General features: G+C 60.3%; 39 protein-coding genes. 23 read left to right on the forward strand and 16 right to left on the reverse strand.

Going from position 1 to position 55,572, the window contains the following annotated elements:
* Positions 1-164: 164 nt before the first annotated feature.
* The 6 genes from G4Z14_RS16940 to G4Z14_RS16965 form a co-directional block, all read right to left on the reverse strand.
* Positions 165-506, reverse strand: coding sequence for a hypothetical protein (locus G4Z14_RS16940; RefSeq protein ID WP_164627858.1), 342 nt, complete (start codon positions 504-506; stop codon positions 165-167).
* Positions 507-525: 19 nt separating this feature from the next.
* A complete protein-coding gene (locus tag G4Z14_RS16945; protein WP_164627860.1) occupies positions 526-960 on the reverse strand; it encodes a hypothetical protein in 435 nt (144 codons plus the stop codon).
* Positions 957-2,912, reverse strand: a complete 1,956-nt coding sequence (gene parE / locus G4Z14_RS16950; protein WP_164627862.1) for a DNA topoisomerase IV subunit B — start codon at positions 2,910-2,912, stop codon at positions 957-959. Before parE ends, G4Z14_RS16945 begins: the two co-directional genes overlap by 4 nt.
* A 69-nt stretch (positions 2,913-2,981) precedes the next feature.
* Positions 2,982-3,356, reverse strand: a complete 375-nt coding sequence (locus G4Z14_RS16955) for a type II toxin-antitoxin system death-on-curing family toxin (RefSeq protein WP_164627864.1) — start codon at positions 3,354-3,356, stop codon at positions 2,982-2,984.
* The gene (locus tag G4Z14_RS16960; protein WP_164627865.1) at positions 3,353-3,601 is read right to left on the reverse strand and encodes a hypothetical protein; all 249 of its coding nucleotides are present in this window, start codon (positions 3,599-3,601) and stop codon (positions 3,353-3,355) included. The genes G4Z14_RS16955 and G4Z14_RS16960 overlap by 4 nt, the downstream gene beginning before the upstream one ends.
* A gap of 115 nt (positions 3,602-3,716) precedes the next feature.
* Complete coding sequence (locus tag G4Z14_RS16965; protein WP_164627867.1) at positions 3,717-4,376, reverse strand: glutathione S-transferase family protein; 660 nt, start codon at positions 4,374-4,376, stop codon at positions 3,717-3,719.
* Between the two features lie 119 nt (positions 4,377-4,495).
* Here G4Z14_RS16965 and G4Z14_RS16970 point away from each other — a divergent pair, with 119 nt between their 5' ends.
* From G4Z14_RS16970 to G4Z14_RS16985, 4 genes are all read left to right on the forward strand, one after another.
* The gene (locus G4Z14_RS16970) at positions 4,496-6,268 is read left to right on the forward strand and encodes a LuxR C-terminal-related transcriptional regulator (protein WP_164627869.1); all 1,773 of its coding nucleotides are present in this window, start codon (positions 4,496-4,498) and stop codon (positions 6,266-6,268) included.
* Between the two features lie 302 nt (positions 6,269-6,570).
* The gene (ppk2, locus tag G4Z14_RS16975; protein ID WP_164627871.1) at positions 6,571-7,542 is read left to right on the forward strand and encodes a polyphosphate kinase 2; all 972 of its coding nucleotides are present in this window, start codon (positions 6,571-6,573) and stop codon (positions 7,540-7,542) included.
* Between the two features lie 65 nt (positions 7,543-7,607).
* Positions 7,608-8,210, forward strand: a complete 603-nt coding sequence (locus G4Z14_RS16980; RefSeq protein WP_164627873.1) for an SAM-dependent methyltransferase — start codon at positions 7,608-7,610, stop codon at positions 8,208-8,210.
* A 65-nt stretch (positions 8,211-8,275) separates the two neighbouring features.
* On the forward strand, positions 8,276-9,643 hold the full coding sequence (locus G4Z14_RS16985; protein ID WP_164627875.1) for an MATE family efflux transporter: 1,368 nt from the start codon (positions 8,276-8,278) through the stop codon (positions 9,641-9,643).
* Here the strand turns inward: G4Z14_RS16985 and G4Z14_RS16990 are convergent.
* Genes G4Z14_RS16990 through G4Z14_RS17000 form a run of 3 tightly spaced genes read right to left on the reverse strand, consistent with a single transcriptional unit; the run spans position 9,619 to position 13,201 of the window.
* Positions 9,619-11,577 carry an acyltransferase family protein gene (locus G4Z14_RS16990; protein ID WP_164627877.1) on the reverse strand — a complete coding sequence of 653 codons (1,959 nt, stop codon included), beginning with the start codon at positions 11,575-11,577 and terminating at the stop codon, positions 9,619-9,621. The genes G4Z14_RS16985 and G4Z14_RS16990 overlap by 25 nt on opposite strands.
* Positions 11,574-11,990, reverse strand: a complete 417-nt coding sequence (locus G4Z14_RS16995; protein WP_164627879.1) for a hypothetical protein — start codon at positions 11,988-11,990, stop codon at positions 11,574-11,576. The genes G4Z14_RS16990 and G4Z14_RS16995 overlap by 4 nt, the downstream gene beginning before the upstream one ends.
* Before the next feature lie 8 nt (positions 11,991-11,998).
* Positions 11,999-13,201, reverse strand: a complete 1,203-nt coding sequence (locus G4Z14_RS17000; RefSeq protein ID WP_164627880.1) for a pyridoxal phosphate-dependent aminotransferase — start codon at positions 13,199-13,201, stop codon at positions 11,999-12,001.
* 75 nt (positions 13,202-13,276) lie between these two features.
* On the opposite strand from G4Z14_RS17000, the gene G4Z14_RS17005 reads away from it, so the two are divergent.
* From G4Z14_RS17005 to G4Z14_RS17015, 3 genes are all read left to right on the forward strand, one after another.
* Positions 13,277-13,543: a succinate dehydrogenase assembly factor 2 gene (locus G4Z14_RS17005; protein WP_164627882.1), complete on the forward strand. Its 267-nt coding sequence runs from the start codon at positions 13,277-13,279 to the stop codon at positions 13,541-13,543.
* A gap of 85 nt (positions 13,544-13,628) precedes the next feature.
* A complete protein-coding gene (locus G4Z14_RS17010; RefSeq protein ID WP_164627884.1) occupies positions 13,629-16,631 on the forward strand; it encodes a calcium-binding protein in 3,003 nt (1,000 codons plus the stop codon).
* Positions 16,632-16,778: 147 nt separating this feature from the next.
* Positions 16,779-17,675 carry a LysR substrate-binding domain-containing protein gene (locus tag G4Z14_RS17015; RefSeq protein WP_164627886.1) on the forward strand — a complete coding sequence of 299 codons (897 nt, stop codon included), beginning with the start codon at positions 16,779-16,781 and terminating at the stop codon, positions 17,673-17,675.
* A 555-nt stretch (positions 17,676-18,230) separates the two neighbouring features.
* On the opposite strand, the gene G4Z14_RS17020 is transcribed toward G4Z14_RS17015, so the two are convergent.
* Positions 18,231-20,288, reverse strand: a complete 2,058-nt coding sequence (locus G4Z14_RS17020; RefSeq protein WP_164627888.1) for a cadherin domain-containing protein — start codon at positions 20,286-20,288, stop codon at positions 18,231-18,233.
* Positions 20,289-20,436: 148 nt separating this feature from the next.
* Here G4Z14_RS17020 and G4Z14_RS17025 point away from each other — a divergent pair, with 148 nt between their 5' ends.
* The 7 genes from G4Z14_RS17025 to G4Z14_RS17055 all read left to right on the forward strand — a co-directional run bounded on the left by G4Z14_RS17025 (position 20,437) and on the right by G4Z14_RS17055 (position 31,751).
* A complete protein-coding gene (locus tag G4Z14_RS17025) occupies positions 20,437-20,595 on the forward strand; it encodes a hypothetical protein (protein WP_164627889.1) in 159 nt (52 codons plus the stop codon).
* Between the two features lie 521 nt (positions 20,596-21,116).
* A complete protein-coding gene (locus G4Z14_RS17030) occupies positions 21,117-21,887 on the forward strand; it encodes a helix-turn-helix domain-containing protein (RefSeq protein WP_164627891.1) in 771 nt (256 codons plus the stop codon).
* A 133-nt stretch (positions 21,888-22,020) separates the two neighbouring features.
* Positions 22,021-22,338, forward strand: a complete 318-nt coding sequence (locus G4Z14_RS18985) for a plasmid mobilization protein (protein ID WP_321573069.1) — start codon at positions 22,021-22,023, stop codon at positions 22,336-22,338.
* Positions 22,332-23,882, forward strand: coding sequence for a relaxase family protein (locus tag G4Z14_RS17040; RefSeq protein WP_164627895.1), 1,551 nt, complete (start codon positions 22,332-22,334; stop codon positions 23,880-23,882). The genes G4Z14_RS18985 and G4Z14_RS17040 overlap by 7 nt, the downstream gene beginning before the upstream one ends.
* A 180-nt stretch (positions 23,883-24,062) precedes the next feature.
* Complete coding sequence (locus G4Z14_RS17045) at positions 24,063-25,262, forward strand: Fic family protein (RefSeq protein ID WP_164627897.1); 1,200 nt, start codon at positions 24,063-24,065, stop codon at positions 25,260-25,262.
* Positions 25,263-25,445: 183 nt separating this feature from the next.
* Positions 25,446-28,244, forward strand: a complete 2,799-nt coding sequence (locus tag G4Z14_RS17050; protein ID WP_227751830.1) for a DUF3427 domain-containing protein — start codon at positions 25,446-25,448, stop codon at positions 28,242-28,244.
* A gap of 66 nt (positions 28,245-28,310) precedes the next feature.
* Complete coding sequence (locus G4Z14_RS17055; RefSeq protein ID WP_164627899.1) at positions 28,311-31,751, forward strand: phospholipase D-like domain-containing protein; 3,441 nt, start codon at positions 28,311-28,313, stop codon at positions 31,749-31,751.
* Between the two features lie 474 nt (positions 31,752-32,225).
* On the opposite strand, the gene G4Z14_RS17060 is transcribed toward G4Z14_RS17055, so the two are convergent.
* The 5 genes from G4Z14_RS17060 to G4Z14_RS17080 form a co-directional block, all read right to left on the reverse strand.
* Positions 32,226-38,651 (reverse strand): NACHT domain-containing protein, encoded by a 6,426-nt coding sequence (locus G4Z14_RS17060; protein ID WP_164627901.1) that lies wholly within the window; start codon positions 38,649-38,651, stop codon positions 32,226-32,228.
* 133 nt (positions 38,652-38,784) lie between these two features.
* Positions 38,785-39,207, reverse strand: coding sequence for a type II toxin-antitoxin system VapC family toxin (locus G4Z14_RS17065; RefSeq protein WP_164627903.1), 423 nt, complete (start codon positions 39,205-39,207; stop codon positions 38,785-38,787).
* A gap of 3 nt (positions 39,208-39,210) precedes the next feature.
* Positions 39,211-39,453 carry a FitA-like ribbon-helix-helix domain-containing protein gene (locus G4Z14_RS17070; RefSeq protein ID WP_164627905.1) on the reverse strand — a complete coding sequence of 81 codons (243 nt, stop codon included), beginning with the start codon at positions 39,451-39,453 and terminating at the stop codon, positions 39,211-39,213.
* The gene (locus G4Z14_RS17075; protein ID WP_164627907.1) at positions 39,425-39,838 is read right to left on the reverse strand and encodes a hypothetical protein; all 414 of its coding nucleotides are present in this window, start codon (positions 39,836-39,838) and stop codon (positions 39,425-39,427) included. Before G4Z14_RS17075 ends, G4Z14_RS17070 begins: the two co-directional genes overlap by 29 nt.
* A gap of 5 nt (positions 39,839-39,843) precedes the next feature.
* Complete coding sequence (locus tag G4Z14_RS17080) at positions 39,844-40,266, reverse strand: helix-turn-helix domain-containing protein (RefSeq protein WP_164627909.1); 423 nt, start codon at positions 40,264-40,266, stop codon at positions 39,844-39,846.
* A gap of 140 nt (positions 40,267-40,406) precedes the next feature.
* Here G4Z14_RS17080 and G4Z14_RS17085 point away from each other — a divergent pair, with 140 nt between their 5' ends.
* The 4 genes from G4Z14_RS17085 to G4Z14_RS17100 all read left to right on the forward strand — a co-directional run bounded on the left by G4Z14_RS17085 (position 40,407) and on the right by G4Z14_RS17100 (position 43,465).
* Positions 40,407-40,679 (forward strand): hypothetical protein, encoded by a 273-nt coding sequence (locus tag G4Z14_RS17085; RefSeq protein ID WP_164627911.1) that lies wholly within the window; start codon positions 40,407-40,409, stop codon positions 40,677-40,679.
* A 10-nt stretch (positions 40,680-40,689) separates the two neighbouring features.
* Positions 40,690-40,926, forward strand: coding sequence for a hypothetical protein (locus G4Z14_RS17090; RefSeq protein WP_110807116.1), 237 nt, complete (start codon positions 40,690-40,692; stop codon positions 40,924-40,926).
* Positions 40,926-42,038, forward strand: a complete 1,113-nt coding sequence (locus G4Z14_RS17095; protein WP_164627914.1) for a tyrosine-type recombinase/integrase — start codon at positions 40,926-40,928, stop codon at positions 42,036-42,038. The genes G4Z14_RS17090 and G4Z14_RS17095 overlap by 1 nt, the downstream gene beginning before the upstream one ends.
* 401 nt (positions 42,039-42,439) lie before the next feature.
* Positions 42,440-43,465, forward strand: a complete 1,026-nt coding sequence (locus tag G4Z14_RS17100) for a hypothetical protein (protein WP_164627916.1) — start codon at positions 42,440-42,442, stop codon at positions 43,463-43,465.
* A 323-nt stretch (positions 43,466-43,788) separates the two neighbouring features.
* Here G4Z14_RS17100 and G4Z14_RS17105 read toward each other — a convergent pair whose 3' ends face one another.
* Positions 43,789-44,112, reverse strand: coding sequence for a DUF3768 domain-containing protein (locus G4Z14_RS17105; protein WP_164627918.1), 324 nt, complete (start codon positions 44,110-44,112; stop codon positions 43,789-43,791).
* 292 nt (positions 44,113-44,404) lie between these two features.
* On the opposite strand from G4Z14_RS17105, the gene G4Z14_RS17110 reads away from it, so the two are divergent.
* From G4Z14_RS17110 to G4Z14_RS17130, 5 genes are all read left to right on the forward strand, one after another.
* Positions 44,405-45,448 (forward strand): YaaC family protein, encoded by a 1,044-nt coding sequence (locus G4Z14_RS17110; protein WP_164627920.1) that lies wholly within the window; start codon positions 44,405-44,407, stop codon positions 45,446-45,448.
* A 202-nt stretch (positions 45,449-45,650) separates the two neighbouring features.
* Positions 45,651-48,515: an SNF2-related protein gene (locus G4Z14_RS17115; protein WP_164627922.1), complete on the forward strand. Its 2,865-nt coding sequence runs from the start codon at positions 45,651-45,653 to the stop codon at positions 48,513-48,515.
* The gene (locus G4Z14_RS17120; protein WP_164627924.1) at positions 48,515-50,263 is read left to right on the forward strand and encodes a site-specific DNA-methyltransferase; all 1,749 of its coding nucleotides are present in this window, start codon (positions 48,515-48,517) and stop codon (positions 50,261-50,263) included. Before G4Z14_RS17115 ends, G4Z14_RS17120 begins: the two co-directional genes overlap by 1 nt.
* Before the next feature lie 2 nt (positions 50,264-50,265).
* On the forward strand, positions 50,266-53,082 hold the full coding sequence (locus tag G4Z14_RS17125) for a DEAD/DEAH box helicase family protein (RefSeq protein ID WP_164627926.1): 2,817 nt from the start codon (positions 50,266-50,268) through the stop codon (positions 53,080-53,082).
* 64 nt (positions 53,083-53,146) lie between these two features.
* Positions 53,147-55,483, forward strand: coding sequence for a DNA polymerase (locus G4Z14_RS17130; RefSeq protein WP_164627928.1), 2,337 nt, complete (start codon positions 53,147-53,149; stop codon positions 55,481-55,483).
* Positions 55,484-55,572: the final 89 nt, after the last annotated feature.

Genomic DNA, 55,572 nt, shown 5'->3' on the forward strand with positions numbered 1-55,572 from the left:
GAAGCGCGCCGGACGCTTGAGCTACTTGATGGCAACGCGCCCGGCGCGCTTGCCAGACCTGAAACCGATGCCTATCAACCCCAAGGACTCTCGTTATGAACGAGGGACGACCGGGGGGCAGGTCAGGTGGGTGAGTTGGTGGGTGGACCTGTGCCCTGAGCTTGCTATTCGCGTTTAGGCGCGTTGTCGTCAAATATCCATCCGCTTGCCTGACATAGTTCGACAGCATAGCAAAGTACACCACGAAAGGGCTCTTTTTCTAGCGGTGTGACGAAGCGCGTATCCCTTGTTGCAGACTCGTAAATCAGTTCTGATTTCTCGTAGTCCAGAACTAAGTTTGCCTCGGTGAAGCGCCTAATCAAACGTCGAGTGGACGTTTTCAGTTCTCCGCCATCCTCAACCACCAATAAAGGAAAACTTTCTACATTTCCCGATCTAAGCCTGAAGGCCTCGTGCGCACCTGAGTCGATAAATCCCACAAACACTAGCCAGAAAATCAAACTCAAGAAGAGTCCTCGTACGCTATCAACCAAACCAGTTGATGCAAAAAAACTTCAAGAAGAAGACGATAGACAGGACTAGAAATCCGGTAACTGCTTGCTCTGGCGCGATACCCAAGAGAACAAAGAGCATGACATTAAGGAGAGATAGACCGCCGATAAGATAGTAGGCGATCCATCCCGCAGTGGTATTCTTCTGATATGGGCTCGGCGACAGAAGACCGTAATTGAACACCAGTATTGCAAGCAAAGTAGTGAACGCAGCAGGCGGAACCGCAATAGCACTGATCCGAATGATATCGTTTACATCAAGAACTTGTGCCGGACTAATTCCAAGAAAAAAATAGAAAGCAACTTCCTTCGACAGTGCAAATGCAAAGCCAATGACCGGCGCCACGGCCAACAGTGAGGCGATGCTCACTGAGAATTGGGTAGAAACACGGCCGTCTACGTCACTCACACATCCAACTCCTCCACGAAACGGGCGTTTTCCTGAATATACTGGAACCGCAGCTCCGGCTTCTTGCCCATCAGCCGCTCCACCAGATCGCCGGTCATCCCCGGTTCGTCATCGTCGATCGAGACGCGGATCAGCTTGCGGGTGGCCGGGTTCATCGTGGTGTCCTTCAGGTCCTTGGCGTCCATCTCGCCAAGCCCCTTGAAGCGCTGCACGTCGATCTTGCCCTTGCCGCCAAGGCCCTTCTTCAGCCAGACCTCCTTCTCGGCATCGTCGGCGACATAAAGCCGCCGCGCCCCCTGCGTCAGCCGGTAGAGCGGCGGGCAGGCGAGGTAGAGGTGGCCCTTGTCGATCATCGGGCGCATCTGGGTGAAGAAGAAGGTCATCAACAGGCTGGCGATATGGGCGCCGTCGACGTCGGCGTCGGTCATGATGATGATCTTGTCATAACGCAGGTCATCGACACGGAACCTGGTGCCCATCTGCACGCCCAAAGCCTCGCAGATGTCGCGGATCTCGGCGTTGTCGCCGAGCTTGTTCGAAGCCGCGCCGAGGACGTTCAGGATCTTGCCACGCAGAGGCAGCAGCGCCTGCGTTTCGCGGTTGCGGGCGGCCTTGGCGCTGCCGCCGGCGCTGTCGCCTTCGACAAGGAACAGCTCCGTCCCCTCGCGGTTCTTGGCAGAGCAATCGGCCAGTTTCCCCGGCAGGCGCAGCTTTTTCGTCGCCGTCTTGCGCTGGGTTTCCTTTTCCTGGCGGCGTTTCAGCCGCTCCTCGGCGCGCAAGACCAGAAAATCAAGGATGGCGCCGGCCGATTTCGGATCGCTGACCAGCCAATTGTCGAAATGGTCGCGCACTGCGTTTTCCACCCATTTCGCGGCTTCCTCGGTGGCCAGCCGGTCCTTGGTCTGGCCCACAAACTGCGGCTCGCGCACGAAAACCGAGATCAGCGCGCAGCCCCCGGTCAACATGTCGTCGCGGGTGATCAGCTCGGCCTTGCGATTCTTCGACAACTCGCCATAGGCGCGGATGCCCTTCAGGATCGCCGACCAGAAGCCGAACTCATGGGTGCCGCCCTCGGGCGTCGGCACGGTGTTGCAGTAGGAATGGATGAAGCCGTCACGCACCGGCGACCAGTTGATCGCCCATTCCACCGACCCCGGAACCCCGAATTTCTCTTGGAACATCACCTTGCCGGCAAAGGGGCGGTCGGCATAGGTGGTGGTCTTTTCCAGCGTGTCCGACAGGTAATCGGCCAGCCCGCCGGGGAAGTGGAACACCGCTTCCATCGGCATGTCGCCATCGGGGATCTGCGATTTCCAACGAATCTCGACGCCCGAGAACAGATAGGCCTTCGACCGCGCCATCTTCATCAGGCGAGCGGGCTTGAAATGGTGGCTGCCGAAGATCTGCGCGTCGGGGTGGAAGGTGACCGTGGTGCCCCGGCGGTTCGGCGCGGCGCCGATCTTCTGCACCGGACCGAGCGGCTTGCCGCGCGAGAATGACTGCTGGAACAGCTCCTTGTTGCGGGCAACCTCGACCACCATGCTGTCGGACAGCGCGTTCACCACCGACGAGCCGACCCCATGCAACCCGCCCGAGGTCTCATAGGCCTTGCCGTTGAACTTGCCGCCGGAATGCAGCGTGCAGAGGATCACCTCCAGCGCCGATTTGTCGGGGAATTTCGGGTGCGGGTCCACCGGAATGCCCCGCCCGTTGTCGCGGATCGTCAGCGAGCCGTCGGCGTTCAGCTCCACCTCGATGCGGCTGGCATGGCCCGCCACCGCCTCGTCCATCGAGTTGTCAAGGATTTCGGCGGCAAGGTGGTGATAGGCGCGCTCGTCAATGCCGCCGATATACATGCCGGGACGCAGGCGGACGGCCTCCAGAGGCTCCAGCACCTCGATCGAGGAGGCGTCATAGGTCTGGTCTTTGCCGGAGAGAAGGTCTTCTGCCATTTTGCTCGTCTTGTCCTGGGTTGCCGAGCATTAGACCATTTTGCAGGGGCTGTCCGCAAGATGTTGGGGTCATCCCCGCTGACGCAGCCATTCTGCCAATTCGCCCTCATCCAGCAGCCGCTGGGCGGCGCGGATGATGACGGGGCCGATTTCAAGGGCGGTCCAGGTGATCTGAATGCCATTGAGGTCAAGGCAGACGTCCATCGCCTGGTGAGCGGTGCGTTTGTTGGCGTCGTTGAAGCAATGGCCTTGTGCGATGGCGATGGCATAGGCGGCGGCAAGGTCAAAGGCGTCGCCGATCAGGTCATAGGCCAGCCGGTTTTCCACTCTCGCCAGCGCACCTTCAAGTGATTTGTCCAGCGCCCGACCGGCCAGTTCGCCGGGGTTCAGAACCGCATCATGGATCGCCTCGACAAGATCGGCGGAAAGCGTGCGGAAAATCATTTGTCTTTGAGGTAATCAAGCACGGGCTGGTTGACGGCTCGGCGACGCGCCATGCTTTCCATCACCTCTTCCAGCGTGGCCGGGCGATGCGCGCCTTCACCCACCGCCTCAGCCGGCACCAGATAGCCCACCAGCGCCGAGTTCTTCAGGATCGCCACCGGCTTGCCATTGGCGCGGTCCAGCACCTTCTGCGGTTCGCGCAGTTCGGTCATGGTGCAGATTTGCGGCGTCAGAAGGCGGGTCATGGCAGGGGCTCCCGAGATTTTGTGAGATGAAATATACATTCAAATGTGCAAAATTTCAACCCGCAGCAAGCCCCAGCCCCGGCCCCTCCGCACGGAGGGGGAGGGGAGGTGATCGTCAGGCCGGCTCAGCCAGCCGGCCCGCCCACATCTTCTGGAATGCCGGGCGGGCCTGACAGCGGGCGACCCAGGCCTTGACGGCGGGAAACTCGTCAAACAGCGCCGGGTGGCCTTGGGCATAGCGCACGCATTCCTCGACGACGATATCGGCGGCGGTGAAGCGGTCGGCCATCAGCCACTCGCGGCCCTGCAAATGGCTGTCCAGCCGGGCAAGCGGGCGGCGCAGCTTTTCGGCGCTGACATTGATGATGGCCTGCCCCTCGGTCCCGTTGATGTCCTTGTCTGCCGCGGCGTAGGCGATTTCCAGCGCCGGGCCTTCGACGGCGGCAATCGCAAACAGCGCCCATTGCTCCATCAACGCGCATTCGGCGTCGCTGGCGGGGGCCAGCGGCCCACCGGCACGGCGCACGATGTGCAGGGTGATGGCAAGGCTTTCGGTCAGCACCAGATCGCCGTCCACCAGCGCCGGAATCTGGCCCATCGGGTTCACCCTCAGGAAGGCGGGAGAGGCGGTGTTCACCGGCGCATCTGGCGCTGCGGGATCGGGCAGGCGATAGGCCTGAATGACGGGAACATGGGCAAACTCCAGCCCGGTTTCGAACAGCGCCCAAAGCGGGCGGGTGGCGCGCGAACGGTAGCAACCATGAAGCGTAATCATCGCAATCCTCATCAATGCCGGTCCCTGAAGGCTAATGTTGCGGCGCGGGAAACGAAAGCGAAACCGACACCCCGGCGAAAGGGGCGAATCGCTTGCCGCCGCGCTGCGCCTGCGCAAGCATGCGCGCCATGCAAGACAACCGGATGCCAGAGGAAATTTCGCCCGTCATCGGACGGGAAGCGAAGGCCGAGATCGTGGATCGGCTTTACGAAGTCGCCCTTGATCCCATCCGGCTGGAGGATCTGCTGGAAGTCTGGGAGGGGCGCGTGGCGCCGCATCGGACCGGGCATTCGCAGGCCGTCGTCACGCTGGACGATCCCGAGATCGAGGCCCACCTGCGCCGGGCCACGGTGTTTCTGGACCGGTTCGAGGCAACGCGCGACGTGAACCGGGCGCAGACGGTGCTGGAAGAGATCCCGCGCTCGGCGGCGTTTCTTGCCGATGGCGGTGCGGGGATTGCCGGGTTCAACCGCGCGGCCGGGGTGGCCTTCGGTCTGAAGGACGGCGCTGTGCTGGCCGATCTGCCCTTTGACGAAGAAGACGTGGCGCTCTTGCGCACCCAGATCGCCCGGGTCGCCTCGGGGCGGGCGGAGCGCGCGGTCACGCTGCGTATCCGTTCCACCATCACCGGCAGCCCGGTGATCGTGCGGGTGGGGGCGGTCGACCGGGTGGCGGAGGCGGACGCCAGGCCATTGGCGCTGGTGATCTCGACCGAGCTGGTCTGGCCGGAAGGGTTCGAAGCCACCGTGCAGGAGGCCTTTGGCCTGACGCTGGCCGAGATGGAGATCGTGCGTGGCATCGCGCTGGGCCTGCCAGTGCGGGAGATCGCCGAGGCGCGCGGCCGCTCGCCGGAAACGGTGCGCACGCAGCTGCGCTCGATCCTTGCCAAGACCGAGACCCACAGCCAGTCGGAACTGGTGCGGGTGGTGCTGGGCCTGATGGACGTGGCGCAGATCGCGCCGGTCGAGATGGTGCAGCCGGCCTCGACCAGCCTTGCGGTGTTGCCCGTCATGACGCTGCGCACCGCCGAGGGGCGGCGTCTGGAATGGGTGGAATTCGGCGATCCGAAAGGGGCGCCGGTCCTTTACATGCACCTTGATCTTGGCCTGTCGCGTTGGCCGGCACCGGCCGAACGCGCGGCGCGCCAGCGCGGTATCCGGGTCATTGTGCCCCATCGCGCCGGCTTTGGCCGCAGCGACCTGCACGGCAAGGGCGCCGATTACACCGAGGCCGTGGCGCGCGACTATCTGGCGGTGCTGGACCATCTGGGCATTACCCGCGCGGCGATCCTGAGCCAGGGCGCCGATTTCCGCTATGCCTGCGCGCTGTCGCTGCTGCGGCCCGGTCTGGTGACGGGCATTCTCGGTTGCGCCGCGCAACTGCCGCTGCGCCATGCCGCGCAGTATGACCGGATGGACAAGTGGCAGCGCTTCATTCTGGCCAATGCCCGCTATGCGCCGAAGGTCCTGCCCTTCCTCGTGCAGGCGGGCTATTCGCTGGCCCGCAGGCTCGGCAAGGAAAAGTTCTTCACGCTGGTCAACGGCGGGTCCGCCGCCGACATGGCCGCCTTTGCCCGTCCCGAGATCCGCGAAGCGGTGCTGGTCGGGTCGGAAATTGCGCTGGGCGCCAAGATTTCGGCGCATCAGGCCTTCACCCGCGAAGCTCTGAGTTCAGAAAAGGACTGGTCGAAGCTGGTGCAGGCCGTGAGGGTGCCGGTCCTGCTGTTGCAGGGCGATCAGGACCCGCAGACGCCGGTGCAGACCGTGCGCGAGCTGATGGCGGATTTCCCGCATCTGGAGGTGACTTTCCTGCCGGACACCGGGCAGCTGCTGCTCTTTGCCGAGTGGCAGGTGGTGCTGGACCGGCTTGGACGGTTCCTGCCGGCCAGATGACAAATCCGGCAACTTCCCCCAAACAGGGTATGCGCGGGGCAAGGGAGCGGGGCTAGGCTGCGGGTATTCAGACGTCCCGCATTTCAGGCAAGCTTACTGCAGGGCTACTTTTGCGGCGAAAGGCGGCGGTATCCGCGGAGCCGCCGCTTTTCGTTTGCGCTGCGGCGTCGCCTGCTTCTGCTGTGGCGGCAGGGCGACGGAGTGCGGCAAAGTTCAATTCCGGCCACGGACTTTGACGCGGATCATGGCGGCGGATTTCGGCGCGGTTTCCTGTCCTGTCGATCCTTGCAAGAGGTAATGCCATGGACCAGACGCTTACTTCCGACAGCCCGTTCAAGCCCGCAGCCGACCCCCAGCCGATCCCGAGCGCGACCGGCGAGGGGGGAGGGTTGACCGGCCCGCGCCACTTCCCGGCCGTCACCCCCGATACCATCCGCGCCGCCTTTGAATCCGGCAAGTATCCCTATGCCCGCCTGATGGGCCGCGCGCCCTATGAGGCCGAGAAGGCCAGATTGCAGGCCGAGTTGCTGAAGGTGCAGATCTGGGCGCAGGAGAGCGGGCAGAAGTTCGTGATCCTGATGGAGGGCCGCGACGCCGCCGGCAAGGGCGGCACGATCAAGCGGTTCATGGAGCATCTGAACCCGCGCTATGCCCGCGTCTGCGCGCTGACCAAGCCGAGCGATGTGGAAAAGGGCCAGTGGTTCTTCCAGCGCTACATCTCTCATCTGCCGACGGCGGGCGAAATGGTGTTCTACGACCGCAGCTGGTACAACCGCGCCGGGGTCGAGCGGGTGATGGGCTTCTGCTCGCCCGCCGAATACCTTGAATTCATGCGCCAGGCGCCCGAGTTCGAGCGGATGCTGGTCCGCTCGGGCATCCGGCTTTACAAATACTGGTTCTCGGTCACGCGCGACGAACAGCGCGTCCGCTTCATCGCCCGCGAGACGGATCCGCTGAAGATGTGGAAGCTGTCGCCGATCGACAAGGCCTCGCTTGACAAGTGGGACGACTATACCGAGGCCAAGGAGGCGATGTTCTTTTACACCGACACCGCCGATGCGCCCTGGGTCATCGTGAAGTCGAACGACAAGAAGCGGGCGCGGCTGAACTGCATGAAGCATTTCCTGTCGACCATTGACTATCCGAACAAGGATCATGCGGTGATCGGTACACCCGATCCGCTGATCGTGGGCCGGGCCAGCCAGGTCTTGCAAGGGGCGGGGCATATTCTGGACAGCGCGCAGCACCCGGCGGTTCGTCTGGCGGCAGGGTGAGGCGGGTGGCATTGCCCTTGCCTCTGGCCGGCCACCGGCCTTGAATGGGGCAGGGGAGACCGGTCATGTGGGACGAACGCTACAAGGGCAAGGACTATCTTTTCGGCACCGAACCCGCGGCCTTTGTCGCGCGTGAGGCCGGGGTGCTTGCCCCCGGGTCGCGCGTGTTGTGCCTTGCCGATGGCGAGGGGCGCAATTCGGTGCATCTGGCCGGGCTTGGCCACCGGGTGACGGCGATGGAGCCGTCCGGCGTGGCGCTGGACAAGGCCCGCGCGCTGGCTGGCGCGCGCGGCGTGGTGGTGGAGTTCCGGCAATCAGGTGTCGAGACGTGGGATTGGTCGCGCCCCTTCGATGCGGCTCTCGGCGTCTTCATCCAGTTCGCCCCGCCCGCCCTGCGCGCAGCGATCCACGCCGGCATTGCCCGCGCCGTGGTGCCGGGCGGGCTTGTCCTGTTGCACGGCTACGCGCCGCGCCAGATTGCCAATGGCACGGGCGGGCCGCGGGCGGTGGAGAACCTTTACACCCTTGACCAGCTGCGCGCCGATTTTCCCGGCTGGGAGGTCTTGCGCGCCGCCGATTACGATGCGGAGATCCATGAAGGCACCGGCCATGCCGGCCGCTCGGCGCTGGTCGATTTCATCGCCCGCAAGCTGGGGGCGCCCGCGTGATGCTGCGGTCATGATCCTGAGGCGGGGGTTGTGAGCCCGAAGGCCCGCCGCTACACCTGTGCCCCATGAGCCCGTTGTCCCCCCTTGCCCATGCCCGCGCCATTCTGGTTCTGGGCCTGCCCCTGATCGGCAGCCATCTGGCGCAGATGGCGCTGCATGTCACCGATACCGTGCTTCTGGGCTGGTACGGGGTGACTGAACTTGCCGCGGTGGTGCTGGCCACCTCGGCCTTCTTCGTGATCTTCCTGCTGGGCTCGGGCTTTGCGCAGGCGGTGATGCCGCTCGTTGCCTCGGCGCTGGGCGCGGGCGATGAAACCCGGGTGCGACGCGATGCGCGCATGGGATTGTGGCTGTCGATCGCCTTCGGGCTGGCCTGCTACCCGCTGTTCTGGTGGTCCGAACCGCTGCTCATGGCCCTCGGGCAAAAGCCCGCGGTGGCGGTGCTGGCGCAGGACTTCCTGCGCATCGGCGGGATTGGCATGGTGCCGGCGCTGCTGGTGATGACGCTGAAAAGCTATCTGGCGGCGCTGGAGAAAACCCAGGTGGTGCTGTGGACCACGGTCCTTGCGGTGCTGGTCAACGGTGTTCTGGCCTATGGGCTGATCTTCGGCCATTGGGGATGGCCGGAACTCGGGGTCGAGGGGGCGGCGATTGCCTCGGTGACAGTGCAGGCGCTCAGTTTTGTCGTGCTGGCGCTTTACGCCCATGCCCAGCCCGGGCTGCGGCGCTTCCACCTGTTCCAGCGCTTCTGGCGTGCCGATGCCGAGGCGCTGCGCTCGGTGTTCCGGCTGGGCTGGCCGATCGGCCTGACCGGGCTGGCCGAAAGCGCCCTGTTCACCGCGACGGCCCTGATGATGGGCTGGGTCGGCACGGTGCAACTTGCGGCGCATGGCATCACGATGGAGGCGGTGGCGCTGACCTTCATGGTGCATCTGGGTCTGTCGAACGCCGCCACGGTGCGCGCGGGCAAGGCAGATGGCGCGGGCGATGCGCGCGCCCTGCGCGATGGCGCCAAGGTGGCGATTGCGATGTCGGTCGGCTTCGGTCTGGCAATGATCGCGCTGTTCCTGAGTTTCGGGCCGCAGATCATCGGGCTGTTTCTGGATGTCTCGAAGCCCGGCGCGGCCGAGATAATGACCTTTGGCGTCAAGCTTCTGGCGGTGGCAGCACTTTTCCAGATGGCCGACGCCATGCAGGTCATGGCGCTGGGTCTGTTGCGCGGCATCCATGACACCAGGGTGCCGATGATCGCGGCCACCGTCAGCTACTGGCTGATCGGCATTCCGGCGGGCTATGTGCTGGGCTTCCCCTTTGGCATGGGCGGGATCGGCCTCTGGCTTGGGCTGGTGATCGGGCTGGCCTTCGCGGCGACGCTGATGATGTGGCGCTTCTGGCAGCGCTGCGGCGTTCAGCGAAAGGCAATGGGCAGCTGAGGCCGCAATCGCGCCCCGAACCGGGCTTCGCCGCTGCGGCTCCAATGGTCGCCATCCGACCAGAAGATGCTCTGGCAGGTCATGAAATCCTGTCTGATGTCAAATCCATAGGCCGATAGCGGCACATGTTCCACCCCGGCGCGGGCCGCAGCTTCGGCGATGCTTCGGTCAAGCCGTTCGAACACCTCCAGCTGCCCGGGACGCAGGGCGGGCGCCGTGGCGCAGCCGCTGCGCAAGACGCGGTTTGCCGCGATGTGCGGCTCGATCCGCGGGCTGAGCCAGAGGACCGGCACGCCGGAAGCATGCAGCGCCCGCAAATAGGTCTCGATGGCATCCTGCGCCGCGCGGTTCACGCGGAAGGCAGGCATCGCCTTGTGCAGGGGCGCCCGGGTGAAAAGCTGGCGCGACCCCTCGCGCCCGTCCGGTCCAAGCAGGAGATAGGCCCCGGATTGCACGAAAAGGATGTGGCGGAAAAGCTGCGGCTCGGCCTGCACCAGTTCCAGAAAGGCGCCGAAGGGGCAGGCCGCGTCGTTCTCGGCCGGGCGGCAGCCGCCGTTGGTCACGCCCAGAAGAAAGGGGGTGCGGCTGGCAAGTTTCAGGGCGTTGAACATGTCGATGCCGTGGCTGTCGCCCAGGACGACCGTCGCCGGGCCATGCCGGCTTGCGCAGGCCCGGATCTGCGCCAGATCCTTGTCGGACAGGGCCACCAGATTGAACCGGCAAGACCCGTCGCTTGCGGGCAGTCCGCTGTCTTGCCGTGCGGCAAGGATCAGGTCCAGGACGGCGGCCTCGTCGGGGTGGCCCTGCCGCCAAAGCCGGTCATTGCCGTTGCTGGCAAGGCCCAGAAGCCCAACCGCCAGCATCGCAGCCGAGGCAAGAGTGGCGCCAAGGAACAGGGGGCGCGGCCGGGCGAGCCAGCGCCCGGTCGGGCGGCGGAAGGGCTGTTCCACCCAGCGCCAGCTGATCCAGGCCAGCAGGTAGGTCAGGCCAACCAGAAGCCACATGGCCCAAGGCTCCGGCGCGTCGGTCGCCGAGACCCGCATCAGCGCGAAAAGCGGCTGGTGCCAGAGATAGGCGGAATAGGAAATCAGGCCGACGCCGATCATCGGCGGCAGGGACAGGAGCCGGCCGACTGCGGTGCCTTGCCCCGCGAAAAGGATCACCAGCACAGTGCCGATCACCGGCAGCAGCGTATGGGCCGAGGGGTAGGGCGTGCGGTCGCTGTGCAGGATCAGGGCGGCAACGATCAGCCCCAGCCCGACCAGTGCCGCCGGACCATGGGCTGCCAAGGGGCGCTGCCGCACCGACCAGGCCGCAAGCGAGCCGGCCAGAAGCTCCCAGAACCGCGAGAGCGAGAAGAAGAAGTTCATCTCGGGCCGGGTCGCCGCCGCCCATTGCGCCAGCGCCAGACTTGCCGCAGCCATGGTCCAGAGCCCGATCGTCACGCTGCGCGGACCGCGGCGCAACAGCGCCGCAAGCAGGACCGGGAACAGCAGGTAATACTGTTCCTCGATCGAAAGGCTCCAAGTGTGCAGGAGCGGGGCCTCTTCCAGAGCCGGAGAGAAATAGCCGCTGTTCGCCCCGAAAAGGACGTTCGACAGAAAGATCATGACCGCGGCCAGCGACTTGGAGTAGGCCTCCAGCTGCGGCGGCACCATCAAGACCCAGGCCGCCAGCGTCGTGACCGCCAGCACCAGCAGCAGGGCGGGCAGGATGCGCCGCACCCGGCGCTCGTAAAAGCGCTGGATGGAATGCGCGCCGTTGCCAAGATCCTTCAGCAGGATTGATGTGACCAGAAAGCCCGAGATCACGAAAAACACGTCCACCCCGGCAAAGCCGCCAGTCAGGGGCACAAGCCCGCTGTGAAACAGGATGACGGAGGTGACCGCGATGGCGCGCAGACCGTCGATTTCGGGGCGATAGGCGAGGCTCATTCGTCGGCGGCTTCGGCCTTCAGGATCCGATCCGCCTTCTTGCGCACCAGAACCGCGCGCAGGTCGTGCATGGCCATCAGCAGAGTGTCGGTAACCTGTTCCAGGGCCTCGTCCGTGGCCCGGGATTGCGCCCATTGCGTCGTCAGGTTCAGGTGATCCACCGCGCGCAGGATGTCGTCGATGTCGCGGGCGGCCAGCACGGCGCGGCGGTCCTCGACCCAGTCGGCGATCAGCGCCTCTTCCGCAGCGGTCAGGTCGCCGTCGCCATGCGGCTTGATCTTGCCGTTGTTGACGTTGACGGTGGCGATTTCCTCCAGGTCGATGCGGCGCTGGCGGTTTTCGGTATCGACCCGAAACACCACCGCGCCATTCTCGCGCACCCGGAAATAATAGTCTGGCAGATCGCCCGACATGTCGCCCCTTATTTCAAGCCCGCGCAGAAGCTCTGGATGCGCTTGCACGCCTCTTCCAGCACCGCGTCGGCGGTAGCGTAGCTGACGCGGAAGTTCGGCGAAAGCCCGAAGGCCGCGCCGAACACCACCGCAACGCCGGTTTCCTCCAAGAGCGCCGAGGCGAAGGCCTCGTCATTGGTGATCTTCACGCCGCCGGCTGAAGTCTTGCCGATACAGCCCGAGATGTCGGGGTAGACATAGAAGGCGCCTTCGGGCTTGGGGCAGGTCACGCCGGGGGCGGCGTTCAGCATCGAGACCACCAGATCGCGGCGGCGCTGGAACAGCTTGCGGTTGGGGGCAAGGAAATCCTGCGGGCCGGTCAGCGCCTCCAGTGCCGCATATTGCGACACCGAACAGGGGTTCGAGGTGGACTGCGACTGGATCGTGCCCATCGCCTTGATGAGATGCATCGGACCACCTGCGTAACCAATGCGCCAGCCGGTCATGGCATAGGATTTCGAGACGCCGTTGCAGGTCAGCGTGCGGTCATAAAGCGCCGGCTCCACCTGCGCCGGGGTGGTGAATTCGAAATCGTCGAACACCAGATGCTCATACATGTCATCCGACATGATCCAGACCTGCGGGTGCTTGACCAGCACATCGGTCAGCGCCTTCAGCTCGGTCCGGGTATAGCCGGCGCCCGTCGGGTTCGACGGCGAGTTGAAGATAAACCACTTGGTCTTCGGCGTGATCGCCGCCTCAAGCTGCGCCGGCGTCAGCTTGAAGTCGTTCTCGATGCCGCATTCCACTGCCACCGGCGTGCCGCCGGCCAGAAGCACCATGTCGGGGTAGCTGACCCAGTAGGGCGCCGGAATGATCACCTCGTCGCCGGGGTTACAGGTCGCCATCAGCGCATTGTAAAGGATCTGCTTGCCGCCAGTGCCGACGGTGATCTGGTTCGGCGCGTAGGTCAGGCCGTTCTCGTGTGCGAACTTGGCGCAGATCGCCTTTTTCAGCTCGGGGATGCCGTCGACGGCGGTGTAGCGGGTCTTGCCCGCATCAATCGCGCGCTTGGCGGCCTCGCGGATATTCTCCGGCGTGTCGAAATCCGGCTCGCCGGCGCCAAGGCCGATCACGTCGCGCCCCTGCGCCTTCAGCTCTTGCGCCTTGGTCGTCACCGCAATGGTGGGCGAGGGTTTGACACGGGCGAGGGTATCGGACAGGAAGGCCATGAGCGGCTCCACGGGCTTGAGGGTTCACGCGGGGTTCATAGGCGTGGGGCGGATTTGGCGCAAGCGGGGATGGCCATGGAAACGGCAGAGGCACGGCTGAAACGGATGGCGATGCGGTCGTGGCGGCGCGGCACCAAGGAGATGGATCTGGTGCTGGGCCCCTATGCCGACGCGCATCTCGCCGGCATGGCCGAAGATCGGCTGGCGCTTTACGACCGGCTTCTGGGCGAGAACGATCAGGACCTTCTGCCCTGGGTGCTGGGACAGGTGCCTGCCCCGGCCGATTACACCGCCCTGATTGCCGAAATCGGCGCTTTCGCGCGCGCGCGTCTGGGGCGCTGAGGCGCAGGATCATCTGGCGGGTTGACAGCCAGAGCGGGCAGACCCACGTTCGCCCCCAGGGGCTGCATCGCAGGGAGGTTGCGCCATGGCGACGTTCACCGGAACCGATGAGGCCGATACGCTGGCGGGCGGCGCGGGGGCCGATACGCTGATCGGCGGCGCCGGCAATGACACCTACATCGTCGACAGCCTGGGCGAGGTGGTGGTGGAAGAGGCCGGCGGCGGCATCGACCGGATTGTCGCCTCGGTTCTGGACGGGGACGACAGCTACAGCCTTGCCCTCTGGTCTCAGGTTGAAGACCTGCGCTATTCGGGCGGGCAGGCCGCCACGCTTCTTGGGAACGGCGCGGCGAACCGGATCGAGGCGAATGCGGCGACTTCGACCGCCGATCAGCTGAGCGGCGGGGCGGGCAATGACAGCCTGTTCGGCTTTGGCGGCGCCGACATGCTGGCGGGCGGTCTGGGGGATGATCTTCTCGATGGCGGAAGCGGGGCGGACCGGCTGATCGGCGGGGCGGGCAATGACACCTATGTCATCGACAGCGCCGGCGACCGTGTTGCGGAACTGGCGGGCGGCGGGCGCGACCAGATCCGCAGCGGCATCGCCTTTGACCTTGGGCAGGACTGGGCCTCGGAAATCGAGGATCTGACCTATACCGGCGCCATCGCCGCCGGGCTTGGCGGCAACGATCTGGACAACCGTCTTACCTCGCTTGGCGCGGCGGCCGACAGCCTGTTCGGCGGCGCCGGCAATGACACGCTTGCCGGCGGCGGCGGGGCCGATACGCTGACCGGCGGGCTTGGCGATGACTATTACCGCATCGGCATCGGCGATGTCGTCATCGAGGCGCTGGGCGAGGGGCGGGACACTTACGAGGGCCAACGCACCACCATCGCCAGCGGCGGCGCCGCCACCACGATCGAGAACCTGATCTTTACCGGGACGGGCGCGGCCACTCTGACAGGAAATGGCCTTGCCAACCTGATCGAGGGCGGCACCGGCGCCAATACGGTGAATGGCGGGCTGGGCGACGACACGCTGGCCGGCGGCGCCGGGGCGGATCTGCTGAACGGCGGCGAGGGCAATGACCGCCTGTTCGGCGGTGCGCTGCCCGGCCTTGTGCTTGGCCGCGACCGGGTGAACGACAGCAGCATCGACCAGCTGGCAGGCGGGCAGGGCAATGACACCTATGTCGTTTCGGACACGCAGGATGTTGTGATCGAGGGCGCGCTGGAAGGCAGCCGCGATGTCGTGGTCTCGGCGGTCAGCAACCGGATCACGCGCTATGCCAATGTCGAGGCGCTGATCCTCGAGGACGGCAGTTCGGCCTATTCGGCCACGGGCGGCGGCGCGGGCGATCTTCTGATCGGCAATGACGGCGACAATCTGGTTTCCGGCGGCCTTGGCCATGACACGCTGGCCGGTTGGGGGCTGGCCACTGCGGCGGGAAGCGCGGATATCCTGCTTGGCGGCGCGGGCAATGACGTGCTGTTGGCCCGGAGCCTGTTCGGCTCGGCAGGCAGGGTTGACCTGACCGTCGATGGCGGGACAGGCAACGACCTCTATGTCATCGGCCCCGATGTGGCGCTGTCCGGCTGGGACGAAGCCGGTACCGATACGGCGATTGTCCATGGTTCGGCCTCGCTGGCGCAGCTGTCCGGGATCGAGCGCATCTACCTTTACGGCGCGGCGGGCGGCCCCGAGGCCGAGGCGCACGCCGCCATGATCGCAGCCTTTGCCGCGCTGAGCGGCGGTGACGCGCTTGACCTCGCCGCGCTGGAGGCGGGGCGGGATGTCACGGGCAATGCACTGGCAAACAGCATCTTCGGAAATGCGCTTGGCAACCAGCTGTCGGGCGGTGCCGGCGATGACACCATCCGCGGCGGCAACGGCGACGACACGCTGACCGGCGGCACGGGGATCGACCTGCTGATCGGCGGCGCCGGCAATGACAGCTACCACCTCGACACCGGCGATCTGCTGAGCGAGACGGCCAGCGGCGGCTTCGACAGGCTGTATTCCGCCACGCTGGCCAGCAACGCCGCCTTCGGCGCCTATGCAAATATCGAAGGCTGGCTTTATACCGGCGCCGCTTCCGTCTCGCTGCATCGGGGGGTGGCGAACCTGTCGGCGGATCTGCTTGGCGGTGGCAGCGGCAATGACACGCTGCGCGGCTATGGCGGCGATGACACGCTTTCGGGGGGCAGCGGAAACGACATCCTGACCGGCGACGCCGGCAATGACGCGCTGCTCGGCGCGGCGGGCGACGACACGCTTTCGGGGGGTGATGACGAAGACAGCCTTGACGGCGGTCTGGGTGCCGATCTCCTGTCCGGCGATCTCGGCGACGACAGGCTGGACGGCGGCGGCGGCGATGACCTGCTTTCCGGCGCGGCGGGGGTGGATACCCTTGCGGGCGGCAGCGGCAATGACACGCTGGAGGGCGGGGAAAACAGCGACCGCCTTGTCGGGGGCGCGGGCAATGACGTGATCGCGTTTGGCGATGTGACGGTCGACGCGACGGTCAGCGGCGATCACCTGTTCGGCGACGACCCGGACAATCCCGGCATGGCTGGCGCCGACGAGTTCCGGTTGCAGGCGATCGGGGCTGGATCCGCGGTGAGCGAAACCTTTTCCGGATCGGGCATCTTCCGGTTCGCCGGCGGCGCGACGATCGGGGATTTCGAGCAGGGCAAGGACAGGATCGGCGTGGCTGCCTCCCTGCTCGGCAACCTCGATGGCGCCGTGGATGGCAGCTCCGACGTGGTTTCCGGGGCCTCGACCTTCTCGGCCACCGATGAGATCATCTTTTTCCGCAGCGATGCGGCGGAGGCCTTTGCCGCGGCCCCGGAGGCGTTCCTTACGCCCATCAACGCTGCGACGCTGACGCCCATCCTTGTTTCTGCCGATGCCGCGATTGCCGTGAATGTCACGCGACTTCTGGTGTTCGACGATGGCACCAACAGCGCGGTCTTCCTGTTCCAGTCCGCCAACGGCGATGCCGCGGTCACGATTGACGAGATCTACCTCGCAACCGTGGTGACGGGCAGCGACGCGCTGCAGCTGTCGGACTTCTTCCTGTTCTGAGCCGCTTGCGCCTGCCTGACAGTCCCGCTGCGGGCATGGTCCGCAGCGCAGGTCCGCGGCCCGACCGCAGCGCCTGCAGTGCCGCGGCGTCCGCTTTCTTCGCGTTGCGGCTTTTCCCGGCGCCAGATTCCCTGCTAGCCTCGCCGCATGACCCGGCGCCACTACGATCTTCCCTCGCTCAACGCGCTTGCGGCTTTCGAGGCCGTCGCGCGCAATCTCAACGTCACGCGGGCGGCGACAGAGCTGAACGTCACGCCCGGCGCGGTGTCCAAGCAGATCCGGCAGCTGGAGGCAGAACTGGGCCGGCAGCTGATGCAGCGCCATTCCACCGGCATTTCGCTGACCAGCGAGGGCGAGGAGGTCGCCGCCAGCCTGCACGAGGCCTTTGGCCGGGTGTCGGCGACGCTGCGCCATGTGCGCGCCTCGGGGGAGCGGGCGCATGTATCGATCATCTCGACCATGGCGACGATGCAGCTGTGGCTGATGCCGCGGCTGGGGTCGTTCTGGGGGGCGCATCCCGAGATCGTGGTCGAGCATGTCATTTCGGACCGCCTGCATGATGTGCCGCGCCCCGACATCGATCTGCGCATCCGCTATGGCGACGGGCACTGGCCGGGCGAAGAGGCGAGGCTGATCCAGTCGGACCGGGTGGTGGCGGTGGCCAGCCCGGCTTTCCTGGCCCGCCACCCGATTGCCGATCCGGAGGCGCTGGCCGCTGCGCCGCTCTTGTCGGTCGAGGGCGCGGATTGGGTCTGGATGACCTGGGGCAGCTTTCTGCGCGCCGCGGGGGTGCCTTTCCACCGGCTCAACGTTCGGCGGTTCAACAGCTATGTCATCGCGCTGCAGGCGGCCCGTGACGGGCAGGGGGTGTCGCTCGGCTGGATGAGCAGTGTGGCGCCGCTGATCGCACGCGGCGAGCTGCAGAAGGTCACGCAGACCGAGATCGACGACCCGAACGCCTTCTATGTCACCTGGAACGACCGCCGCACCCTGAGCGCGGAAGCAACAATCCTGCGCGACTGGCTGCTTGCGCAGGGGTATTGAGATTTTCTCAATTCCCTTCGGCAACTTCCTCGCTTGCTTCAAGCGGTGCAAGGCTGTCCATTAAGGGGCAAAAAAGCCCTGCCAAGGACCCTCCCACCCATGCTGCCGAAAACCATGTCGGCCGTGCTCCTGACCGGGCATGGCGATGTTGAAGTGCTGGACTATCGCTCCGACATTCCGGCGCCCATCCCCAAGGCGGGAGAGGTGCTGAAGACAGCTCGGAGGCCATCGACAAGCACGTGGCCGACTGGATCGCCGCCAATCAGACGACCTATGACGACTGGCTTGCCGAGGCCCGCAAAGCCGCCGAATAACCGTTCTGCCGAGGGCGCGGCTGCGCCAGACCTTGGGCGCGCCCCGGAAACGGGGCGCCCCTTTTCCTGGCCTGCCCGACCGACCCGGCACGCCCCTTGCCGGGCGGTTCCGGAAGATGCCCTCCGGCACCCGCCCAGACTGCAAAGCCCAGACGGCGTGCGCCCAGGTCAACGGGCGCTTGCCCCGGGATTTCTCCCGGCAGAAAGCCCGCGCAAGGCATGCCGCCGGGCCGGATATGCCTCAGACAAAGATGTAGTCGTCCGCTACATAGCCCGAGCCGTAACCCAACAGCGTGATCGTCAGCTCGGCGGTGGCGGCGTTGCCGTCAAGATTGACCGAGACGACAGTGTTTCCGCTGATGTTCGCCACCGCCGAGATATTGGCAGCGGTGATGTTCAGGGCTCTGAAGTCCAAAACGTCCGTCCCAGCAAACCCGGAAATGGTGTCGTTGCCGTCATTCGCGCTGAGGTAGATGAAGGTGTCGACCGAGCCTTCGCCGAACAAACGGTCATCGCCGTAGCCGCCGATGATGCTGTCCACTGCCGAATTGCCATTGATCGTATCGTTGCCAGATCCGCCATAAATGACATCCGTTGCCGCGCCACCATCAAGGGAGTCATTGCCGGAGCCGCCGTAGATGAGATCCCCGGCATTCTCGCCGGAAATGAAATCATCGCCGGCACCGCCGTAGACCGTGTCTGCGCCGTTGTTGGCGTTGATATTGTCATTTCCAGCCGTGCCGAGAATCCGGTTGGGGTCGTTGTCTCCGTTTTCCGCCACCGTATCGACGTTGCCATCAAAATCATTCGGATCCGCCAGCGGTCCCTCGTTCACATTGCCGACGTTGACCGTCACCGTCATCGTGTCGCTCAGCCCGCCGCCATCGGTGACCGTGACAGTCAGCACATGCTGGACGGCCGTCTCATAGTCGAGCGGCCCCGTCGTGGTGATCTTCCCGCCGGCATCAATGGTAAACAGCGCCGAGGTGTTGCCGCCGGTGATAGCATAGCTCAGGTTCTCGAACGTGTTCGCCGCGTCATTGCCACCGCCGACATCCGGATCTGATGCGGTGACCGAGGCGACGACCGCCCCCGCCGCGAGATTTTCATTCACCGAAGCCGTTTTGTTGCCGCCGGCCTCGGGTGCCTCGTTCAGGTCGGTGACGTTGACGGTGACCGTCATGGTATCGCTCAAGCCCGCGCCGTCGCTGGCGGTCACCTCCAGCGTGTAGCTTTGCGCCGTCTCGTAATCGAGCGCGCCGATGGTGGAGACTCTGCCCTCCGTGTCGATGGTGAACAGCCCGGCTGCATTGCCGTCGGTGATCTCGTAGCTGAGGTCCTCGAAGGCGTTGTCCCCATCATTGCCGCCGCCGAAGTCGGGGTCGGTGGCATCGACATCGGCCACCACCGTGCCGATCGCGAGGTCTTCATTCACCGCAACCGTCTGGTCGCCGCCGGCTTCCGGCGCCTCGTTCAGGTCGGTGACGTTGACGGTGAAAGTCTCGGTATGGGTCAGACCGTCGGGATCGGTGACGGTTACCTTGATCGTCAGGCTTTGTTCCGCCTCGAAGTCCAGCGCGACATCCGGTTTCAGTTTCAGGGTGCCGTCGACAATCTCGAAACGCGTGTCGTCGACCACATAGCTGTAAGGACCGGTGCCGCCATCGTCTTCCACCGTCGTCAGCGTCCCCACCACTGCGCCGGCGGCGTTTTCGTCAACACTGCTCGACGACAGCAGGATGCCGTCGGGGTTGCGCGGGTCGATCTGGTAGGAGACAGATTCGATGCCGGAAACCTTGAGATTGATCGACGTGAATGTGAATACGGCCGTGCCTGCCTGACCGGTGTTGGCGTTGGTGTTGGCGGCCATGAAGGCCTGGAAGCGGGCCAGATCTGCCGCGAAGGCCGCCATGAAGGCCGGGTCGTTCATCTGGGCTTCGCTCAGATTGATGATCAGCCTGTCGATCTCGGCAGTGCCTTTGGCCACATTGCCGTTGCCGCCATCATAGACGTCGTAGCTGGTGAAGGTGGTCGCGGTGGTCGCGTACTGGTTTTCCCAGGCGCTGAAGATCAGCATATCCGCACCCGATCCACCCTGAAGGTTGTCGGCACCCGAACCGCCGTCAAGCGTGTCCGCGCCCGAGCCGCCAAGCAGGGTGTCAGACCCCGTGCCGCCGAAAAGCGCGTCGCTGCCCGACCCGCCGTTCAGAAAGTCATTTCCCGCCCCGCCCGCAAGCACATCCTCGCCGGAGCCGCCGATGAGAGTGTCGTTGCCGCTGCTTCCTGTCGTCAAGGCCATGGCTGGAATTCCCTTGGATAAAATTGCGCCCTGAAGATGACTGACTGATGCCGCATTTTTGTCAAGATCGGCTGCAACGGCAGGGGGCGTGTATTGTTTCTATTGCTCTCTCAGTGAGAATTTTGACAGGCAATGCTATGAAATATATATGAAAATCCAAGTCTCGCGCGGCGGCTGGATCGGAATTTTTCCAAAACTGAAACAGAAGCCGGGCGTTTGCGGCGCCAATGCTGCGCCGAAAGGCCAGCTATCCCGCCACAAGGTGTCGCTTTCCACATGGTGCCATTTCATTCGGTGGTTGTTTTAAATTATTGCTGCGCAACAATTGGTTTAACTCGACCCCTGCGCCAAGTCCGGAGTATCTGCCCGGGCGATGGCGGACTTCGAAGCCAGACCCTCCGACCGGGGCGGGCAGGTCAGCGCTTGACCACGGCGCCGACTCGTTTCCGATGGTCGAGAACGCCCGGCGGGCGCAGCTGCCAGACCTGCCGCCAAAACGTCAAACCCAAGCCGAATGGGGCATCGGAGTGTGAAGAAACGTCGCCAATTCGGGGAGGAGTGGTGCCCAGAGCCGGAATCGAACCAGCGACACGCGGATTTTCAAGCCGTCCACCGGCGCGGGAAATCAACCGGTTGCGCGGCGTTTTCCTGTCAAACCCCCTACGGGAAATCAGGCACTTAGGGGGCGATTGTCAAACCGGTTTTCGGGCGATCCGGGCCAAAGAAAAACCGTCGAGGGGGCGGCCACCCACCTCGACGGCGCATTCGACGTCACTGTTTTGACAGGATACCAAAGCGCGGACTCCGGCGCAATCACCGGGGGCCGGCATGTCTGACATTCTGCCCTTCTGCCAGATCAAGCTGCAGTATCTTCTAGACCTCGTCCTCGACCAATCGCTGGACGACAACGCCTTCCGCGTTGCCGCCTATCTGGCGCTGACCCATGCCGACCATGACACCGGCGAATGCCATCCATCCTTCGAGACGATCGGCACGGCCCTCGGGCGGCACGCAAAATCGGTCAAGCGCGCCCTGAACAAGCCCGAGATGGCGCGCCACCTGACTGTCGTGCGCGGGACCAATCGCGGCAACGCCTCGCGCTACCGCCCGACCGAAGATGCCCTGCGGCGCGCCACGCAGCGGCGGCGGGAGGGGGACAAGATCGTCCCCCTTTCCCGGGTGAAAGGGGGACAATCCTGTCCGCCCGAGGGGACAGATCTGTCCCCAAAAGGGGGACAGGAACGCCCCCCGAACAGAGAAAAGGAACTTAAACCAAGAACGGCCGCTGCCGCGCCGGATTTGCCCGTGAAGGGGCAATCGGGCACAGCCACGGCCGGCAGTGCCCCGCCGTCACCGCTGGTCTTCGTTCCGCAGGGCATCTGCTTTGCCCGCGACTGGAATGACCGACTAGCGCAGGAGGGGCTGGCGACACTCGACCGAAGTCTGCCCTTGGCTGTGAACGGTCCCCATCGCGGCTTCTGGGTTCCAGCCCGAAGCCCCGCGCCAAGGGGAAGCCCGGAATGGCGTGAGCAGGTGCGACAGCTGCGCTGTCTTGCCGGGAAGGACGCCGGGCAGATGGAGCAGCGTCATGCGGGATGAGCAGGGAGCAAGGCGACCCGTGTCATACGCTGGCGCTTCTGACACGGGGCCTTGCGAGGGGTGGCAAGCCTCCCCTTCGAACCCCACCGGCGCGGGCACTGCCCGCGAAAGGCCCGCGCTGACGGACACTTTCGTGTTCCGCTGCACGGCGGCCGAGAAGGCCGAACTTCGGCAAAAGGCCGAAGCGGCGGGTGTTCCTGTGGCGACCCTTCTGCGCGAAGCCCTTGGCCGCACAGATACCCGCCGCCGCAAGCCCGCCCCGCGCGTCGATCTGGCGCTGGTGCTGGCCGTCGGGCGGATCGGCGGCAACCTCAACCAGATCGCCCGCTGGCTGAACCGCGCCCATGTCGCTGGCCTCACGCCCACGATCGACGCGGTCGAGGTCGCGCGCCGCCTCCTGTCCGTGGAACGCCAGCTTGCCCAGCTCCTCGCCCAGGGCCGCGAATGCTGATCAAGTTCTTCCCCAACGGCCAAGGGCGCGGGTCCGGCCCCGTCGGCTACCTGATCGCCGATCAGGTTCTGGCCTACGACGCCAACCGCGACCTGCTCCGCGATGCGGCTGGCCAGCCCACACACACGATCCGCAACCCGCGCCCCGAGGTCCTGCGCGGCAATCCCGACCGGACCGAGGCGCTGATTGACGCCATCCCCCATGTCTGGACCTACCGCGCCGGTGTCATCAGCTTCGCCGCCGATGACGCCCCGACCGAGGCGCAGCAGGCCGAGGTCATGGACGGCTTCGAAAAGATCGCCTTCGCGGGCCTCGACCCCGAGCAGTTCGACATCCTCTGGGTCCGCCACAGCCACGAGGGCCGCGTCGAGCTGCACTTCTGCACCCCGCGTCTCGACCTGTCCTCTGGCCGCAGCTTGAACATCGCCCCGCCCGGCTATCAGACCGCCTTCGATTCCCTTCGCGACCTGATGAACCAGACCCACGGCTGGGCCGACCCGATGGACGCACACCGCGCGCAGGAGGTGCAGCCCGTCCTTGAGACCCCACAGCGCGCCAAGACCCGCGAGGAAGTCCAATCCTGGATCCTCGACGAGATTTCCGTCGGCACCATCACCGACCGCGCCAGCATGGTCGCCCTGATGACCGATGTCGGCTTCATCGTCCCCCGCGCGGGCAAGGAATACCTCACCGTCCAGGACCCCGATACGGGCGAACGCTGGCGACTGAAAGGAGACATCTTCCATGACGACTGGAAAGCCGACCCAGCGGCTCAGCGAGAGACTGAACGCGGATCTGGAAGCCCTGCGGCACGAGAATGCCGCCTTGATGGCATCCCAGCTGCAGAACTTCAGGAGCGATTTGACGGCCATTGCGACGCGCGCGCGCGATACAATCGAAGCCGATACCCGCATGTTTCTGCACGCGACCTCGGGCACGATGCAGAGCTTTCAGCAACGGATCACGCGCTGGATGACCTTGGCGCCGGTGATCCTGCTGGCGACCGCAACCGCCGCGATCACGGCGCTGCTCGTGCTGAGCTGGTTCTGGAGCGTGATGCTGTCGAAGTCGGAGCTGACGCGCCTTGGGTTGCAGCGGATCGACCAGGGCGGGATGACCTACCTTCTGACCGACCCGGCCCGGTCGAGTATTCAGACATGCGCGATCAGCGATCAGAGATCGGTGTTGTGCATTCAGATAAAGGAGAAATGAATGCAGACGCCCCTGACAGCGCTGGAGCGCGAATTGCTTGGCTACGTCGAACGGTTGGCGACAGCCTCCGAAACCTCAGCGCAAGCCTTGCGCGCCTTGGAAGCACGCTCGACCAACCGGATGGGGCTGAGGATGGATGGCTTGGCCGACTGCGTGGCGCTGCTCATTCAGTCGCAGATCGACTCCATGACGGCCTTGCGTGGCTTGCTGAGCGAAGCCGCGAACTTAGGGGCGATCGACAGGCAGCTGAGCGAGAGCTTGAAGCAAGCGAAGGCCGCCGAAGAACGGCTGAGACGGCGCTGAGGGAACGGGAACGGGGGCATGAGCTTTAGGGCGGCAGGAAACGGAACTTGAAACGGAACTTGAAGCGGAACAGAATGAACTTAAACTGAGATCAGGATGCAGATTTTTTCCCTGTTTTATTGACGTTAAGTGCGGTACTCTCTTTCTCGAACCCGGAAAACCAACCGGAACTCGAACAGGGCCAACAAGCCTTTCATCAAGGATGCGCCATGTCGACCGACACCATAGCTGACACGGGCGAAGCGATCACTGTCGTCGAGCCGCTGATCCCCGAAGAAGCGTCAAAGTATCGGCCTCCGCTGAACGATTTGGCCGTTGACCTCGCCAGCCAGTCGTCAGCGCTGCGATCGTCCCTACCCGAAGGCATCCGCGCGCCGCTTGCCGACCTCGTCCGGTCGATGAACTGCTACTACTCGAACCTCATCGAGGGCCACAACACCCACCCGATCGACATCGAGCGCGCGCTGAACAAGGATTTCAGCGCCGACGCCGAGAAACGGAACCTGCAGCTTGAAGCCGTCGCCCACATCGAAGTGCAACGCTGGATCGATACGGGCGGCCTGACCGACCACCCGCTGGCCCCCGACAGCATGCGGGAAATCCATCGCCGCTTCTGCCAGAATCTGCCCCCGGAATTGCTCGTCGTGCACAGACCGAACGGCACAGAGCTTCCCATAGTCCCTGGCGAATTCCGCACGGACTTCGTCCAGGTCGGCAAGCACGTCGCCCCCAGCCCCGGCGCTGTGCCGCGCCTTCTGGCGCACATGCGCAAGATGTACGGGCTGCAGGGCCGAAGCGGCGCGATCATCGCCACAGCCTGCGCCCACCATCGCCTTGTCTGGGTCCACCCGTTCGTTGACCTGAACGGCCGCGTCTCGCGCATGGTCGCCCATGCCATGCTGCGCGACACCGTTGGCTCCGATGGCCTCTGGTCCGCTGCGCGAGGCCTCGCCCGCCGTGATGCCGAATACAAACAGCGTCTTATGGCTGCCGACGAACCCCGCCACGGCGGCGCTGACGGCCGAGGCAACCTCTCCGAACAGCGCCTCGCAGAATTCGCAACCTTCTTCCTCGACGCCTGCATCGACCAAGTCCGCTTCATGGACTCCCTCATGCAACCGCAACGCCTGCGCGAGCGGATCATGGTTTGGTGCAAAGGCGAGATGGCCAAAGGCGCGCTGGCTAAGGGCGCAGACATCGTCATGCGCGAGGCGCTGATGTCCGGCGAAGTCGAACGCGGGGCACTGCCCGGCCTTCTCGGCGTCAGCGACCGTCAGGCGCGAAAGGTCACGGCGGAACTGCTGGCGATGGGGGCGCTGAAGTCAGCCACCCAACGCGCGCCTTTGCGGCTGAGCTTTCCGGCAAGGTTGGCGAGCGACTGGATGCCGGGGCTTTTCCCGGAATGGTAGATTTGACCAGTCAGCGGCACCAACGGCTTAAACCGGGCGCACAAACCGATTTATTCAAACAAACCAAGTGCCTGGACAAGTGTCATCCAATACCGTCCAATGACGCCGTAATCTTGTGTTCCAAGGATATCCGTGTCTGACCCACGCATTTCTTGTCCGATCTGTTTGCGCCGAGATGCTGGGTTGATCCCGGCGCCGCGTCATGTAGCGACATGGGATGAGCTGAACGGCCCGGAACAGATGGCGATGCTGGCTGAGGTGGGCGCAGCACTAGGGCGCGGCACTCCGGGCTTTATCGCTTCATCAGCCCATGACCATTTCCATCTCAGGGAAGGATCCGGGTCGCGTCTGACGACCGGGGGGCGTGACCCGCTTTTGCCTTTGCTCGCTGAAAGACTGGATACAGCGAAGTCTGTCGACCTCGCCATTGCCTTTGCAATGGACAGCGGTGTGGCACTCCTTGAGCCTTGGTTCCGTGAGATGCTGGCGCGGGGTGGTCGGCTGAGGATTGTCGTGGGCGATTACCTCGAAACGACCGATCCAACGGCTTTAGCGCGCCTTTTGGACCTGGAAGGGGCGGAGCTGTTCGTTTTCGAAACCGGCGGTCTCAGTTTTCACCCTAAGGCCTGGTTGTTCCGTGCTGCGGATGCGCGGGGGGCAGCGATTGTCGGAAGCTCGAACCTCTCGCAGTCGGCGCTGACCGAGGGGGTAGAGTGGAACCTGCATTCCGAAGATGCCGCGGACAGTGTCGCCGCGGCTTTCGAAGACCTGGTGGCACGCCCAGAGGTGAAGCCCCTGACTTCCGCCTGGATCGACGCCTATGCCAAACGCCGCAGAGCGCGGCCGATGCCCGAGTTCACTGCCCGCGTGGTGGCCGAGGAAGGCCCACCGCCAGAGCCGCATTCCATCCAGCAAGAAGCGCTAGAGGCCCTATCGCTCAGCCGATCGAACGGCCACCGCGCCGGTTTGGTCGTGTTGGCGACCGGACTGGGCAAAACCTGGCTGGCCGCCTTCGACACGATCCGTGCCAAGGCGGTCCGCATCCTTTTCGTGGCCCATCGCGACGAGATCCTGACGCAGGCGATGGCGGCTTTTCGGAAGGTGCGACCAGAGGCCAAGCTGGGCCGCTACACAGGCACCGAGAAAGAGGCGGATGCGGAAATCCTTTTTGCATCGGTACAGACGTTGGGCCGCATCGGTCACTTGCGCCAATTCGACCGCGACCATTTCGACTATATCGTCGTGGATGAATTCCACCACGCCGCCGCCAGCACCTATCAGAAGCTGATTTCCCATTTCACACCCAGTTTCCTTCTGGGTCTGACAGCTACGCCTGACCGGACAGATGGTGCTGACCTGCTGGGGCTATGTGGTGAAAATCTTGTCTACCAATGCGACCTGTTTCGCGGCATCGACGCGGGGCACCTGTCGCCATTCCACTATTTCGGTGTGCCGGACGATGTCGATTATGCCCAGATCCCGTGGAGGTCTGGGCAATTCGATCCAACCGCCCTCGACGCCGCCTTGGCGACAGAAGCGCGGGCGCTGAATGCGCTGGAACAGCATCGCAAGCGCGCAAGTGGTCCCGCGATCGGCTTTTGCAGCTCGATGCGCCATGCCGACTACATGGCGGATTACTTCCGCGCGGCCGGGTTGAAGGCCGTTGCAGTTCATTCGGGCCAAAGCTCGGCCCCGCGGGCAAGTTCCTTAGCTGCGCTAGGTCGGGGCGAGATCGATATCCTGTTCGCGGTCGACATGTTCAACGAAGGCGTCGACGTGCCTGAAATCGGCACCGTCCTGATGCTGCGCCCAACCGAAAGCGCGATCGTCTGGCTACAGCAGCTTGGCCGCGGTCTGCGGCGCGTCGAAGGTAAGGTGCTGCAGGTGATCGACTACATCGGCAACCACCGCAGCTTTCTTACCAAGGTTGCCACCCTTCTGCAGGCGGGCGCGGGAGATCGTTCGATTTCGACCAAGTTGGAGGCGTTGCAGGCCGGCGAGTTCCAGATGCCGAAAGGCAGCGAGATCACTTATGAGCTGCAGGTCATCGACATCCTGCGCACTCTCCTTCGCCCGAAAGAAGGCACGGCAGAGCTTGAAGCCTTTTACATCGACTTCCGGGACCGGAACGGCATCCGTCCCACGGCTGTCGAAGTCTTCCGCAATGGCTTCGACCCTCGCGCTTCGGGCCATGGTGGTTGGTTCGACTTCGTCCGCGACATGGGTGATGCAGTCCCCGTACGGCCCTTTGCCACCCATGGTCGGCTGCTGCACGAGATGGAACGCCCGCGCGGTTTGTCTCGCGCCGCGTTGACCGGCCTGCGCGACATTGTTGCAGGGCGGCAACCGACCGAAGGGGCCGAAGACCTCGCATTCAACCCGCACCTCGCCCAAAACGGCGTAATCCTGCGCCTAGCGCGCCCTGACGCATCAGGCGAATTGGAACCTCTTGCGCGTGAGTTGATCGAATGGCGGCTGGCCGAGACGCCCCTTGCCAGGGAAGCGGCCGAAGGGTCAGCCACTTTCGTCGGCAAGCCACAGTCGCTGGAGCTTTGGCAGCGCTACTACGTGCCAGAGATCGCAGAGTTCTTCGGCGAAGAGTACAAGCAAAACCTCTGGCGAACCGGGATGAAGGCATTGCCGGAGAAGAAGATCATGATGCTTCTGGCCAATGTCTCGACCCAGGACCTGACCTACGAAAATGCATTCCTTAGCCCGTCCCGGCTGAAATGGTTCAGCCAGAACCAGACGCGCCAGAACAGCAAGCATGGTCGCGTCATCAGCGGTGAGGAAGGCCATGAGGTCCACCTGTTCATCCGCCGCGGCAACAAGGTGAACGGCAAGGTCAATCCCTTCATCTATTGCGGGCAGCCGAAGTTTGTCGACTGGACAGGGGAGGAACCGATCGAAGTGACCTGGGATTTGCCAGTTCCCGCCCCGCGCGCGCTTTGGGCAGAGCTTGGAATTCCTGACGATGATTGATCGCCTGACCGCAGACTCACACGCCGTCGCCGGCAAGGCGATCCATAAAGGGCCATAAGGAAAAAGATGGAGCGGCAGGGACTAATCTCGCGCTTTTTCTCTCGGACCAGCGATGGTGACCGGCAAGAGAACGCGTCAGAGGCACAACCCCCGCAGGGCCACGATGCCTGGGCTGATAATGCGACCCGCCCGGTCCATGCCCTGGTCAAATCCGTGCTGCAGGAACCGCGCTGCCTGATCGTCACCGGGTATCAGGATTTCCTGTCTTCCCTGACGATCGTGCTCGATGCGGTCCATGGTCTTGCAGAACGGCCAGAAGGCAGCATCCGCATCGTTTTCGGCTCGAACACGGACGCTCGCCGACAGTTTGGGGGTGGCGGGCGGTCAGTCGCACAGGAAGCCCGACAGTATTTTCTCGGTGCTCGGGGCCTGTCAGTCGTCGACTTGGCTGACCTTCGCGCCGTTCTCGCGATGGATGCTATTGAACGAGGCATCATCCAGTTTCGCGCTTTCGATCCAGCGCTTGCAGAGGCAAAGCTGGGTCGCAGACCGCCTATGCTGCATGCAAAGCTGATTGTCGGCGAAGGCTCTGCACTGTCGGGCAGCGCAAATTTTTCGGTCAATGGTCTGCGCCGGAACCTCGAATTCATGGACGATGCCCATGCCTGGCCGGAAATCAAGAAAGCGAGGCGCGCTGTCGCCGAGCAATTCTGGGAGATGGGCCACGACTGGACAGAAACAGCGTTGGAGATCCTGCGCTCGCTCATCCGGCTCGTCACACCCGAGGAGGCGGTAGCGCGGACCGTTCACGAAGCCACTACCTTCACACCTTGGCGAGTTGCTGGAAATACGAGCGCAGGTCGCCCGCCGCAGCCATTTCAGGCGGACTTGGTCTATGAGGCTGCGGGCACCGTCTACGAACATGGCTTTGCTTTCGTCGAGGCCCCGACTGGGGCAGGGAAAACTGACATCGGAAAGCACTTGGCAACGGTGCTGCCGGTCAGCCACGCGCAGACCGTATTCTCCTGGGGTGAGCGGGCAGATCAACAGCGCCTCGGTTCGCTCGCCTTGATCCCCGCGAGCGTACTGAAGAACTGGACGACGAATGCCCCCGCAAACTTCAAGCCGATCAAGCACAGCCACTTGTCCCGCCAGAAAAAGGACGAGGCCGCCGAGTTGGACGAGATCAACCGCGCGGTCCGCTCGTCAGCGTCGATGATCGTGGATGAAAGCCACCGGCTAAGCTCGCGTTATCTCGCGCCTTCGGCGCGCTCGCTAGTGTTCGAGCGAAGCCCGGCCATTTGGACGGCCTGTCTCTCGGCCACGTTGATGGGCAACCAAGGACTCGATGGTCTGCTCGCTTTCCACGAAAAGCGCGCCTCGATTTATGTGCCTCCGTTGATCACAGATCAGATCAACCAGCACATGGCCAAAGTGCGCGCTCGCGGAGAACTGGTCCGGCGTCTGGATCAGGTCAATCGTCGCATCGAAGCGCAGGGTGTGCAGGAAGATCTATTCCACAGTGCCGAGACTCTGAGGGAAGAAGTCGGTGCTATCGAACGCCAGCTTGAAGCCGACGGCTTGCAGATTAGCGCGCTGCAAGAGGGGCTGGCAGATGCCCTAGCGCCCTACGTGGTGCGCCGCCAGCGCGCCTGCATAGGGGAAAGCGCCAACAGAAAAAGCGGGGCATTTGTTTACCCGTTAACCCGCAGCCATCGCGAAGACACGGCACTTACCGACCAGCAGCGCCAGATCATTGCGCGGATCAAGACACTGGCCGAATGCATCACGACCGGGATCACCCTTGTGTCCGCTGATCCGCAACGCGCAGGCCAGACCGAAATCAAGTTTCACGATAAGTCGCGAATTCACATACGTAATTTCCTGGCACTGCTGCGCGCATCAATCATCTTCGCGCGTGAAGAATGGGCTCGAGAGCGCGACAGCGATGCCGATCAGCGAGGACGCGCCTCAATCGGCGAGAACCTCCGACGCGCCGAGAGGCAGAACATGCGCCGACTTGCGGTGCCTGAAGGTGTTCTTTCGGAAGAACTGCCAGCCGAGGTCGACGACTCCCAGACACCGATTTGCGACAGGATCACGCGCCTTCTGAACCATGCGTGCCTCGATAGCATCGACGAGGCCCGCGCCGAGGTTATGCGCGATATTTTGCGCAAGCACGGTCACGCGATCTTCCTCGCGGAACGCGTCGGCGTGCTTGAGGTGTATGCGCGCCTTTTGGCGGGGCATCGAGGCCGGGGGCCCGAGGTTTTTGTGGTCGCCCCAGGTGCGCGGATCAAACCCGGCAGAAAGATGCATCACATTCGATCTGGGGCCGAAGCGCAGGAGTACTTCGGGATCGACGGGAAGTACGTCGATACGATGAAGCCTCGGGCCATGTTCCTGACCTTTCAGATGGCGGAGGGGATCAACCTCCAACTCGCGCCAGCACTTGGGATCATCGGGGTGACGTCGGACGTGAAAAGTCTGATCCAAGGTCTGGGTCGGATCGACAGGATCGACAGCCCGAACTCCCGCATCCACTACCACACCTTCGATCTGCCGGGCCTTGTTCTTTCGTCCGATCACAAGGCACGCGCCCGTGTTGCCAGCATCGCCTTGCTATCTGGGGTCGGTGCTGATGACCTGCCCTCTGAGCTGGTCGAGTTTGCTGCCGGAGATCTGACGGATCTGGTTCTCGATCAAATCAAGAAGCCAAGGATCTTGCGGTCTGGAAACTACTTCGATCAGATCGAGTGGCTGCGCCGATCGGTGCCGCCAGAGGTGTTCGAACTTGTTCAAAGCGCCAATCCGCGCGGCCTCTGGGGCGCTGAACTATGCCTGCTTGCATCACGGCAACCCGTGACGATCCTGCTTCTTGGGGGGCGTACTGGCAGCCCTCAAGACCCAACCGTCTTGCCTCCTCGCCTTCTGGCAGTGCGCGACCATGGTGGGCGAGCTGAGATCATCGGAGATCAGACGGAGGCGGCGCGGCTTCTCTCGCAAGCCTATGCGGAAACACGTCACCTGGACCGTCATAATATCCGCCCTGAGTTTGCCCAGGTGACTACAACCTTGGACCGATTGCGCGGCACTCTAGGCCAACTTACACACTGGGATATCCGCCCGGCACGCACTGTTTCCTTGCTGGCTTCCCTTGCGGGCTTCTTGACCGGCAGTCCTGTGACTGACGGAGGCCAGGGGCAGTTTGGCGACCTTACCTTGCCAGCGCTCGAGAAACTGGCCGAAGCCTGGGCGCACGAACTGGATGTCTTCTGGATCGAGGCAAAAGAGGCCGTAAGCCAGCGCAGCGCATCAGGGGGCGAAATCCCCGACTACCTTGGCATTGACGCGATCTACAGTGCCTTTTGCGCACAACCCGACGAAGTGCGTGTCGCCGTCCGCGTTCGGATGCATGACCTTATTCGGGCGTGCAGGGTTCTGTCAGAAGGGGAGCCTGTGGATATCCTAAGCCGCGTCGCGGTGATCTTTGAGGCTCAGCGGTGACACGATTGGGGTTCGGCGTGGTTCTGAAGCGCACCATTCGCTGCGACGGCGCAGTGGCCTAGCCAACGGAGGTTCAAACGTCGTCCAGCATTAGCGGCAGGCGAGCGGCCCGGAGCGGACATTCGACCTACTTGAGATAAGCGACCGCTTCGCGCGTTATCCCAGTCTCTGGTCGTGAAGCAAGGGAACGCCACGAGTAGATTTCCGATCTGAGGGTTAAGAACTCTGTTTGAACATCAATGCTTGCCCCCGACTTCGTCCAAGATTGGCGCTATATTCTTCAGATCGTAACCTCCGGAATAACGAAAGTGCCTACGGGATGAGCAGCTAAAGTTCTGCAATAAATTTGCGACTTTTGCCTCTGCTGCCAATTTATCGGGGCCTCTCGCACTACGAGCAGCAAGAACCAACTCGGCGAGGTGGTGGGCTTTCCAGCGACCGAGTGTGTCGACAGTCTTGTGGAGATTCAGAGCACTAACAATCCTGTCGCCAAGTTCCAACGTCTCGTTCGGCAGCGCGTATTGTACCGTCCATTCCGAAAATGAAGAGCCTATCGAATCTAACTTCGGTCGACTCTTTATCGTCATAGGAAGAACTTCTCTTGCCTTCTTTGTCACGACGCAACCCCACTTCCATTATCAATTCCATTCCTTGACCACGAAGGAATTCGGCCAAGTCTGAGATGCGAACTAGGAGCCGATAGCCATCAGACCTCACACGGTCATCGAAATACGTCTCGCGGTCGTCTTCGACCTCAGGATGACCCCACGCCTCATATATGAAGGTAGGCTCGGAATCACTTGAACGAAACCAACGAGCAGCTCCGTCTTTTTCCCGAGTGAGACCGAGCGCCCTTGTTATGACACGCCCCGGTTCGCACTCAATGCGGCGCACTCCATTGCAAAAGCGATCCGTGCGATCAAATCGACTGTCGCCATCATTGTTCTTAAGCCACCCACGCAAAACGTAGTCACCGTCATCGATTTCAAGGTCATCGCCTTCTGGCGGAATCCGGTAGTCAGAATCGTCCCAAGTTGTTTGGAGTGCTCGTACAAGCGCGTGAGCCGCGTCTGAAGACACGAGGCCAGTGCTTACGCTCACCTCATGACGAAAGGCCCGAGAAGCAGTTGTGGTTGACTGATCAACCACGAGGTATCCGGGCCTATCTGCCACCATGACTTCCGCAAGAATTTCTTCGTCCGTCGCATCCTTCCGCCAGTCATCAATCGACCTCTGCGGAGACCGCCAAAAGCCTTCCAAAAGGGGGCGGCTGCCAACCAGATCGGATAGCCAAACGGGTGGTGCGGTAAGCTTGTCGAGGCCTATCTCGTAGTCCAACGAGCCATAATCCCCGTCGTGCTGCGCCAATCGATGCGACAGTAAGGCTTCCCCACCCGCACACCACATAGCATGCCATTCGAGATAGCTTTGATAGCGCTCTAATGTCGGAAGGCTGCCGTGACTATGCGATGAGCGCTGCCAACTGCGATCATTGAAGCGAGCTATGCGTTTCTCTCGAGAGCCATATGAGCGCTCATCTATGACACCCCACACGTCTGATATGTATCTGTCGGCAGTCTCAATAAATTCTTCTTCGGTGAGGTCTTCGAAAATTCCTATCCAGCCAGAATACCAATACCGTAAAGTGTCCATCGCGTCAAAATGAAATCTCAGGCGAGGATTCTTACTCTGATCAAAAAAGTTGAAACTACCATAGTTACGTTCTTTCTTCGTGCCCTTTGGAAGCAGTGACTTGTTGACGTATTTAAGGTCTTTCTTTTGAAGGTCGGAAATGCTCAATACGCCGGCAAAATCCAGCTTTCGACACGCATCCGCCGCATAGTCGCGCATGAGAATATGTGGCAATACATTGTCGGTAGCGATCGCAAAGAGCTGCCGGCCTATGGCCTCAACGAATGCGGGAAAATCAAGGGCAATCCGATCGGTGGCAATCAAGAGCCAAAGGCGTGATGCAAGCAAGTAGTATGGTGCATCAGGTTGCCGGAAAGCGATATCTTTGGTTCTTTCAAACTGATCCCACAAAGCCGCAAACGTTGAATTCTCTCCGAAATCCGCAAGGCATCTAATCGCATGTGCCGCACGCCACCGCACATACACATCAACATCTCCAAGCAGCGAAAAGAGAAAACGACCAAGTGCCTCGTCCGTGGTGGCAGGAAGTTCGGCCACGTCCGGAGAAGACTTGTCTTCGGCGGCTAGCCTATCGTACAGCCGACGAATATACCAGGCCACAGTTTTGCGGGCCTCGTCAGCAGGTAGAGAGATCGCTACCCGTCCGACAATCGCGAACAATGCACCCGCCGACATCACGCCGACGTTGCGCTCGACCCCCGACATTAGTATCGACAACACCTGCTCTGTCGAAGCCTCGGAGAGTTCGAGCGCACGATCCAATCGACCGTCGTCTCTTGGAAAATAACGACTAAAGGTGGGAAGATACTCTGAGATCGCGTCAGGTAGCTTCGTTCTACACCAGCGCTGTACGGCAGGCTGCGACTTCCATTCCGACAAAGCTGCTAGAAGCCCCGACACAAAATCTGTGTCGGTGATGTCAGCGTTCATTGTAATCAAGGCGTCAAGATGGGCAACCCGGTCTGCGAGATTGACAGCCTTACGAGCTGTTGCAAGGATTTCAAACGACGAGACGTACCGTTTTTGGCCTCTAGCCTCAGTCAATGTCTTCTCAAGCTTCTCCCTCAGGCGTTCCGAGTCCGTAAGATCATCTCTTGTCCAGGTGACCTGTATTGTCTCACGTTGCTGCCTTGGCGACCCTGTTTGTGTGACGATAGGTTGCTCTGAAGGTGCTTCTGCCAGTAATCGTAGAAAGTACTTTTGCTCTTTGTATTCGTCTGACCACCGTCCAGAGCCTTTGTTCATAACAAGAGAGGTTGCGGCGTCACCAAATGCTACCCGCTCCAGAAGAATGTTCTTCGCAAAATACTCGGAGAGTTGCACACAGGTCGGAGGATGTTCCCGTGCAGCATCAATCACTGAAACGACTGCTTCGTCTTCCACCTCCCTCAAGAAGAGCATCAACGACGCCGACTGGCCGGTGGACAATTGACGTTGCTTAATCCCTTGATCGATTATGGGATTAAGAGTGCGATGGAAGGGCGCTACATCCTTGTCTTGCCAGCGTGCCGAGCACGAGAGGGCGGTATTCAGATCGAGCAAGACTAGCGTTCGCATTCCAGCGTCCCAAGGAAAACCCTCCACGTTCTCCAAGCGGATACCTGCATCTTCAAGCACATCGGAGAAAGCACGAGCCAGTTCCATCTCGGGAGCACTAATTGCGGAATGACCTCTTTCTGCTAGTGCGGCCACGGCTCGAATCTGATCCATGACTTCGCTGTCTAGTTCTGCGGCCACCTCCAAAGCGGTTTCGAAAAGTGCACTGCTGTCGCCCGGGCTAATCCAAAGCAGCCATTCAGAAAATCGAGCCAAAACGGAAGACTTATCTTCAGCGCCTATCCTATTACACCTAACGCTATCAGCTTCTTTTGCAATACTTGACACAAGATCGTCGTGAAGTGCCTTCACATTGCGCAATCTAGCGAACAGCGTATCGGCGTTCCGCTCTCCACCGGACCATCCGCGATTTCGAACAGAAAGCGAGAAACGAACGATCTCTTTGGACAGAGTAGGCTCTCCCGCTAAAGTGGCGATACTCTCCGCTGCCTTCGAACGCATTCCACTGGCGTCATAGTGGCGGTTGATACGCCACGCGTTCTCCGACAGATATGTCAACGCTTCTTGGGCGAGGCCGTCAATGGACACCACGGGTCCATTCTCTGCAATGAACTGGGCACGCCATGCGTAAATTCGCGAGACGGCCCCAACCACCTCACGAAGTTCGCGGTCATGTCGATCCGTATCCTGATGGCCTCGGCTGCCATCTGACCGTTCTTCAGGCTTGGGTCGCGGAGTCAACGGGTCGACATTCTTTCCGACTCGACCTTCGATGGCCTCAAAAAGAAAGTAAGATCGCATGACTGCGTCTAGAAGGACATGATCCGAGGCGTAAAGACGATCAATTCTTCTGGTCTCGGGGTCCAAAAATGGTGAGAGCCAGCTCTTTAACTCTTTGGGATGTCTGCCTCTCATGACCAGCAGTTCAGTGCCAGAAATGATCATGTCGACAACTTTTGGGCCAATCTCTTGATGCGGCCCATATCTTTCTAGCAATTTGGTACTGGGTTTCGCCACCGCCGAGAGCGCGCTCACGCCATTTTCTAGTCTTGCTAGGTCAACAACCGCACCAGACATGGCTAGCGGTACAAGCACAAACACAGCACGATGGAGCGGCAGCGACTCCGCAATTTCGTTGACGATCTCGAATTTCCCTTCGGCCAAAAGGCGGTCGACAGTTGCGAGGCCAACATCCATCGCAAACCGCCAAGGCCGTAACTCTCGATACCTCCTTACTGCTGATGCGACGCCGGAGGTATTCAGGTCAGCGTAGAGAATATGCGCAAAGTCCTCTGCTCCGATCGGCCATGCTCTGGCATGCTGGTCCTTCGCTAGATCGTCCTGATAGGTATCCCATCTCAATTTGAACCAGGCGTTAGCCCGCTTTCGCAGTTCACGGACTGCCGACCTATTATTCGATTCTGCCTGGTTACCGATCATCTGCAGGAGAATTTGGCCGTGGTCTGCCATGTAGTCAGGATCGCGGAGGATCAAACGACGGACTGAGTCTTCCGCAAACCTAACCGATAGCGACCGATGCTCAATGAGAAACCGCCGTAAGTTATCGTCGCTATGAACCGCTTCAGCGCCCATCATAATGAAACGTAGCGCTCGGCTATTGTTGCCGGCAGTGCGGCATACTTGAATAGCAGTACGAAGACGCTGAATACCTATCTCGCGCCGTATAGCGACATCCGGCAGCAGCCCTACTGGGGGTTCTGGCTCTCCTTCAACAAAGTTGAGTAGGTTCTCGTGTTGGCCCGAGCTAAACATCATTGGCACGACAGCCAAAGCGGCATATCCACTAGTTGAAGCGGTTCTTAGAAAGTACTCCGCTGCAGCACGTGCTACGTCCGGCAATTGCTCAGCGCCGGCCTCTCTTGCGTATGCTTCAAAATCCTCGTCAGCGAAGCCTATCTTGCTGTTATCCAGTGTGAATCCGGGAACAAGATCCGCCACGATGTCAGCTAACGCAAAGCTTGACACGTTCAGGATTCTAGAAAGCACGTCGATCGGAACAGGGCGTGGTAAGTGGGTTACAGCAGCACAGAAGCGCCGAATTTCTCGCTCGCCACCATGTTTTCGAAATGCTTCAACGAGTTGGGTTTGGAAGATTTGGTCGAGCGCTTTGCCGTCTGGCCTAAGCGCATCGATCGCCTGACCATAGTCATCCGGAGCCGACTTCAACGCATAGGACTGTACCCGGGGAACGCCTTTCGAAAGCTTGTGAAACTCATCGATCCAATCATCATCCGCGTTCCAGAATTTTCGGACATATTCGGTGGTCTCTTGCAGAGTGAACGGTTCGAGTTCGATCCTCTGGAAACGGGCCGGGACTGATAGTTCGGAAAGCCTGCTTGTGCGGCAGCTTATAAGGATGCGGACATTGGTTGGTAGGTCCTCAAAAGACATCAGATCTTGCGCAAAATCCGGCTCAGGCGGCTGCTTCGACCGAGCAGCACTTGAAGCGTTGTCAATTGCGTCTGCCGTGACTACGAGAAGTGCCGTGTCGTTCAACGAAGACAAGATCTTTGAGGCTTCATCAAGTCGTCGACGCATCGCTCGCGGAAAGTCAGTGTGATTTCTCGGAACGAGGTAAGTTGGCAGCTTTAGCTTTTCAGCCACTTCATTCGCCAGCTGAACAAAGGCTTCCTTCTGTCGATGCCTGGATTTACTGGCATCCAAATACGAACCGGCCCCGTAGCAGTCGAACACGACCATCACTGACTGCTCGGGCAGTTCGTCCGCTATGAGTTGAAGAGCTGTCGTCTTTCCAAGCCCCCCATTTCCGTGCAGGCAGAAGTATTGATTTCCGTTACCTTGCAAGGCCTGCGCGGCACGAGAAATGCTTGGGCGCCTAACCGGCTGATCGACACGATCGATGTACGAGGGCGCAGGAAAAAGCACAGATGGGTCGCCTGCGCCGAGCTTAAGCAAAACGTCGTGAGGCGTTACAAGTTCGCCTGCGCGTTCAGGAAGCATGAGATCATGGACATATCGTCGTAACTCGCCTGCTATCTCAATAAACTCTGTGTCTTCCCATTGAGAAATGCGTTTCAAGACGTCATCTTCGATCCGAAAGCGTGAGCCTGCTGCGCCCACTAAATCGAGTGATCTCGCGAAGTTACAAAAACCCGGAAGAGCCAAGCCGCTGGCTTTGGCAAGTGTCCGGAGGTCGCTAGAAATTCTGGGGCGTTTTGTGTGGCTGGAGGCCGCGATAGCCTTCGCCTCATCGATAGCTTCAATAAGAGCGTCATCTATCCGCTGATTGGTGACGAGCTGCACCAAAACGGTGGTGGGGTCTTGCGTTTTCCTTCTAGCCACCAGAGCAGTGTAAGCCTTAGCCATCTTTCCAATGACCGAAGACTCCAGTCTCGCCGTCTTTGATGCTGAAATGCGTGACACTGTCCAGGATGCGCTCGCATTTGCAGCTGAGTACTTAAGTTGCTGAATTTCAACCCTATCGGCGGTCGCCTCACTTTCGGCTCCATAGAGTAGGGTGCAGTCGACACCATCCCATTCGTTGCCAGTCCCGGCATCGGCCGTCAAACCTTCCAGCGCCATTGCACTGAGCTTGGAACCGCGATCAATGAGGCGCAATGCCTGCCGCATCGCCCAAAACTCGTGGAAATCATCCCCAGTGTTCGAGCCGCGAGCACCTCCAAAGTCAGCCTTCTGTGAGCTAGCCATTCTGCTTCAGCTTACTCCATCTACGAGGCGAACCTTCACACATGATTGTAATCTATCTGTCGGGTTCAAGTACATCAAATGTCGACCTTCTCATTCACCGTATGTGGTTACGAATGTTCGATCTCTACAGCGTTCATTCGCCACCCCACGGGTTGATCACGTCGATACCGCAACCCTCAAAGTCACGCGTGTTGCGCGTGACCACCGGCATTCCGGTCGCCCGCGCAATCGCCGCAATCTGGCAATCCGCATCCGCGATCGGCCGCCCCGCAGACCTTCGGCCTGCAGCGATCTCGGCATAGGTCTTGGCTGCATCGGTGTCGAACGGCAGGATGCGCCCCTCGAAATCCTCGTCGATCGTGGCGTCAAGCGCGGCCTTGAGACCTTCGCGCCGCTGGCCTGCAGGCAGGATGGCAATGCCGGTGCGCAGCTCTGCTTCGGTCACAGCAGAGAGGTAGAGGGTGGAGGGGTCTTGGGTGGAGAACCAATCGAGGACAGAGGGGGCTGGGGCGGCCCGCATCAGCTCGGAAATGACGTTGGTGTCGATCAGGAACATGGGTCACTCGAAATTGGGGGTCGGTCTCATCTCGCTGCGCTTCGGCTGGGGAAGATCGATGCCGCCGACCTCGGCAAACCGCTCGTGGATGGACTGGCCCAGGTCGCGCAGCGGCGTCGGCCGCGTGACCACTTGGCGCAGGATTTCCCGCGCCTCTTCTTCCATGGACCGACCGTGCTCGGCCGCCCGCACGCGCAGGCGGCGCTTCACGTCGTCGTCAAGGTTTCTGATGGTGATGCTGCCCATGCGTGCCTCCCACTGCTTCCTGCAAGTTAGGCAATGCTTGCACTGCAATCAAGCGATGCGTGGTGGTCGCGCTCGTCTTCTTGTCCAATTGACGCAACCGGCGCTGCAATCTGCGCTCGACACCAAGGGCGAGAGCGATCGCTGGAAGCAGTAGGGCGAAGAGCGTTCCGGCGGTCACAGAAAGTCCGATGGTTGCGGCAGATTGATAGGAGAAAGGGGCAACAGGCAGCTCCATCAGATTGAGCCGAAGCCAACCAGCCATGTAGATGCCAGCACTAGTCGCCGAAACAAAGTAGAGCACCGAAAACACGCGCTTCAGGTCAAAATCGACGGCTTCCAGAACCGCCATTCGTTGGCGGTTCCACCGCGGGGAGGCTTCCAGCACTCGTTTCACTCCGTGAGTAATTCTATCCAGGTATGGACATCGTCCATCTCGATCGGCTTGCCCTGCAGGAATGACCGATACCAACGGGCAGCAATTGCCCCCCGCTTTTCCGTTTTCAGCTTGATGCCCTGCTTGGCAAGGTAGGTGTCGAGAGCCACCTCGAACTCTTCCAGCGCCTTCAGGTCATGCTCGACCCGCGCCGAACGGTTGCCCAGCAGAATCCACATCAGATCCACCTGAAAACGGTCATGCAGCGCCACCAGCGTCTCGACCGGCAAGCCGCGCTGGCCCTTTTCATAGCTGTGATAGGCCCGGTGCGACACACCCAGCGCCTCGGCCATTCCCGCCTGGGACAGGCCGATCTCGTTCCGCGTGATGGCGAGCCGCGCCCCCATGCTGGCGAACAGCTCGGATGTTTTCTGCGACATCCGCGTTACCCGGTTGACGTCGACGCAACTTCGCGCAAGTATCGCACAAAATGACGTATTCGACATGTTTCCGCATTCTGACCACGTCAGAATGTGCATGGCAAGCGATTCCGTGCGTAACCCTACAGGAGACCGCCTCTATGGCCCAAGAACCCCTGCTTTCACCGAAGGAACTCAGCCAAGCCGTCGGCATCAGTGTCACGCAAATTCGTGCGCTGATGAACGAGGGGCGGCTGGAATACCTCGCGATATCCCCGAAAACCCGCCTTCTGACCATGAGCGGATGGGAGAGGTTCCGGCGAACTGCCACACGGGCAGCCAGCCAAACAGGCAGCGATGCAAACGACCAACCTGCTGCCCATGCCGACGGCCATCCGGTCCGGCAGGCAGACATGCAAACCGGCAAAGAATGAGGCGACGCCCATGTCGACGACCAACCTCAACATCAGCGTGATCGAAAAGCGCATGTTCAAGGAGACGGAGGCGGCCAGCTACGCGGGCCTGCCAGTCAAGCACTTCAAGATCGCCTGCCCGGTGCAGCCGATCCAACTGCGGCAGGGCGTGCTGCTTTGGGACAAGCGCGACCTCGATCTCTGGATCGACGATGTGAAGACCGGCACGCAGGCCACCACGCACGACGCCATCCTGGCGCGCCTCTGATGACGTCGGTGCGCATCAAGGGCTTCAAGATCTTCAAGGATCGCCACGGTCGGATGCGCTGCTACCACCGCGAGACCGGCCAGAAGATCGACCTTGTGAAAGCCCCGCTCGGATCGGCCGCCTTTTTCACCGAATGTGAGAAAATCACCGCCATTGCCGAGGCAAACAAGGCCAAGGCACCAAAGGTCGGCACTCTGGGCGGGCTGATCCAGTCCTACTACGAGACCGAGCATTTCAAGAACCTCGCCCCAGCAACGCGGCGGGACTACCGGCAGTGCGCCGATTTCCTGGAACCTATCCGTGACTCCCCCATCCATACCATCGACACGCCGCTGGTCGCGGGCATCCACGACAAAGCGGCCCAGAAGATCGGCTGGCGGCGCGCGAACATGCTGCGGACGTTCCTAAGCGAGGTCTTTCGCTTCGCCATCCCCAAGGGGCTGATTTCGGCTAACTTCGCCACTGGCGTGATCCCGAAGCCCCGCCCGGCCAAGCTCGCCTACGCCAACCGCCCGTGGGAGCCGGAGGAATGCGACATCGTCCTCGAACACGCACGGCCGCATGTGAAGGTGGTGCTGGCGGTGCTGATGAACACCGGCCTCGATCCGTCCGACGCGCTGAACCTTCGGCGCGACCAGATCGATGGCGAGACCATCTGGGGCGTGCGGGGCAAGACCGGGGTCGAAGTCGCCATTCCCATTGGCCCCACGCTGCACGCAGCCCTGAAGCAAGCGCCGCAACACGATGCGCCCGAACTGCTGGCAAACTCACGTGGCGAACAATGGACCTACAACGGCTTTTCCACCGTCTGGCACCGCTTCAAGACGGGGCTGGAGGCGCAGGGGCTGATCCAGCCCGGCCTCACCCTCAAGGGCCTGCGGCACACCGTTGCGACCACGCTGCGCGAGGCGGGGCTGGATGAACGCCGCATTGCCGACCTTCTGGGGCAGAAAACCCTGTCCATGGCGCGGCACTATTCGCGGTCTGCCAACCTTGCGGCGAAGAACCGCGAGACCATGGCGACTCTCGAAACCGAAAACGCGCGGCGGGCGCGGATTGTCAAACCCTCCGCCAAAAGCGTCAAACCCGAACCGAAAGAGAAATCGGAATGAAAACAAAAGCTAGCGATTTCAGGGATTTAAGTGGTGCCCAGAGCCGGAATCGAACCAGCGACACGCGGATTTTCAATCGCATTACCTGACATATTTATCAGAGGTTTACACGATTTTGTATAACTTTGTGTATAACTCATGAAAATCCCCTTTGCCAAGCGTGGCGATGGAGGCTTCGCACTGCCTCAGTGCGATAACAAAACACCGAAAAGAGGTACAATATCCGCAACAGATTGACCGGAATGGCGGGGACGGGCAAGCCTATCGGGAAGACGAAGCTGCGAACCGGCGCGACCATACCAGGGTCTGTCGAAGGGCAGACCCTGGACGTGTGGGGCTTGCTCTTCGGCGGGTTCCCGGCAACGTTCACCGGCGAATGAAGCACTTATGTGAGCCGTGCCTTGAAGGTCTACATCGCCAATTTTGGACGCCAGAACTACGAGTGGCCAGTTTGCCGGGATCGCGGCACAGTTGCGACCATGAACGCAGTTCGAGCCCAGAAATTCTGGGAGGCGAATGACCGAGAGGGCTATATTGCAGATCGGATGGTCCACGAGACCACTGCGGCAGGGAAAAAGCCTACAAAGGCGACCGCCTCTCGATGGTTCAACTTGATGACCATCATCGCGGAGACCTCTGGCGATATGTGGGTTCACAAGGATGGCGACGACCTTTGGTGGACGGTATCGCGCCGGGACGAACCATACTTTGAAACAAAAATGGAACCGATCGAACGGGGGCAAGAAGTGGTGGTTTGCCACAAGCCCTGCGAGAAATGGTCGAACGTTTCGAAGAAGGGCGTTCGGCTGAGGTGGAACGAACTTCACCCGAAGGCCAAGGACTTCCTGTCGACTGAGGCAACGCTCCAATCTCTTAGCGCGCTGTACCGGGATTACACTTTGGCGCTAATCGGCGGGGAAGACCTCAGCCCGTGGCACAATGACCCTCTATGGGCGAAGCGCCGTGAGGCATCTAGAAACGGTTATGCGCCGGTAAAGCATGGAACTCTGGCGGATCGAATAGCTTATCAAAGGGCATCGGAACTGTTCAGCGCCGCCGACGCCGCAGAACGAATGGCGCGCACCGCCATTGGCACGACCAATTCGGCCAATGGCCAAGTTGTTGAGCGCGTCGTGAAGAGGAAGGACTTGAAGTTCCCTTCGGCTGCCGCGCTGCAAGACTATATCGCGGACCTGATGGCATCGCAGGAGTACTGCTGCGAGCTGACCGGGCTTCCCCTTGAGTTTGACGAGGTCAACGGAGATCAGGCGATGTTCGCCTCCTTGGATCGGATCGACAGCAGTGGGCACTACGTACCCGGCAATCTACAGGTGGTGTGTCGGTTCGCCAACTTCTGGAAGGGCGCTTCTGATGATGGAGAGTTCCGGCGCCTGATCAGTGTTGTCCGGTCCGTGGCCATCAGTTGACCTACCAGATTGGAACTGGATTGGGTGCGGCAGTCCAGTGAGACGTCAAGGCATTGCCGATCCGATCAGTCCGACGAGACATCGCCACGCGTGGCGATGGAGGCAGCGCCTCGTCCCTGATGGAATAGAAGCCCCTGAGAATATGAGTTGAAAACGGAATTGCGAGGGGAGTTGAGGCCCGAAGCCTATAGAAAATCGGGGCGCATCGCAAAAAATGGTAAATGTTATATATGGGCGTGGAGTATCGACATCTACCATTTTTATATTTTATATCAATATCTTAACTCGATATTGGCGTTTTGTCAAGCCCCACGAAAACCTCATCAATATTCACTGGCGAGCAACACTGTCAACACGCGGATCGTCGCCTCAGGATCAGCGGGGTCCTCTGACCCAGCCGTCAGCGTCCGATCATAATAGTCGATCTTCCAGAAGATGGTCTCGCTGTTGTGGATGAACGACCCGAAGTCATGTTCGCCGTAGGGGTCGTTATCCCCGTCGAAGGCGTCGAACGTCCTGACGCGCTCCAACACCGCCGCGACATCATTCAACGCCTGAACCCCTTGGGTGATCATCACTCGACACCCGATGAATGTCGAGCGGGCCCTGTCGTTCATCGAACGGATTGTGGTGGTTCTGCCGTCCATCGGGCTCTCCAATCAGAAGCTAATTCTGATGGCCCCGATCCCCCCTCAACTCCCCTAAATCAACACACCCCAGGGCTGGGGCGAAGCCCCGTCGCGAAGCGACCTACATGGAGACTTCGACTGTCGCGCCACTTCAGGCATCTGTGGTTCGCCGAAAGAAGACTCAACGCTTCAGCAACTAGCGGCGCGACGACTGCAGGCGACCTAAGAGCCTTCTCGTCTGGGTTTTGTGTTGCGTAGCGACCTCCACCCTTGATAGTGTGGAGGCGTTCTTGGAGGAGTTTTCGTTAAGTTGGCTGAGCAAATTAAGGTCAAAAGTCGTCGCCTTTGGATGCACAAGGGAGTCAGGGACCCAAATTTTCTGGCCGAACACGTTTTAACACGAGATCCATGGCTTTACGTAGAGCTATGGCTTAGACGAAAAAAATCCGCTGAAAGTTTGAGCTACTGGGCGCAAGCTCGACGTTTTGCTGATGCGGCAGAAGAAATGCCAATAGAGGCTGCCCCGTTAGCTTGCTACTACTCCTTTTTGAATGCGACAAAGGCTCTACTAACCTATAAGAAATGTACAAATGGTCATCATCATGGTGTTTCTGGTGATCGACCTGAAAATGCTCGCGCATTACTTAGTAATGAACTAGTTACATTCCAAATGGGTGGCGTTCTTCCTGGCCTATGCTCATACTATGGAGATAGCGCAACCAAGGAAAAATACACACTATCTGATATATTGTGGAATATTCCATTCATACACCGAGCCTATCGCCTCACATTTACCGGAAAGACCGAGCTCTTCATCCCTCTTGAAAATGCGAGATACGTTAAGAAGAATGGGTCCAGCGAGAGTTACTTCGAGGCTAAGCTCATAGATCGTTTTTCTGATAAGAGGCGGTTGGTAAGCATTCCTAATTCTTTCGAATTGTTCGATAGTGATGAGGGCTGCATTGTGCGTCGCAAAAAGACCTTTAAGTGGTTTGAGGGTCGATCCAGTGATACCAAAGTTGTTTCAGCACATGAACGTCTGGGCAAATATCATGCCCAGACTCGACGTCTTGTCGTCTGCATTTCGGGAAGCAAAGACCTTTGGTATCTCAAGAAGCAGGTTGAGAACAACCCTCCTGGAAGTCGGCATCTGTTGACGCTGATGTTTGCCGCAATGCACCGCTTCAGTGAGCTTTCGAGGTATGATCCTAATGGATTCGAGCGCCACTTGGCTGGTCAATCAAACTGGCTGATTACTGAATTTATACGTGGCGCCATGGACCAATTCATTGATCAGATCGCTACGGAAATTACTGGATGTCAATTCTGGCCGCCAAGGACTCGAACAGGATAAAGCTTCTTAATCTGCTTTTTTCTGAATCTATTTTTGTTTTGTGAGTTATTTTATTGATAATAGATAAGCCCGAGCTCTTTTGGTACTGTGCCGCGTCCTGCCACGCGAGCTATGGCCTTGCCATTCTTTGTTGTGGTTGGTTCACATCTGCCGCAGCGCTTGCTAGACAGTTATATGGCGGCAAGAGAGAGTGGAGTACGGCTTGACTGTTTCGGGTTACACCCCTTTTCACGCGAAGTACTTTGCGAACTTCCTGACGCGTGAAGGGATTGATGAGGCCGATGCCCTGACGCAGTCGCTGTCGTCGGCCCGTGTTGACCTGAACCCGCACCAAGTTGATGCCGCGATGTTCGCGTTACGCTCGCCCCTCTCAAAGGGTGTTCTACTCGCGGACGAGGTGGGGTTGGGCAAGACCATCGAGGCTGCCTTGGTCCTCAGTCAGCGATGGTGGGAACGGCAACGGCACCTTTTGCTTGTGGTACCTGCGTCACTTCGAAAACAGTGGGCCACCGAATTGCGCGAGAAGTTCTCGCTGCCATCTGTGATCCTCGATGCGAAAAGGGTGAAGGAAATCACCCTCGATGGCCGCTCCAGCCCCCTTGGGCGTGGTGAGGGCATCGTCATTCTGTCCTACGAGTACGCAGCGCGGATCGCTGACGAATTGCGCCGCGTTCCATGGAACCTCGTTGTCTTCGACGAAGCCCATAAGCTGCGCAACGTCTACAAGGCGACCGAAACCTCACGCGCCGCCGTCCTCAAGGACGCCCTTGCTGGTCGGCAGAAACTTCTTCTGACGGCCACTCCGCTTCAAAATAACCTGATGGAGCTTTTCGGCCTCATCACCATCATCGACGAAACCTATTTCGGGTCCGAGCAGGCTTTTCGGGCGGAGTTTGGGGGCCGGGAGGAACTGGCGTCACAGGCCCTGCTGGCCCGTCGCCTTGAGCCGATCTGCAAGCGTACACTGCGACGGCAGGTGCAAAAGGCCGGGTTGATCAACTACACCAACCGTTTGCCCAAGACCTTCGATTTCACCCCGGAGAAGCTTGAGACCGATCTTTACGAGTTGATGTCGACCTACCTGCAACGCCAAGACACCTTGGCGCTGGGTAACAACGGGCGACATCTGGTCACGTTGGTGTTGAGGAAAGTCCTCGGCTCCTCGTCTTTCGCCATCGCCCATACGTTGGACAAGATGCTGCGTCGTCTGGAGGAAACCCAGATCGTCAACGCGGCCACTCTCGACGACATCGATGGTTTCGCGGAAGAGGCCGATGAATGGCGCGAAGCGGGCCGTGCCGACGAGGCTGATGCCGTCGACAGCCGGGATGACTATGACGCCGAAAAGGTTGATCCCAAGCAGCTGCAGGCGGAAATCAACGAACTTCGCTATTATCGTGACTTGGCCATGTCGATTGCCGCCAATGCCAAAGGCAAGGCGCTCCTCGACTGCCTGCCCGTCGTTCTGGGCGAAATCGTTTCCAAAGGAGGCCAGCGCAAGGCTGTCATCTTCACGGAGTCTGTGCGCACCCAGACCTATCTGCGCGAACTTCTCGAAAACAACGGGTTTCGGGGTCAGACCGTCGTTTTGAACGGCTCCAACGCGGACAAGGACAGCAACGCTCTCTACAAGGCGTGGCTGGAAAAGCATCGTGGAACCGATGTCGTTTCCGGCTCCAAGACCGCCGACATGAAGGCCGCCATCGTCGATGCCTTCCGTCACGACCGGCAAATCCTTATCGCGACCGAATCCGGGGCCGAGGGCATCAACCTTCAGTTCTGCTCGCTTCTCATCAATTATGACCTGCCGTGGAACCCGCAACGGGTTGAACAGCGCATCGGGCGTTGCCATCGGTATGGGCAGAAGATCGACGTCACCGTCATCAACTTCCTCAACCGCAAGAACCAAGCCGAGGCCCGTATCCACCAGCTTCTGGAGCAGAAGTTCAAGCTGTTCGATGGGGTGTTCGGTTCATCGGACGAGGTGTTGGGGGCCATCGAAAGCGGCGTGGACATCGAGCGCCGCATCCTCGACATCGTGCAGTCCTGCCGCACCAATGATGAAATCAACGCCGCTTTCGACCAACTGCAAGCCGAGTTCAGCGTCGAGATCGACGAGGCCAAGAAAGACGCCCGCAACAAGCTATTGGCCGAGATGGACGATAAGGTCATTGAACGCCTTCTTGGTCGCAAGGACGCGGTGAATTCCGCGATTGGCGATTTCAAAAGGGCGCTTCTGGGCCTTGTGCGCGCCGAACTGCCCGAGGCCGAGTTCCATTCCAACCACGTCCAGCGCTTTGACTATCAGGGCGACACCTGGTCAACCGAATGGCCTGAGGCGGATGAGAAGGGCTGGCGCTTCTTCCGTCTGTCGGATGAAGGGCTGGCCGATCAGCTGGTCGCGCAGGCCAAGGGGCGCGATCTGTCACCTGCAGAGCTGCGCTTTGACCTTGCGTCCTATGACGGCAATATTTCCAGCGCCAAAGCCCTGAGGGGTCAGTCTGGCTGGATGCGGGCTGCACGCCTTCGCCTTGTCACGCCAGCCCGCACTTGGGATGAAATCGTATGCGCCGCCATCACCGACGCGGGCAACGTAGTTCATCCCGAGGTGGCGGAACGCATGCTGCAAATTCCGGCAAGTGTTGTCGGGGCGGCGAGCGTCCCTTCGGATGACCGGCTGGATACTATCGTGCAGGAGCGTCAGACGGAAATTGTCGGCAAGGCGCATGAACGGCTGGGAGAGTTTCTGAACGAAGAGGAAGAACGGCTCGACGCTTGGCGCGACGATGCCAAGGTGTCCTATGATCAGCAGATCAAGGCGCTGACCAAGGACGCCAATGAGAAGAAGAAGCTGGCTCGTGCCACGTCGCACCTGCAAGCCAAGCTAGAGCTTCAGCGCGAGGCCAAGACCCTGCAATCGCGGGTTGATGACCTGCAGCACCAGCTTTACACACGGCTGCGTGAGATTGATGCCGAACGTGAAGCCATGCTCGACGAAATCGCCGAAAAACTGTCCCTTACCCCCGAAATGAACGACCTGTTCACGATCCGCTGGAGCCTTGTCTGATGGCCGCAAAGACTAAACTTGAACTCACTTGGATCGGCAAAGACATCCGCCCCCGTCTGGAACCGCGCATTCTGATCGAAGAGCCGGAGTTTTCCTATCACGCCAAGGCGCGGCGCGAGGGCGACAGCTTTGAGAACCTGCTGATCCATGGGGATAACCTGCTTGCGCTGAAGTCTTTAGAAACGGATCAGTCAGTGCGAGGCCACGTAAAGTGTGTCTACATCGATCCACCTTACAATACCGGAAATGCCTTTGAGCACTATGATGACGGACTTGAGCATTCAGTTTGGCTCTCCCTAATGAGAGAACGTCTGCACGTTTTGCACAATCTGCTTTCTGATGAGGGTTTCTGCTGTGTCCATATTGATGACTCTGAAGGACACTATCTGAAAATTTTGCTTGATGAGGTGTTCGGACGAAGCAACTACCTCACGACACTATATGTGCAAGTTAGATATGCAAATAAGACACTCAAGCAGGATATGGCATTTCACAAACAAATTGAGATGGTTCATATCTACAGAAAGTCCTATGCCGCCAAACCTAATTTGCCAACGATCGCGATAACTGATGAGAAGTTCTGCTATTATGTCAGAGAGCTCGGCGCAGGGCGTTCAATGGTCCTTGGCGGAAAAGATGTGACAGTTTTTGGTCCAAGTGAATACGAAATAATCAAAGGTGAACCGTCTGAAGATGGCTTGAAAGAGATATGGGCTACAGGCAGCATTCTTGATGGTAACTCTTCGGGCCGATTTTTTAGGGATTACCTTACTGGCAGAGCGGACATTGATGGTCTTGGCGCGATTTACAAGGTGACTGGTATTGGGGATGATAAATTCCCCTATCGATACTTCAGCGGACCGAAGCGTGATGGGGCGACAAAAGGAAAATATTATCAGGGCATTCCTTTGAGCAAAGTTAGAAGCGAAGAGGCTACAACTCCTATCGAAAACTACTATGACATGGCTGGATCATTTGGAAATTGTCGTCATGAGGGAGGCGTTGAATTTAGGAGTGGGAAGAAACCCGAGGCGCTTCTGAAACTCATCTTAGAACGATTCTCGCGACCCGGAGATTTGGTTCTCGACTCCTTTGCCGGCTCGGGAACGACAGGCGCAGTAGCCCACAAGATGGGCCGCCGCTGGATCATGGTTGAACTGGGTGAGCATGCAAAAACGCACTGCGCACCGAGACTTCGTAATGTAATCGATGGTGCAGACGATAGTGGAGTATCTACTGCGTTACGTTGGGGAGGTGGCGGCGGCTATCGCTTCTGCCGTCTCGCACCCTCGCTCTTGGAAAAGGACGCATGGGGCAACTGGGTGATCCGAAAGGAATACAACCCAGCGATGCTGGCCGAGGCGATGTGCAAGCACTTCAACTACGTTTATCATCCATCCAACGATTGTTTTTGGATGCATGGAATGTCCTCGGATACTTCCTTCATTTACGTTACGACCAGCAGCCTGACCTTTGAACAGCTGCGGGCTATCTCCGACGAGGTAGGCGAAAACCGCAGTCTGCTGATCTGCTGCACGGCCTATGAAGCAAAGGGCGAAAGCCTGCCCAATCTGACCTTGCGCAAAATCCCCGGCGCTGTGCTGGACCGCTGCGAGTGGGGCAAAGACGACTATTCGCTGAAGATCAGCGCCCTGCCGATGATGGCCGACGAAGAAGAAGACGAAGCGCCTGCCGCCAAGAAGGCCAAGGCGGGCGCTGATGGTGATCTGTTCGATGATGGGGAGTGATCATGCAGCCGGTTGACCCCAAACGTGCCGTCACACAGATCTCCCAGCGCCTGTCCCTGCGCAAACCGCAAGCCGAGGCGCTGCGCAGGCTGGACGACATCGTTGAGCTGATTGCCCCGTCGAAAGACACTGATGTCGCTGCCGCCCGTGCTGCTGTGCGCCAAGCTTATGGCAAGCTGAGCGACGCCACCTTTGACGACTTCGAACGCGACTTCCCCAGCATCTGCTTTGCGCTGGCAACAGGGGTGGGCAAGACGCGGTTGATGGGGGCCTTCATCAGCTATCTCTACATGATCGGCAAAAGCCGGAACTTCTTTGTACTGGCCCCGAACCTGACCATCTACGAAAAGCTGCTTGCGGACTTTCAGCCCACCAGCCCGAAATATGTGTTCCGTGGGATCGAGGCTTTTGCTCACAACGCCCCCCTGATCGTGAACGCCGAAAACTACGAGGAAGGGCGCGGTGTGCGCGGTACCGACCTCTTCGGGCGCGAAGGGGCGATCATCAACATCTTCAACATCTCGAAGATCAATTCCGAGGTGAGGGGTGGCAACTCCCCCCGTATCAAGCGGCTGCAGGAGTATATCGGCGACAGCTACTTTGCCTATCTGTCGGGGCTGGATGACCTTGTGCTGTTGATGGACGAGGCGCATCGCTATCGTGGGTCTGCTGGGGCGAAGGCGATTGCCGAACTGAAGCCGATCCTGGGCCTAGAAGTGACCGCGACCCCCAAGACGGTCGGCTCCAAGAGCCAAGACTTCCGTAATGTCGTCTACCGCTACGATCTGCCCGACGCGATGGAAGACGGATATGTTAAGGAACCTGCGGTTGGCACTCGCGCTAACTTCAACCCGAAATCGGTGGATGAAGAGACGCTGCAGCGGATCAAGCTGGAAGACGGGGTCAACTACCACGAACATGTGCGGGTGAAGCTGGAAACCTATGCCCGTCAGCAAGACGTAAAGGTCGTTCGGCCCTTCATGCTGGTTGTGACGCAGGACACGACCCATGCACGGCAGGTGCGGGAATTCATCGAAAGCGATGGCTTCTTTGATGGGCGCTACAAGGGTCGCGTCGCAGAAATCCACTCTAAGCTGACAGGCGAAGAAAGCGACGAGAACGCCCAACGCCTGCTGAACATCGAAAAAGCTGGCGATACGGATATCGTCATCCACGTGAACAAACTGAAAGAGGGCTGGGACGTCTCGAACCTCTTTACCATCGTCCCGCTGCGGGCCTCTGCATCGGACATCCTGACAGAACAGACGCTAGGACGCGGCTTGCGCTTGCCCTACGGCAAGCGGACGGGTGTAGAGGTTGTGGATACCCTGACGGTCATTGCACACGAACGCTTTGATGAGCTGATCAGCAAGGCCAAGGAAGAGAACGGCGTTACCCGCAAGCTGAAGGGGGTCACGATTGGTGATGGCGGTGATGTGCCGTCCTCGAAACCCGTCGTTGTGCCCGCTCCTTCCGTGATCGAACAGATGATCGCGCAGGCTGCTATGCCAGATGCTCTGCCCACGAGTTTTCCGGCATATGTGCCGGGGGGCACTCAGGTAGCTCCCCCACAGGGGTTTGCAGCACCACCAGCTCCGGCATTCAAATACAGCAAGCCGGAAGAGCTGAACATCGCCAAGACCGTTCTGGCGGTTGTGTTGCCCCAGATCGGCAAGGAGGTTTCCTCCATCAAGGACCTGCAGAACCCAAAGGTGATTGAGCGGATCGCTAGTGCCGCCGTGGCCGCCCAGAAGTTCGATGATGGTCTGTTCCCGACCGTGACCTTGGAGCAGGCAACCGCCGTCGCCGAGGAGGTTTGCAAGCAGTTCGTGCAACGCACCATCGCCATCCCGACACTGACGATTACGCCCAAGCAGCAGGTATCCTTCGGTTTCAAGCCGTTCGAGCTGGACGTGAAGTCATGGAACTATCAGCCGCTTTCGAAGGAGCTGATGATCCAAATCCTGCGGACGGAAGCGCGGTCGACCATCTCCGGGGAGGCAGGCGGTGAGAGGCCCGAACGCCTTGCGGATTATCTGGTCACAAAGCTGATCGACTTCCCCGAAGTCGACTACGAGGCCCATTCAAATATCCTCTATGGGCTTGCGGGTCAGGTTGTGTCCCATTTTCGCGCCAAATATCCTGATGAAGAACAACTTCGCACCGTTCTGCAGGGTCATGCCAAGCAGATGGCGGAGGCGATCTTCGTCCAGATGAAACAAAATATGTGGCGTGAGCAGGCGAATTACCGGGTCACAGTCACTGCGGCCTTCGAGCACCTGAAGCCCCAGACGTTTGACGGATCAAGCCAGGACACGGTTCGCGATTTCCGCCATCCACCTGAACGGCTGCAAGATATCAAGCGGTTTATCTTCGGGGGATTTGCCAAGTGCTGTTATCAGATGGCCAAGTTCGACTCGGACACCGAAAGAAAGATGGCAGTCATTCTTGAACAGGATTCGACCGTTCAGCTTTGGATGAAGCCGGGGCCAAACCAGTTCAAAATCTTCGATGCTGATGGTCTGCCGTATCAGCCGGATTTTGTCGTCGAGACCGATACGGACAAGCTGATCATCGAGACCAAACGCGCTAGCGAGATGGAAGATGCCACCGTAAAGCGTAAAGCCGATGCCGCAAGCCTGTGGGCCTTCATCGCCACAGAGGTTCACGGCAAGAAAATCGGCGACAAGCCGTGGAGCTACTTGCTGGTTCCAGAGAATGCGGTTCTTGGAAACGCAACGGTCAAAGGTCTTTTATCGAACTGCCAGCGATTGGCGGACGCAGACCTTCGTGCGAGATACGATGTGTCGACGGTGTGACGCGAATGGATAAAGGGCGGGTGTTATGATGTCCCACCACCGGATTTTGGACTGATAGGTACTCATGGCCGACACAACCAGAAAGCCAAAGCCCGAGAACCTCAAGTCGCCGCTGGTCCTTGATGCGGCGCTATTCAATCCGTTGCCTCGTAGGGGAGTTCAGCCTGACTCGATCTTCTTAATCGGGTTCGACACCGAGTATGAGAAGTCGGACAGCACCGACGAGGAGGAGGCCAAATCAAACCGGGTCTTGTCCTATCAGTATTGCGGCCTCTTGGTCGATGACGACGGCGAGCAATATGATCTCAAGTGGTCGGGCATCATCTACCCGAAGGGGCCAACGGTTGAAGATCGCCTCACCATCCCCGAGTTCCTGCACCATGTTATTCAGGACGGTCTGAAGCAGCATCCTGCGCTGCGCTTCCCTTCACGGGTCCATCTCGTGGCCCATTTCACGCGGGCTGACGTTCCGGGGTTTCGCGAGTTCAAGGACAAGACCCTGCGAGATAGGCTGCTGCTTCAGAATATCCGAAGCCTTTTCATGAACCTCGAAAGCCCCTTCGTGGTGGAGTTCCAGTCCCAGACCGAAGGCAAGCCCGTTGAACTTAAGGTCTCATTCCGGGACACGATGACCTTGGCACCAACAGGGCTTCGCAGCCTCGACGACCTTGGGAAACTGGTAGGCGTTCCGAAGCTCAAGCTGTCCGACGATCCAAAGCAGGAATATTTCTATAAAACCCATATGGGGCGATTGCTTCAGGATGACCGTTCCCTGTTCGAACGGTACGCGATCCGTGACGCCGAAGTTTGCGCGGCCTATGCGGCTCAGATGATCCGGGCATCGGACGATAACTTGGGCGCTTTCGCCTTGCCAACGACCCTGTCCTCGAAGGGCCTCAAGCTTCTCAAGAAGTTCTGGGAGGACAATAGGGCTGACGGGCTTGCCTTGGTCGGCAAGGAAGAGGTCGATGAACTGATCTGGAGCACCAAGTTCAATCGCCACGTCAAGAGGAAGAGCCTTGTCAATTTGCCGTTCCTTCACTGGAACGAGCAGTTCCTGACCGAAGCCTATCATGGCGGGCGCAATGAGCAGTTCTGGTTCGGCCCGGCCCCGGAAGGGGTCTGGTACGACTACGATCTGGCCAGCGCCTACCCGTCGGCCATGACGCTGATCGGCACACCGGACTGGAGCAAGTTTTACGACATCCCCGACACCGATACCCTGCTGAGTGAACGGTTTTCCTCGTCCGATTTGGCCTTCGCCAATGTGGACTTCGAGTTCCCCGATGATGTCCTCTATCCAGTCCTCCCTGTCAGAACGACTCACGGTTTGATCTTCCCGCGAAAGGGCAACAGCACTACGCATATCAGCGAGATCTGGCTGGCACATCGGCTCGGTTGCAAGATCAAACTGATCGAGGGGCGATACGTCGAGTCCTCCGGCGGTGGTGATCCGGGTATTCCCGCGAATTCGATCCGGCCCTTTGCCGATTTTTCAAAGTTCTGCGTCGACAAGCGAAACGAATTCCCAAAAGGAACCCTTCAGAACCTGATGTGGAAGGAGATCGTCAACTCGACCTATGGCAAGACGGGGCAAGGCTTGAGGGAGCGGCGTGTCTATGACCTGCGCGATGCAGATACGAAACTGCTGCCCCCTTCCGACATCACCAATCCGGCCTATGCCTCGTTCATCACGGCTTTCTGCCGAGGCGTCCTGGGCGAAATCATGAACACCCTTCCTAAGGGTGTTTCGATTTTCAGCGTCACCACTGACGGGTTCCTGACCACTGCAAGCCCCGATCAGATGCAGGCCGCGACCAAGGGGGAATTGTGCCAATTCTATCAGAAGGCGCGGGCCTACCTGAGTGGCAAGAGCGACATATATGAGGTGAAGCACATCATTCGGCGTCCCTTGGGCTGGCGGACACGCGGTCAGGCCACGCTCGTTCCGTCTCAACCGGACGACTGGCAAGGAGCAGGTATCAGCCATTCGGAGGATGGAAGAATCGTCCTCGCCAAGGGCGGTATCAAGTTGAATGGTCGGTTGTCCAAAGCCGAACAAAATCAAGAAATCCTGACGAAATTCGCAGGCAGGAAGCCTGATGACATCCTCGCCTATAGCATCGGCTCTGGCCCAAAGTTCCAGTATACGGAGGGCAGCGACTTCATCGATATAGACGTTGTGAAAAGGCTATCCATGGAGTTCGACTGGAAGCGAAGGCCATCCGAACCCGAGGACTCGGACGTATCGGGCACCATCATGCCCGGAGGTCGGCATCTTTCGTTCAAAACCGTTCCATGGGACGATGTCCGCCAATTCAATAAGGTTAGGGAAAATTGGGGTGTATTCCGTCAGTCCAGCCTGCGCATTCCACGGAAGCTGGGCGCCTATTCCACGTGATCGTGGGCACTCGTTCCACGGCATCTTGGGCAGCTGTTCCACGCGAAGGTGGGCAGCTGGTTTGACCGACGGTTTCATGGAGTCAGGCT

The organism is Tabrizicola oligotrophica (assembly GCF_011008935.1).
Lineage (GTDB): Bacteria > Pseudomonadota > Alphaproteobacteria > Rhodobacterales > Rhodobacteraceae > Tabrizicola_A > Tabrizicola_A oligotrophica.

What these genes read in the sequence shown, in the direction of transcription:
- G4Z14_RS16955 (WP_164627864.1), bottom strand. Translation starts at nt 3,356, where the DNA reads ATGATTTTCCGCACGCTTTCCGCCGATCTTGTCGAGGCGATCCATGAT.
- G4Z14_RS17005 (WP_164627882.1), top strand. Translation starts at nt 13,277, where the DNA reads ATGGAAACGGCAGAGGCACGGCTGAAACGGATGGCGATGCGGTCGTGG.
- parE (WP_164627862.1), bottom strand. Translation starts at nt 2,912, where the DNA reads ATGGCAGAAGACCTTCTCTCCGGCAAAGACCAGACCTATGACGCCTCC.
- G4Z14_RS16980 (WP_164627873.1), top strand. Translation starts at nt 7,608, where the DNA reads ATGTGGGACGAACGCTACAAGGGCAAGGACTATCTTTTCGGCACCGAA.
- G4Z14_RS16960 (WP_164627865.1), bottom strand. Translation starts at nt 3,601, where the DNA reads ATGACCCGCCTTCTGACGCCGCAAATCTGCACCATGACCGAACTGCGC.
- G4Z14_RS17030 (WP_164627891.1), top strand. Translation starts at nt 21,117, where the DNA reads ATGTCTGACATTCTGCCCTTCTGCCAGATCAAGCTGCAGTATCTTCTA.
- G4Z14_RS17065 (WP_164627903.1), bottom strand. Translation starts at nt 39,207, where the DNA reads ATGTTCCTGATCGACACCAACGTCATTTCCGAGCTGATGCGGGCCGCC.
- G4Z14_RS17055 (WP_164627899.1), top strand. Translation starts at nt 28,311, where the DNA reads ATGGAGCGGCAGGGACTAATCTCGCGCTTTTTCTCTCGGACCAGCGAT.
- G4Z14_RS16990 (WP_164627877.1), bottom strand. Translation starts at nt 11,577, where the DNA reads ATGAGCCTCGCCTATCGCCCCGAAATCGACGGTCTGCGCGCCATCGCG.
- G4Z14_RS17130 (WP_164627928.1), top strand. Translation starts at nt 53,147, where the DNA reads ATGGCCGACACAACCAGAAAGCCAAAGCCCGAGAACCTCAAGTCGCCG.
- G4Z14_RS16970 (WP_164627869.1), top strand. Translation starts at nt 4,496, where the DNA reads ATGCGCGCCATGCAAGACAACCGGATGCCAGAGGAAATTTCGCCCGTC.
- G4Z14_RS17000 (WP_164627880.1), bottom strand. Translation starts at nt 13,201, where the DNA reads ATGGCCTTCCTGTCCGATACCCTCGCCCGTGTCAAACCCTCGCCCACC.
- G4Z14_RS17080 (WP_164627909.1), bottom strand. Translation starts at nt 40,266, where the DNA reads ATGTCGCAGAAAACATCCGAGCTGTTCGCCAGCATGGGGGCGCGGCTC.
- G4Z14_RS17010 (WP_164627884.1), top strand. Translation starts at nt 13,629, where the DNA reads ATGGCGACGTTCACCGGAACCGATGAGGCCGATACGCTGGCGGGCGGC.
- G4Z14_RS17125 (WP_164627926.1), top strand. Translation starts at nt 50,266, where the DNA reads ATGCAGCCGGTTGACCCCAAACGTGCCGTCACACAGATCTCCCAGCGC.
- G4Z14_RS17040 (WP_164627895.1), top strand. Translation starts at nt 22,332, where the DNA reads ATGCTGATCAAGTTCTTCCCCAACGGCCAAGGGCGCGGGTCCGGCCCC.
- G4Z14_RS17070 (WP_164627905.1), bottom strand. Translation starts at nt 39,453, where the DNA reads ATGGGCAGCATCACCATCAGAAACCTTGACGACGACGTGAAGCGCCGC.
- G4Z14_RS17085 (WP_164627911.1), top strand. Translation starts at nt 40,407, where the DNA reads ATGGCCCAAGAACCCCTGCTTTCACCGAAGGAACTCAGCCAAGCCGTC.
- G4Z14_RS17015 (WP_164627886.1), top strand. Translation starts at nt 16,779, where the DNA reads ATGACCCGGCGCCACTACGATCTTCCCTCGCTCAACGCGCTTGCGGCT.
- G4Z14_RS17020 (WP_164627888.1), bottom strand. Translation starts at nt 20,288, where the DNA reads ATGGCCTTGACGACAGGAAGCAGCGGCAACGACACTCTCATCGGCGGC.
- G4Z14_RS17120 (WP_164627924.1), top strand. Translation starts at nt 48,515, where the DNA reads ATGGCCGCAAAGACTAAACTTGAACTCACTTGGATCGGCAAAGACATC.
- G4Z14_RS16995 (WP_164627879.1), bottom strand. Translation starts at nt 11,990, where the DNA reads ATGTCGGGCGATCTGCCAGACTATTATTTCCGGGTGCGCGAGAATGGC.
- G4Z14_RS16985 (WP_164627875.1), top strand. Translation starts at nt 8,276, where the DNA reads ATGAGCCCGTTGTCCCCCCTTGCCCATGCCCGCGCCATTCTGGTTCTG.
- G4Z14_RS17045 (WP_164627897.1), top strand. Translation starts at nt 24,063, where the DNA reads ATGTCGACCGACACCATAGCTGACACGGGCGAAGCGATCACTGTCGTC.
- G4Z14_RS17105 (WP_164627918.1), bottom strand. Translation starts at nt 44,112, where the DNA reads ATGGACGGCAGAACCACCACAATCCGTTCGATGAACGACAGGGCCCGC.
- ppk2 (WP_164627871.1), top strand. Translation starts at nt 6,571, where the DNA reads ATGGACCAGACGCTTACTTCCGACAGCCCGTTCAAGCCCGCAGCCGAC.
- G4Z14_RS17060 (WP_164627901.1), bottom strand. Translation starts at nt 38,651, where the DNA reads ATGGCTAGCTCACAGAAGGCTGACTTTGGAGGTGCTCGCGGCTCGAAC.
- G4Z14_RS17025 (WP_164627889.1), top strand. Translation starts at nt 20,437, where the DNA reads ATGAAAATCCAAGTCTCGCGCGGCGGCTGGATCGGAATTTTTCCAAAA.
- G4Z14_RS16965 (WP_164627867.1), bottom strand. Translation starts at nt 4,376, where the DNA reads ATGATTACGCTTCATGGTTGCTACCGTTCGCGCGCCACCCGCCCGCTT.
- G4Z14_RS17090 (WP_110807116.1), top strand. Translation starts at nt 40,690, where the DNA reads ATGTCGACGACCAACCTCAACATCAGCGTGATCGAAAAGCGCATGTTC.
- G4Z14_RS17095 (WP_164627914.1), top strand. Translation starts at nt 40,926, where the DNA reads ATGACGTCGGTGCGCATCAAGGGCTTCAAGATCTTCAAGGATCGCCAC.